This is a genomic window from Lederbergia wuyishanensis, from assembly GCF_022900255.1.
Lineage (GTDB): Bacteria > Bacillota > Bacilli > Bacillales > Bacillaceae_C > Lederbergia > Lederbergia wuyishanensis.
The window spans coordinates 922,744-980,414 of the sequence record NZ_JALIRM010000001.1; the positions used below are offsets into that span (position 1 = coordinate 922,744).

General features: G+C 36.8%; 61 protein-coding genes and 1 riboswitch (2 of these 62 only partly in view). Of the genes, 13 read left to right on the forward strand and 48 right to left on the reverse strand.

What is annotated here, in order from left to right; translation table 11 throughout:
• The 15 genes from lysA to MT489_RS04610 all read right to left on the reverse strand — a co-directional run.
• Positions 1-386, reverse strand: partial view of a diaminopimelate decarboxylase gene (gene lysA / locus MT489_RS04540; RefSeq protein WP_244680297.1) — the start only. 934 nt of this gene lie to the left of the window's left edge; 386 of the gene's 1,320 nt are visible here — the first part of the coding sequence; the start codon lies at positions 384-386; its stop codon lies beyond the left edge, outside the window.
• Positions 387-520: 134 nt separating this feature from the next.
• Positions 521-2,005, reverse strand: a complete 1,485-nt coding sequence (locus tag MT489_RS04545) for a spore germination protein (RefSeq protein ID WP_244680298.1) — start codon at positions 2,003-2,005, stop codon at positions 521-523.
• A gap of 29 nt (positions 2,006-2,034) precedes the next feature.
• Positions 2,035-2,460 (reverse strand): stage V sporulation protein AB, encoded by a 426-nt coding sequence (locus MT489_RS04550; RefSeq protein WP_244680299.1) that lies wholly within the window; start codon positions 2,458-2,460, stop codon positions 2,035-2,037.
• Positions 2,450-3,070: a stage V sporulation protein AA gene (locus MT489_RS04555; protein WP_244680300.1), complete on the reverse strand. Its 621-nt coding sequence runs from the start codon at positions 3,068-3,070 to the stop codon at positions 2,450-2,452. Before MT489_RS04555 ends, MT489_RS04550 begins: the two co-directional genes overlap by 11 nt.
• Positions 3,071-3,372: 302 nt before the next feature.
• Entirely contained in the window at positions 3,373-4,131 is a 759-nt protein-coding gene (gene sigF, locus MT489_RS04560; protein WP_244680301.1) for an RNA polymerase sporulation sigma factor SigF, read from the reverse strand.
• Positions 4,132-4,143: 12 nt separating this feature from the next.
• Positions 4,144-4,584 (reverse strand): anti-sigma F factor, encoded by a 441-nt coding sequence (gene spoIIAB / locus MT489_RS04565; protein ID WP_244680302.1) that lies wholly within the window; start codon positions 4,582-4,584, stop codon positions 4,144-4,146.
• Positions 4,585-4,587: 3 nt separating this feature from the next.
• Positions 4,588-4,938, reverse strand: coding sequence for an anti-sigma F factor antagonist (gene spoIIAA / locus MT489_RS04570; protein WP_244680303.1), 351 nt, complete (start codon positions 4,936-4,938; stop codon positions 4,588-4,590).
• A 183-nt stretch (positions 4,939-5,121) separates the two neighbouring features.
• On the reverse strand, positions 5,122-6,285 hold the full coding sequence (locus MT489_RS04575) for a D-alanyl-D-alanine carboxypeptidase family protein (RefSeq protein ID WP_244680304.1): 1,164 nt from the start codon (positions 6,283-6,285) through the stop codon (positions 5,122-5,124).
• A 394-nt stretch (positions 6,286-6,679) separates the two neighbouring features.
• Positions 6,680-7,861, reverse strand: a complete 1,182-nt coding sequence (deoB, locus tag MT489_RS04580; protein ID WP_244680638.1) for a phosphopentomutase — start codon at positions 7,859-7,861, stop codon at positions 6,680-6,682.
• Positions 7,862-8,153: 292 nt separating this feature from the next.
• Positions 8,154-9,047: a site-specific tyrosine recombinase XerD gene (xerD, locus tag MT489_RS04585; protein ID WP_244680305.1), complete on the reverse strand. Its 894-nt coding sequence runs from the start codon at positions 9,045-9,047 to the stop codon at positions 8,154-8,156.
• A gap of 6 nt (positions 9,048-9,053) precedes the next feature.
• Complete coding sequence (locus MT489_RS04590; protein WP_244680306.1) at positions 9,054-9,281, reverse strand: YqzK family protein; 228 nt, start codon at positions 9,279-9,281, stop codon at positions 9,054-9,056.
• A 114-nt stretch (positions 9,282-9,395) separates the two neighbouring features.
• Positions 9,396-9,875, reverse strand: coding sequence for a ferric iron uptake transcriptional regulator (fur, locus tag MT489_RS04595; RefSeq protein ID WP_244680307.1), 480 nt, complete (start codon positions 9,873-9,875; stop codon positions 9,396-9,398).
• A gap of 202 nt (positions 9,876-10,077) precedes the next feature.
• Positions 10,078-10,725, reverse strand: coding sequence for a stage II sporulation protein M (spoIIM, locus tag MT489_RS04600; RefSeq protein WP_244680308.1), 648 nt, complete (start codon positions 10,723-10,725; stop codon positions 10,078-10,080).
• Positions 10,726-10,805: 80 nt separating this feature from the next.
• Positions 10,806-11,969, reverse strand: coding sequence for an endonuclease Q family protein (locus tag MT489_RS04605; protein ID WP_244680309.1), 1,164 nt, complete (start codon positions 11,967-11,969; stop codon positions 10,806-10,808).
• On the reverse strand, positions 11,962-12,519 hold the full coding sequence (locus MT489_RS04610) for an NUDIX hydrolase (RefSeq protein WP_244680310.1): 558 nt from the start codon (positions 12,517-12,519) through the stop codon (positions 11,962-11,964). The genes MT489_RS04605 and MT489_RS04610 overlap by 8 nt, the downstream gene beginning before the upstream one ends.
• Before the next feature lie 122 nt (positions 12,520-12,641).
• On the opposite strand from MT489_RS04610, the gene MT489_RS04615 reads away from it, so the two are divergent.
• The 3 genes from MT489_RS04615 (at position 12,642) to MT489_RS04625 (ending at position 14,504) form a co-directional block, all read left to right on the forward strand.
• Positions 12,642-13,562, forward strand: coding sequence for an aldo/keto reductase (locus tag MT489_RS04615; RefSeq protein WP_244680311.1), 921 nt, complete (start codon positions 12,642-12,644; stop codon positions 13,560-13,562).
• A gap of 247 nt (positions 13,563-13,809) precedes the next feature.
• Positions 13,810-13,894: riboswitch (cyclic di-GMP riboswitch) on the forward strand.
• Positions 13,895-13,921: 27 nt separating this feature from the next.
• The gene (locus MT489_RS04620) at positions 13,922-14,059 is read left to right on the forward strand and encodes an anti-repressor SinI family protein (protein ID WP_244680312.1); all 138 of its coding nucleotides are present in this window, start codon (positions 13,922-13,924) and stop codon (positions 14,057-14,059) included.
• A 121-nt stretch (positions 14,060-14,180) separates the two neighbouring features.
• On the forward strand, positions 14,181-14,504 hold the full coding sequence (locus MT489_RS04625) for a helix-turn-helix domain-containing protein (RefSeq protein ID WP_244680313.1): 324 nt from the start codon (positions 14,181-14,183) through the stop codon (positions 14,502-14,504).
• Positions 14,505-14,553: 49 nt separating this feature from the next.
• Here MT489_RS04625 and MT489_RS04630 read toward each other — a convergent pair whose 3' ends face one another.
• The gene (locus MT489_RS04630) at positions 14,554-15,189 is read right to left on the reverse strand and encodes a 3-oxoacid CoA-transferase subunit B (protein WP_370876370.1); all 636 of its coding nucleotides are present in this window, start codon (positions 15,187-15,189) and stop codon (positions 14,554-14,556) included.
• Positions 15,190-15,229: 40 nt separating this feature from the next.
• A complete protein-coding gene (locus tag MT489_RS04635) occupies positions 15,230-15,919 on the reverse strand; it encodes a CoA transferase subunit A (protein ID WP_244680315.1) in 690 nt (229 codons plus the stop codon).
• A gap of 155 nt (positions 15,920-16,074) precedes the next feature.
• On the opposite strand from MT489_RS04635, the gene MT489_RS04640 reads away from it, so the two are divergent.
• Together MT489_RS04640 and MT489_RS04645 are read left to right on the forward strand one after the other, a co-directional pair.
• A complete protein-coding gene (locus MT489_RS04640; protein ID WP_244680316.1) occupies positions 16,075-16,725 on the forward strand; it encodes a 5-bromo-4-chloroindolyl phosphate hydrolysis family protein in 651 nt (216 codons plus the stop codon).
• Positions 16,725-17,906 (forward strand): toxic anion resistance protein, encoded by a 1,182-nt coding sequence (locus MT489_RS04645; protein ID WP_244680317.1) that lies wholly within the window; start codon positions 16,725-16,727, stop codon positions 17,904-17,906. The genes MT489_RS04640 and MT489_RS04645 overlap by 1 nt, the downstream gene beginning before the upstream one ends.
• A gap of 71 nt (positions 17,907-17,977) precedes the next feature.
• Here MT489_RS04645 and MT489_RS04650 read toward each other — a convergent pair whose 3' ends face one another.
• On the reverse strand, positions 17,978-18,274 hold the full coding sequence (locus MT489_RS04650; protein ID WP_244680318.1) for a hypothetical protein: 297 nt from the start codon (positions 18,272-18,274) through the stop codon (positions 17,978-17,980).
• 148 nt (positions 18,275-18,422) lie between these two features.
• On the opposite strand from MT489_RS04650, the gene MT489_RS04655 reads away from it, so the two are divergent.
• The gene (locus MT489_RS04655; RefSeq protein WP_244680319.1) at positions 18,423-19,328 is read left to right on the forward strand and encodes a hydroxymethylglutaryl-CoA lyase; all 906 of its coding nucleotides are present in this window, start codon (positions 18,423-18,425) and stop codon (positions 19,326-19,328) included.
• A gap of 209 nt (positions 19,329-19,537) precedes the next feature.
• Here MT489_RS04655 and MT489_RS04660 read toward each other — a convergent pair whose 3' ends face one another.
• The gene (locus tag MT489_RS04660; protein ID WP_244680320.1) at positions 19,538-19,870 is read right to left on the reverse strand and encodes an iron-sulfur cluster biosynthesis family protein; all 333 of its coding nucleotides are present in this window, start codon (positions 19,868-19,870) and stop codon (positions 19,538-19,540) included.
• Between the two features lie 115 nt (positions 19,871-19,985).
• Between MT489_RS04660 and MT489_RS04665 the strand changes: the two genes are divergently transcribed.
• Positions 19,986-20,198, forward strand: a complete 213-nt coding sequence (locus MT489_RS04665; protein WP_213123745.1) for a CDGSH iron-sulfur domain-containing protein — start codon at positions 19,986-19,988, stop codon at positions 20,196-20,198.
• 32 nt (positions 20,199-20,230) lie between these two features.
• Here the strand turns inward: MT489_RS04665 and MT489_RS04670 are convergent, their stop codons facing one another.
• From MT489_RS04670 to MT489_RS04685, 4 genes are all read right to left on the reverse strand, one after another.
• Positions 20,231-20,563 carry a YolD-like family protein gene (locus MT489_RS04670; RefSeq protein ID WP_244680321.1) on the reverse strand — a complete coding sequence of 111 codons (333 nt, stop codon included), beginning with the start codon at positions 20,561-20,563 and terminating at the stop codon, positions 20,231-20,233.
• A 40-nt stretch (positions 20,564-20,603) separates the two neighbouring features.
• Positions 20,604-21,866, reverse strand: coding sequence for a Y-family DNA polymerase (locus MT489_RS04675; protein ID WP_244680322.1), 1,263 nt, complete (start codon positions 21,864-21,866; stop codon positions 20,604-20,606).
• A 743-nt stretch (positions 21,867-22,609) separates the two neighbouring features.
• Positions 22,610-23,407 (reverse strand): SDR family NAD(P)-dependent oxidoreductase, encoded by a 798-nt coding sequence (locus MT489_RS04680; RefSeq protein ID WP_244680323.1) that lies wholly within the window; start codon positions 23,405-23,407, stop codon positions 22,610-22,612.
• Positions 23,404-24,378 (reverse strand): MBL fold metallo-hydrolase, encoded by a 975-nt coding sequence (locus tag MT489_RS04685; RefSeq protein WP_244680324.1) that lies wholly within the window; start codon positions 24,376-24,378, stop codon positions 23,404-23,406. Before MT489_RS04685 ends, MT489_RS04680 begins: the two co-directional genes overlap by 4 nt.
• Positions 24,379-24,839: 461 nt before the next feature.
• On the opposite strand from MT489_RS04685, the gene proC reads away from it, so the two are divergent.
• Positions 24,840-25,664: a pyrroline-5-carboxylate reductase gene (gene proC / locus MT489_RS04690; RefSeq protein WP_244680325.1), complete on the forward strand. Its 825-nt coding sequence runs from the start codon at positions 24,840-24,842 to the stop codon at positions 25,662-25,664.
• A gap of 74 nt (positions 25,665-25,738) precedes the next feature.
• On the forward strand, positions 25,739-26,761 hold the full coding sequence (namA, locus tag MT489_RS04695; RefSeq protein ID WP_244680326.1) for an NADPH dehydrogenase NamA: 1,023 nt from the start codon (positions 25,739-25,741) through the stop codon (positions 26,759-26,761).
• Here the strand turns inward: namA and rnz are convergent.
• Entirely contained in the window at positions 26,758-27,687 is a 930-nt protein-coding gene (gene rnz, locus MT489_RS04700; RefSeq protein ID WP_244680327.1) for a ribonuclease Z, read from the reverse strand. The two genes, namA and rnz, sit on opposite strands and share 4 nt — an antisense overlap.
• 157 nt (positions 27,688-27,844) lie before the next feature.
• Between rnz and zwf the strand changes: the two genes are divergently transcribed.
• Positions 27,845-29,344 carry a glucose-6-phosphate dehydrogenase gene (gene zwf, locus MT489_RS04705; RefSeq protein ID WP_244680328.1) on the forward strand — a complete coding sequence of 500 codons (1,500 nt, stop codon included), beginning with the start codon at positions 27,845-27,847 and terminating at the stop codon, positions 29,342-29,344.
• Between the two features lie 173 nt (positions 29,345-29,517).
• A complete protein-coding gene (locus MT489_RS04710; RefSeq protein WP_244680329.1) occupies positions 29,518-29,961 on the forward strand; it encodes a YueI family protein in 444 nt (147 codons plus the stop codon).
• Positions 29,962-29,979: 18 nt separating this feature from the next.
• On the opposite strand, the gene MT489_RS04715 is transcribed toward MT489_RS04710, so the two are convergent.
• The 5 genes from MT489_RS04715 to mce all read right to left on the reverse strand — a co-directional run bounded on the left by MT489_RS04715 (position 29,980) and on the right by mce (position 35,080).
• The gene (locus MT489_RS04715) at positions 29,980-31,176 is read right to left on the reverse strand and encodes a DNA polymerase IV (protein WP_244680330.1); all 1,197 of its coding nucleotides are present in this window, start codon (positions 31,174-31,176) and stop codon (positions 29,980-29,982) included.
• Between the two features lie 208 nt (positions 31,177-31,384).
• Positions 31,385-31,855: a chemotaxis protein CheW gene (locus MT489_RS04720; RefSeq protein WP_244680331.1), complete on the reverse strand. Its 471-nt coding sequence runs from the start codon at positions 31,853-31,855 to the stop codon at positions 31,385-31,387.
• Positions 31,856-31,880: 25 nt separating this feature from the next.
• Positions 31,881-32,999, reverse strand: a complete 1,119-nt coding sequence (locus MT489_RS04725; RefSeq protein ID WP_244680332.1) for a M20/M25/M40 family metallo-hydrolase — start codon at positions 32,997-32,999, stop codon at positions 31,881-31,883.
• A gap of 115 nt (positions 33,000-33,114) precedes the next feature.
• Positions 33,115-34,671, reverse strand: a complete 1,557-nt coding sequence (locus MT489_RS04730; protein ID WP_244680333.1) for an acyl-CoA carboxylase subunit beta — start codon at positions 34,669-34,671, stop codon at positions 33,115-33,117.
• Positions 34,658-35,080: a methylmalonyl-CoA epimerase gene (gene mce, locus MT489_RS04735; RefSeq protein WP_244680334.1), complete on the reverse strand. Its 423-nt coding sequence runs from the start codon at positions 35,078-35,080 to the stop codon at positions 34,658-34,660. The genes MT489_RS04730 and mce overlap by 14 nt, the downstream gene beginning before the upstream one ends.
• A gap of 160 nt (positions 35,081-35,240) precedes the next feature.
• Here mce and prli42 point away from each other — a divergent pair, with 160 nt between their 5' ends.
• A complete protein-coding gene (prli42, locus tag MT489_RS04740; protein WP_244680335.1) occupies positions 35,241-35,333 on the forward strand; it encodes a stressosome-associated protein Prli42 in 93 nt (30 codons plus the stop codon).
• Between the two features lie 42 nt (positions 35,334-35,375).
• Here the strand turns inward: prli42 and MT489_RS04745 are convergent, their stop codons facing one another.
• The 10 genes from MT489_RS04745 to bcd form a co-directional block, all read right to left on the reverse strand.
• Positions 35,376-35,882, reverse strand: a complete 507-nt coding sequence (locus tag MT489_RS04745) for a L,D-transpeptidase (RefSeq protein WP_244680336.1) — start codon at positions 35,880-35,882, stop codon at positions 35,376-35,378.
• Positions 35,883-35,978: 96 nt separating this feature from the next.
• Positions 35,979-36,416 (reverse strand): BrxA/BrxB family bacilliredoxin, encoded by a 438-nt coding sequence (locus MT489_RS04750; RefSeq protein ID WP_244680337.1) that lies wholly within the window; start codon positions 36,414-36,416, stop codon positions 35,979-35,981.
• A 171-nt stretch (positions 36,417-36,587) separates the two neighbouring features.
• Positions 36,588-37,613, reverse strand: a complete 1,026-nt coding sequence (gene meaB, locus MT489_RS04755) for a methylmalonyl Co-A mutase-associated GTPase MeaB (protein ID WP_244680338.1) — start codon at positions 37,611-37,613, stop codon at positions 36,588-36,590.
• Positions 37,606-39,774 carry a methylmalonyl-CoA mutase gene (scpA, locus tag MT489_RS04760; RefSeq protein ID WP_244680339.1) on the reverse strand — a complete coding sequence of 723 codons (2,169 nt, stop codon included), beginning with the start codon at positions 39,772-39,774 and terminating at the stop codon, positions 37,606-37,608. The genes meaB and scpA overlap by 8 nt, the downstream gene beginning before the upstream one ends.
• Positions 39,774-41,192 carry a methylmalonyl-CoA mutase family protein gene (locus tag MT489_RS04765; RefSeq protein WP_244680340.1) on the reverse strand — a complete coding sequence of 473 codons (1,419 nt, stop codon included), beginning with the start codon at positions 41,190-41,192 and terminating at the stop codon, positions 39,774-39,776. Before MT489_RS04765 ends, scpA begins: the two co-directional genes overlap by 1 nt.
• Before the next feature lie 233 nt (positions 41,193-41,425).
• Positions 41,426-42,673 (reverse strand): dihydrolipoamide acetyltransferase family protein, encoded by a 1,248-nt coding sequence (locus MT489_RS04770; protein WP_244680341.1) that lies wholly within the window; start codon positions 42,671-42,673, stop codon positions 41,426-41,428.
• 34 nt (positions 42,674-42,707) lie between these two features.
• Complete coding sequence (locus MT489_RS04775) at positions 42,708-43,691, reverse strand: alpha-ketoacid dehydrogenase subunit beta (protein ID WP_244680342.1); 984 nt, start codon at positions 43,689-43,691, stop codon at positions 42,708-42,710.
• Positions 43,692-43,706: 15 nt separating this feature from the next.
• A complete protein-coding gene (locus MT489_RS04780; protein WP_244680343.1) occupies positions 43,707-44,702 on the reverse strand; it encodes a thiamine pyrophosphate-dependent dehydrogenase E1 component subunit alpha in 996 nt (331 codons plus the stop codon).
• 40 nt (positions 44,703-44,742) lie between these two features.
• Positions 44,743-46,170, reverse strand: a complete 1,428-nt coding sequence (gene lpdA, locus MT489_RS04785) for a dihydrolipoyl dehydrogenase (protein ID WP_244680344.1) — start codon at positions 46,168-46,170, stop codon at positions 44,743-44,745.
• 143 nt (positions 46,171-46,313) lie between these two features.
• A complete protein-coding gene (gene bcd / locus MT489_RS04790) occupies positions 46,314-47,417 on the reverse strand; it encodes a Leu/Phe/Val dehydrogenase (protein WP_244680345.1) in 1,104 nt (367 codons plus the stop codon).
• A gap of 142 nt (positions 47,418-47,559) precedes the next feature.
• Here bcd and MT489_RS04795 point away from each other — a divergent pair, with 142 nt between their 5' ends.
• Positions 47,560-47,802, forward strand: a complete 243-nt coding sequence (locus tag MT489_RS04795) for a DUF2627 domain-containing protein (RefSeq protein WP_244680346.1) — start codon at positions 47,560-47,562, stop codon at positions 47,800-47,802.
• Positions 47,803-47,844: 42 nt separating this feature from the next.
• Here MT489_RS04795 and MT489_RS04800 read toward each other — a convergent pair whose 3' ends face one another.
• The 9 genes from MT489_RS04800 to MT489_RS04840 form a co-directional block, all read right to left on the reverse strand.
• Positions 47,845-48,570: a glycerophosphodiester phosphodiesterase gene (locus MT489_RS04800; RefSeq protein WP_244680347.1), complete on the reverse strand. Its 726-nt coding sequence runs from the start codon at positions 48,568-48,570 to the stop codon at positions 47,845-47,847.
• Between the two features lie 139 nt (positions 48,571-48,709).
• Positions 48,710-49,495, reverse strand: coding sequence for a sporulation transcription factor Spo0A (gene spo0A, locus MT489_RS04805; protein WP_244680348.1), 786 nt, complete (start codon positions 49,493-49,495; stop codon positions 48,710-48,712).
• Positions 49,496-49,741: 246 nt separating this feature from the next.
• A complete protein-coding gene (gene spoIVB / locus MT489_RS04810; protein WP_244680349.1) occupies positions 49,742-51,028 on the reverse strand; it encodes a SpoIVB peptidase in 1,287 nt (428 codons plus the stop codon).
• 109 nt (positions 51,029-51,137) lie between these two features.
• Positions 51,138-52,832, reverse strand: a complete 1,695-nt coding sequence (gene recN, locus MT489_RS04815; protein WP_244680350.1) for a DNA repair protein RecN — start codon at positions 52,830-52,832, stop codon at positions 51,138-51,140.
• A 19-nt stretch (positions 52,833-52,851) separates the two neighbouring features.
• Positions 52,852-53,301: a transcriptional regulator AhrC/ArgR gene (gene ahrC, locus MT489_RS04820; RefSeq protein WP_244680351.1), complete on the reverse strand. Its 450-nt coding sequence runs from the start codon at positions 53,299-53,301 to the stop codon at positions 52,852-52,854.
• Between the two features lie 107 nt (positions 53,302-53,408).
• The gene (locus tag MT489_RS04825; protein WP_244680352.1) at positions 53,409-54,230 is read right to left on the reverse strand and encodes a TlyA family RNA methyltransferase; all 822 of its coding nucleotides are present in this window, start codon (positions 54,228-54,230) and stop codon (positions 53,409-53,411) included.
• 3 nt (positions 54,231-54,233) lie between these two features.
• Entirely contained in the window at positions 54,234-56,126 is a 1,893-nt protein-coding gene (dxs, locus tag MT489_RS04830) for a 1-deoxy-D-xylulose-5-phosphate synthase (RefSeq protein WP_244680353.1), read from the reverse strand.
• A gap of 9 nt (positions 56,127-56,135) precedes the next feature.
• Positions 56,136-56,750, reverse strand: coding sequence for a hypothetical protein (locus MT489_RS04835; protein ID WP_244680354.1), 615 nt, complete (start codon positions 56,748-56,750; stop codon positions 56,136-56,138).
• Positions 56,751-57,434: 684 nt separating this feature from the next.
• Positions 57,435-57,671: the 3' portion of a polyprenyl synthetase family protein gene (locus tag MT489_RS04840; RefSeq protein WP_244680355.1), read on the reverse strand. The gene runs 648 nt beyond the window's last position; only the last 237 of its 885 coding nucleotides appear in the window; its start codon lies beyond the right edge, outside the window; the stop codon is at positions 57,435-57,437.

Genomic DNA, 57,671 nt, shown 5'->3' on the forward strand with positions numbered 1-57,671 from the left:
ACGATACAACCTATGTGATAATTCAACGCCATCTTAAGTTCATCGTCACTTTTATTATTTCCATGAAAGTGGATTTTTTCCACAGGAAAGTCTGCTTTGATTGCAGTATAAAGTTCTCCCCCTGACACTACATCAAGAGAAAGCCCTTCTTCTTTAATGAGCTGCAGCATTGCAATTGTGGAAAATGCTTTACTTGCATATGCTACTTGTGAAGCAATACCTAATTTTTCAAATGTATTTTTAAAAGCTCTTGCTCGCTTTCGAATAAGCTCAACATCGTATACGTATAGTGGAGTTCCATATTTTCCAGCTAGCTCCACCGTATTTTTTCCCCCTATTTCAAGGTGTCCATTTTGATCAATTTTAGCAGTACCATATAAATGCATGTTTCTCCCTCCACTAACTGACAAGCCACCAATACTCAACTTTTTCCTATGCTCGAACTGGAAGTATGTCTAAATTTCATCCTAATAAGTAGCATAAACTTTACCATACAATAAATAATTCTGCAATGGACACTTTACTCTTTAGGCGGCTGGCGAAAACGATCACGAGGATGTACAATACTCGGTCTTAGCAGCGCACCTGGAACAGTGCGTCTTATTAAAATATGGACAATAGCTGCTGGATTAAAAGGTAAAAGAGGCCATAAATAAGGAGCGTTTAAAGGCCTGAGTTGTGCTAAAAAAATGATATACACTGTCGCTCCAATAATAAATCCAGGTGCTTTAAATATCGCTACACTTATAAGAAGAAACATTCTAATTATTTTATTTGCAACACTTAACTCATAACTAGGTGTAGAAAATGTGCCTACTGCAGCAACTGCAACATACAAAATAACTTCTGATTGAAACAAGCCTACATCTACTGCTATTTGACCAATTAGTACAGCTGCAATTAATCCCATAGCTGTTGCTAAAGGGGTTGGTGTATGAATCGCTGCTATCCTTAAAAATTCAACACCCAAATCTGCAATTAGCAATTGGATGATTAAAGGAATATCTGATTGCTCATTCGGACCAATAAAGGCCAATTTATCGGGAAGCATAGAAGGCTCGATAGCAAATAAAAACCATAATGGAAGCAGAAAAATGGATGCCAAAATCCCTAAAAATCTTGTCCAGCGAACGAATGTCCCAACTGCAGGCGATTGCCGGTACTCCTCAGCATGTTGAATATGATGAAAAAGGGTCGCCGGTGTTATAATTACACTTGGTGATGTATCAATATAGATAAGCACGTGACCTTCAAGTAGATGAATGGCTCCAACATCTGCCCTTTCCGTATAGCGAACAAGTGGATATGGATTATAACCTTGTTTCACTAAAAATTCTTCTATTGTTTTATCCGCCATAGTGATACCATCTATATCAATGTTGGATAGTTCTTTTTTTATTGTCTCAATCAATTCAGGGTTAGCCACTCCCTTTATATAGCCAATCGCCACATCCGTTTTTGATCTCTCACCAATTTTTGTAATTTCAAATCTTAAGCGTTCATCTCTGATTCTTCTTCTTGTTAATGCTGTATTTACAATTATATTTTCCACAAAGCCATCTCTTGAACCTCGGATAACTTTCTCTGTATCGGGTTCCTCAGGTTGCCGGCCAGGATACGAGCGAACATCAATAATTAATGCCTCTTGCTCCCCTTCCACAACTAGAGCAATAAGGCCAGAAAGAATCTGATCGATCATTTCATCTTTTGTCTTTACTTTTTCAACCGACTCATGAACAATTCGATTCTCAATTAACTCATAAATTTTAGTTGTATGTTTTTCAGTATCATTAAGATTTACTAATTCCCTAATAATGTTTGTAATAAATAGTGTTTCTACTAAACCATTTACATAATAAATTTGCACTTGCTTCTTTAAAACAACAAACTTTCTATTTCCAAGGTCAAAACTTGTCCCTAATCCAATCCTCTGTTGAAAATACCTCTCTAGCTCATCAAGATTTTTGTCAATTGCATCTTTTGATGTTTGATACCTACTTGACATACTATCTACTCCTCTTTGTTGTTTCTGTGTCAAATAATATTAAAATATAGCCATTGGAACAATGAACCAAAAATCTTTCCAAGAACAATAGCCATCAATAACGTTATTAATTGTTTTTCAAGCCCAATCCGTTTTGATAAAATGGGAATTACATTTAGGACTTCGGTTAAGGCAGCTGCAAGCATGCCTATAAACAGACCGCAAAATAGACCGATTATGATCATTAATAAAGAAAAATTAATATGTAATGATTGATCTCTTAAATCTACCCATCCTGAACAGACAGCTCCCAGTATCACAGCCCACTCGTAAGACTGGATCATCTTATCTGTTTTGGATAATTGTGTAAGACGGGGAATTATTCCAAGAACAGTTAAAAAAGCGACAAAACCACTACCTACTGCCAGTCCACCGGCTAAGCCAATTAATATAACTACTATCGTCTCAATCAACATCTAAACGTTTTACACTTTCATTGTTTTCTTTTACTGATACATAATTATCAAGATCCTGTTGGTAATTGAACATTTCAATTTCAAGTGGACTCGGTTCTTCATTGAATCTTTTTTTGAAAATATGATTAAAAAACAAAATCATTCCCATTCCAATCCCAAATGAATATGGAATCTGTAATAGTAAAGGTTTTTCAACCTCTTTTCCTGTAATGATCCAATATAATTTTTGATGGACTGCTTGCATACTTACCTCTTCATGAAAATTTAAGATTGCTAAACCAGATCCCGTAAAAAGTAAAATCCATACAAAAATAAAAAATGGCCATATTTTTATTTTCTTTTCCTTTATTATTTCAATAATGGTTTGTGTTGGACCGATAGTTTGAACCTCACAGTCGGGAAAATGACGGGAAATAATATGAATGATACGCATTACGTCAAGAACAACAAGCTGATTGTCATCTTTTTTTAATTCATAAACAACAAGATTGTGTAGAAGCGGTAAATATCGATCTGGTGCTAAAATTTGTGACGTATGTGAAAGGAGGATTTTATTACACTCCTTTGTTTCTACACGACTACGCATTCGTATATAAATCGTACTTACCATCAGTTTCACTTCCTGAATTTCTTGTTTTTTCATAGTTTTTTTAGAAATAATAATCGATAATGCGTTTGACGAATATTCAATTACTTTTCCACTGATGACTCTTGAAGGTATTTATCCTCCCCGACAGAAACCCATTTCGTAGTAGACCACCTTTTCCTTATCTTTACCTAGAGGCCCACGATGGTTGCAAATAACCTTTTCAATCCTCGATGTAAATAAGGTAGTGAGCTTTATTAGTATGTGAAACACTGTATTATTTCATGCAGGAAAAGGGAAAACAGAAAGAACACATGAACGCCATTTTAGGCATCCATGTGTTCTTTCATTTGCTCTAATATTTTCTTCTCTAGACGTGATACTTGAACTTGTGAGATTCCGAGGCGATTTGCAACTTCCGATTGAGTCTGATCTTTATAATATCTTAGATAAACAATAAGTCGTTCCCGTTCATCCAATCCACGAATAGCTTCTTCCAAAGCAATTTTATCAAACCATTTGTGATCATTCTGGTCTGCAATTTGATCAATGAGAGTTATGGGATCACCATCATTTTCATAAACCGTTTCGTGAATTGAAGTCGGTGATCGTCCTGCATCTTGCGCCATAATAACATCTTCACGAGATACACCTAAATAATCGGCAATTTCACCTATGGTAGGGACTTTTTCATTTCTTTTTGCCAACTCATCTCTCGCTTTTCTTATACGGTTCGCCAATTCTTTTAACGATCGGCTAACTTTAACAGTCCCATCGTCACGTATAAAACGTTGGATCTCTCCTATAATCATAGGTACTGCATAGGTTGAAAATTTCACATCATATGAAAGATCAAATTTATCAACGGATTTCAACAAGCCAATACTGCCTATTTGAAAAAGATCATCAGGTTCATAACCTCTGTTTAAAAAACGCTGGACTACTGACCAAACGAGCCTTACATTTTTTTCTACAAGTATGTCCCTTGCCTCTTGGTCACCTTCTTGGCTTCTTCTAATATACTCTTTAACTTCAGCATCCTTCAAAAAGCCTTTATTTGCCTCTTTCTTTAGTTCCACATCCATAGGCGCGGCTCCTTAATTGCATAACGCTTTGTTTTTGGTTACATATTTGATTAAGCGGATGGTTGTGCCTGTACCCGGGTGTGATTCAACTTCTATTTTATCCATAAAGTTTTCCATAATGGTAAAACCCATTCCTGATCGTTCTAATTCGGGCTTAGTAGTAAAAAGCGGTTGTCTCGCTTCTTCTACGTCTTCAATACCGATGCCATTATCTCTTATGACCAAATCGATCATATCATCCTCAATTGCTACCGAAATATAAACAATTCCTGCAGGATTTTGTTCATATCCATGAATAATCGCATTTGTTACTGCTTCTGAAACAACAGTTTTAATTTCTGTTAACTCATCCATTGTTGGATCTAATTGAGCGATAAAAGCAGCAACTGTAACCCTAGCGAACGACTCGTTTTGGCTTAAAGCACTAAACTGAATTTGCATTTCATTTCTCATCTGTTAGGCTACCCCCAATCTTTCAAGTGCAAATTGTTCTGATGGTTCCAGTCTAATAATTTTAAACAAACCGGACATTTCAAACAATCTTTTTACTGGGGGTGTGATTGCACAAACAACCATTTCACCATTTTTTAATTTTATTTGTTTATACCTGCCTAACACGACTCCAAGTCCAGAGCTATCCATGAACGTTAATTTTTCTAGATTCATGACAATATGGAGGATATGGTGTTTTTCAATGGCATCAGTTACCTTAGTTTTCAGCTCCTCAGCCGTATGATGATCTAGTTCACCCGATAGTCTGATGCATAAAACGTCTTGTCTTATTTCTAAATCAATTGCTAGACTCACTTATCTTTTGCCTCCTCGCATAAGAGTATAGTGAGTCAATTCTACTTTTTATAGCCTGAATCCTTCTTCATGACAAAACTAGAAGAGATTCGCCACATTTTTCAATTAAAATACTATAGCAGGGTTTGAAAAACTCCTTACAACAAATAAAACTTGTGAAGAAATAGGTTTGGGTTATTTCACTTAATTAGATTTTGTAAACATTCCAAACGTTCGTTTATAAAGCTCCCACCAAGTAGCCTTTTTCACATTTTTCTCAGCTATTAGTTTTGTTTGGGCAAGGGTTTTCCCATCTTGAGTAATAATTAGCGCTCCTACTTCATCCCCCTTATTGATAGGAGCCTTTAAATGATTATTTATTTTGATATCTTTTGTAATTTTCGTTAATTGCTCCCCTTTTTTTGTCAATACAGATACAGGTTCACTTGTTACGGCTTTAATTTCTTTTACATTCCCTTTACTAATTTTTACTTTTCCAAGAGCTTCACCTTTTTTAAAGACTGAATGCGCTGCGTAATTTGCGAAAGCATAGTCAAGCATTTTAGTTATTTGAGCATTTCTACTTTTTGAAGTAGGAGCCCCGAATACTACTGCAATGACACGCATACCATCCTTTTTGGCTGTTGCCGTTAAGCAATACATAGCCTCTCTCGTAAAACCAGTTTTTAAGCCGTCTACACCCGGATAAAATTTTACTAGTTTATTTGTATTAACTAGCCAAAACTTTTTATCTGTGTCTTCCCTCAAATATGATTCATACATTTTTGTAAAATCAGTAATTTCTTCATATCTTAGTAACTCTTTCGCCATGATGGCCATATCATACGCGGTACTATAATGATCATTTACGGGTAATCCTGTTGTATTTTGAAACTTTGTATTTTTTAATCCTAATTCCTCAACTTTTTTATTCATCATACTTACAAAGTTTTCTTCACTGCCTGCTACTTTTTCTGCTAAAGCTACGGAAGCGTCATTTGCTGAACCGATAGCTACAGCTAGAAGCAGCTCATCTACCTTCATTTCTTCACCGGGCTCTAAAAAGATTTGTGAGCCCCCCATTGAAGCAGCATGCTCACTCGTCGCCACTTTATCTTTGAATGATAATTTACCATTATCGATTGCTTCCATAATAAGGAGCATCGTCATTATTTTAGTCATGGAGGCAGGTGAGTATTTTTCATGCATATTTTTTTCATATAAAACGGTTCCGGTATCTCGTTCTATTAAGATAGCGGATTTTGATTCACTTGAAAGCTCAACTTGCTTCTCTTCTGCCAATACAGATTGAGATAGTAAGGAAAAGAACATAAATATACCGATGCAAGAACTTATCCATTTCTTCATACTAGTCCCTCCAACTTTCATAGATATATAACGGAAATGATTTCCATATTTATTATTGTCGCCCATATAAAATTGATTTATACAAAATAAAAGGCTCTTTTCTTAAACATTGTTGCTATTTTATATTAAGTGAATTTTTCAGTGTGAATTTGAAACTCAACACTTAGTTACTCTGATGAGAAAAGAGCTGTATCCTTCATACAATCGCTAAACTCTTCTTTTAGGTGTAAAAGCCGACTCTTGGGCTTTTACATAATCACCAAACTTTAAGAACACAGTCAAATAAAAAGAAAAAAGCTTGTTGAGAATAACGAGTATTCCCAACAAGCCTTTATTTTCTGCGATAAACTTGTATGTTGATTTTTCTTCAACGAAGATTCACATTTAATGATAATCAAACTAATTTTTCTAAAAAACTTTTTCCTTCTCCTTGCCATTTAACATGAAAGTTATTGGCAACCGTTGCTCCTATATCGGCAAATGTTTTCCGAAGCGGAAGCTCACTGCCACCATTAAATTGCTTGGAATAAACAATAAGAGGTACAAATTCCCGTGTATGGTCAGTTCCGTGATGAATCGGGTCATTCCCATGATCGGCAGTAATAATTAACAAATCATCTTCTTTTAGTCGATCGATAATTTCTGGTATCCGAGCGTCAAATTCTTCTAGAGCTTTTCCGTAACCTATTGGATCTCTCCTATGCCCATATAAGGCGTCAAAATCGACTAAGTTGACAAAACTTAAGCCCTTGAATTCTTGCTCCATCACTTCAAGCAGCTTGTCAACCCCATCCATATTAGATACCGTTCGTACTGCCTTAGTCACTCCTTCACCATCGTAAATATCATTAATTTTTCCTATGGCAATAACATCAAGCCCAGCATCTTTTAATTCATTCATCACTGTTTTATCAAAAGGCTTAAGCGCGTAATCATGCCGATTAGCTGTTCGCTTAAAACTTCCCGGTTTACCTATAAATGGTCTTGCAATTACTCGTCCAACTTTATATTCATCAACTAATGTCAATTCACGTACCTTCTCGCATATTTCGTATAATTCATCAATTGGAACAATCTCCTCATGAGCTGCAATTTGCAAAACAGAATCTGCTGAAGTGTAGACGATTAGCGCACCTGTTTTCATATGCTCTTCCCCGAGACGTTCGATAATTTCAGTTCCACTTGCAGGTATATTTCCTATCACGCTTCTTCCTGAAGCATGTTCTAGTTGAGAAATAAGTAATTCTGGGAAACCATTAGGAAATACTTTAAAAGGATGGCTCGTTATGAGGCCCATTATTTCCCAATGGCCCGTCATTGTATCTTTGCCTTTCGATGCCTCTTGCATTTTTGTGAAGTAAGCAAGCGGTCGTTCCGTCTCGTTTATTCCTTTTATTTTTTTGATATTTGAAAGTCCAAACTTTTCCATATTGGGCATGTTTAAACCCTTCATTTTTTCGGCGATATGACCTAATGTATCCGATCCCTCGTCATTAAAAGCTGCTGCATCAGGAGCTTCCCCGATTCCGACCGAGTCAAGTACAATTAAATGTATCCTTTTAAAATTTTCTCCCATCATGTTGCCCCCTCCTATGTTGAAATTTGAATATACTTGTATATTACCCATATTTACATAAGAAAAAAACCGCGTTGTGCGGTTGGACTTAAATCTAGCTTTTCTAACTTTCAACTAGTAAACCGATCGTCCTCTTCTCTAGTGTGAAAATCATCGTTAATCCTACCGACTCATAGTGGTTCTTATTATAGTAAAAAGAATAAGGACATAAATAACTATCACAAAAGTCCTTAAAATTTATCGACTCGCACTAAGTTTTTGCGCTTTTGTCGATGGGCAGATACTCCGCTTTCTATGCACGTGGATGAAATTTCGTATATACGTCTTTTAATCTTGTTTTAGTTACATGGGTATAAATTTGTGTTGTTGAAATATCGGCATGGCCGAGCATTTCTTGAACAGCTCTTAAATCTGCCCCATTTTCTAGTAAATGGGTTGCAAATGAATGACGAAGCGTATGAGGAGTTAACTCTTTTTCAATTTTCGCTTCAGAGGCTAACCTTTTAATAATCTTCCAAAATCCTTGTCTCGTAAGGCGGTTCCCATGATGATTAAGGAAAAGTGCCTCCGTTCGATTTTTAGAGTTTTTTAGTTTAGTCCGCGACTCCAATATGTACTTCTCAATAACATCTTGGGCAATTTTTCCGATTGGAATTATTCTTTCTTTATTTCCTTTTCCAATACAGCGTACAAAGCCCATTGTCAAATGAACGTTTTCCATATCAAGATTTATTAACTCACTAACACGAATTCCAGTAGCATATAATAACTCAATCATCGCTTTATCCCTCAATCCAAAAGGAGAAGATGGATCAGGAGTTTCTAATAGTGATTCTACTTCCCTAAAACTTAACACCTTCGGAAGTGTTCTCTCTAATTGTGGTGTTTCAATATGGACAGAAGGATCTTGTTCAACCGCTTTTTCACGAAGCAAAAATTGATGAAACGCTCTTATAGATGCAATATGTCTTGCCAGCGTTTTTGCAGATTTTCCTTCACTTTTTAAAAATGACAAAAACTGAACGATATGGACTCTTGAAACATCGTTCAGTGAATTCAATTGTTCAACTTGCTGTATATATTTTATATAACGCTTAAGATCACGTTCATAAGAAATAATCGTATTTTGAGCCAATCCTTTTTCTACGATCATAAAATGAATAAAATCCTGTAGCTGATCTTGCATTGTACATTACTCTCCATTCTGATAAAAAAGCAGAAGACGTGTAAACCAGCCGTTCTGTTCATCTCCAAACGGCTGAAAAGCCTTTACTGCAGTACCTTCGGGCTCATCATATCGTCGATAATTTTCATATTCTTGATTTATCCACATAATACCATAATAAAAGAGGATGGTGCATCCCGCAAATAATAAAAGCAATCTTAATGTTCCGAAGAAGACTTTGAGCATATTTTTCATGATACCATTCCTTTGTTATCAATACTTTTTAAAAGCATATGCCCAGCTTGTCTAAAATTATTCACGTAAACTAAAAAATAATAAAAGCCTCACCCAGAAAGGGAAAGGCTCAATTTATTTTTCTTCTTCATTTTTACTAGTGTCTTCTTCATCCGCTTTTTTATGGCAACGCCAGCAAATTCCGTGGAACGTGAGCCTGTGATCCTTAATTTTAAAATTCCAATCACGCTCAACAATTTTTTCGACATCTCCTAAGAGATCCTCTTGGATTTCATCTACTGACCCACATTCAATGCAAACTAAATGGTGATGAAAATGGGCTGCCCCTTCTTTCCGCAAGTCATAGCGAGAAACACCATCACCGAAATTAATCTTATCCACTACTTTCAATTCTGTTAGAAGTTCTAATGTTCGATAGACTGTAGCAAGACCAATTTCTGGTGCCTTTTCTTTTACGAGAAGATATACATCTTCGGCACTTAAATGGTCTTCTTCATGTTCAAGCAACACCCGAACCGTGGCCTCACGCTGGGGAGTAAGCTTATAGCTTGCAGAATGCAATTGTTTCTTTATGCGATCAATGCGACTTTCCATACTATGTATCCTCCCTCGCCACTATCCACTATATTATAGCAGAAGGGAAGGTATAATCAAACTAAAATGATTATAGTTTAGAAAAATTAAGATGATTGAAAATGGCAGAAATTCGTTTTTAATTCATCTTTCACGTAAATTTAAAAACATTTAAATTTAAATCAAATATATAATTCCAAGCTTAATTTATTGAACAGGAAAATCAATTTGTAATTGAAAGTATTATCGATTTCATTAACATTGGTGAAACATATGCTTCTAAGCTTGCGGCAATTGTAATGAAGGCTATAGCACCAATATAAGATAAAAAGTATCGCGTAAAAACAGGGACTAGTTGAAAAGGGAGTGATTGGCGTATAAAAATTTTCTTTATTAATCTCATGGAAAGTGCAATGGAACAAACCGAAATAAAAATAAAGATAGGAATAATAAACAAGTTTTGTGGAAGTAAAGAAACAAACGCTAATAGTAGCCCATGCCACCCCATTTGGTTTACAAGAAACCCTACAGAAAACCCTATAACAATCCCTTTAATAAAAATTAATACAAAAATAAGCGGAAAACCAATAATCGAAATTCCTAAAATCCAAATAAGTCCAGCAAATTTTACATTATGCCAAAAACTTAATTTTAATAATTCTTCTGAAGAAACCATCGTTCCTTCACCAACCTGACCAAAAAACTGGTTTAAGTAATAAAAAAGATCTTCCTTCTGATGGGGTGATAAGCTATTGACAAAAATGGAACCAAAAATAACCCCCATTAAAAAAAGGACCATGATGAATGTGTAGATGGATGAATGTTCTTGAAAATGACGACTGATAATATTAGTGGAAAGTCTGTTGCGCATCCTTTGCTCCTCCTGTCCTACGAATGCTACATTATATGATGGACAAGCAATAAGTATGCCAACAATGACCGTTCAATTCACTAATCTATTTTTTGAATGCTTCCATATTTTCCTCCTCCGCCTGCATTAAACTGAAGGGTCCCCTCTCGTGCTTTTACGATTAATTCGGCAAGTTCCTTTTTCACAACTTTCTTTAGATCCGATTCATTAATTCGATGCAATATATTCATCTCTGTTCCAAAATGATTCAATAAATTTTCCATTGCTTTTGGCCCTAAGCCTGGAATGAAATCCAATGGGACTTGGTGGATATAAGGTGGTCTTTTCGGTTTATCTTTAGCATCTGCTAATTGTGAAATGCGTTCAAACACACCCATAGTAAATTTTTTCGAGCCACAATTTGGGCAAAGCTCTTTTTTCCAAGGTATAAAACAATTTGCACAAGTTGTTCGGTAATATTTTCCTAATAAAGGATTTAACCCGTAATTGGATACAATCCTGTTTTCATCGATATTCTTTAAAGATCGTTCAATTGCCCTAAAAGTCGGTTCCTCTAGTTTTAACATTTGATATTCCCTTGCCATTTTTCCGAGGGAGTGAGCGTCGGAATTTGTTAAAAAACTATATGGGTGAAGTTCTGAAAGCTGATCGGCCATATTCGTATCGGAACTCAAACCTAGTTCGACTGCATCAATCAGTGTTGGATTAAATACTTCCGTTAATGTTAATTCGACACCTTTTCCATAGAGGCTTTTAAAAGGCGTAAAGACATGAGCAGGAATGAATAATCCATTAAGCTCTTTAACTTTTTCTTGAATGACAATTGCATCTTCATAAATTCTCTGAGTGCTAAGCTGGATATTTGTCACTCTTTCCGAGAGCCAATTTGAAAATTCCTTGAGTGATAGTATTGTTGGAAAGTATGCAAGGACATGGATTGGCCCTTTACAATGGTGATCGTTTATTTCTAGTTCTGCCCCTGGAATAAGAACGACGCCATTTTCATACTGGAAGCCCCCGTCTTTCATTTCTACGAGTTTTCCAATATCTAATAAATGTTCTATTTCAAGAATTACTTCTGGTGAATGGCAATCAATGATACCTACAATATCCAATCCCTTGGGAAATTTCGCTGCTTTTAATATATTCGTTAAGGTAAGATTTCTGCTGGCTGTTATTTTTACAGGCTTACCAGTTAGTGTCCTGCCTATATGAATATGCAAATCAATAAAAAATTCATTCATTAGACTTCAGCGCCATCCTTAATTGTAAATATGAGACTGCGTATACTGTTTTTGCATCATAAATCCGCTTTTCTTCAACATAATGTATTGCTTCTTCCAGTGTAATTTCATGAAGTTCTACAAACTCGTCCTCATCGCCAATTTTCGGATTATCGATTTTTGTTAAATCAGTAGCTATGTAAAGATGAATTAATTCATCAGCAAAACCGGGTGAAGTGTAAAACGATATTAGATGTTCCATCTTCCCTGCTGCATAACCCGTTTCTTCTTCAAGTTCACGTTCTGCAGTCACTAGAGGTTCTTCTCCGTATTCAAGTTTCCCTGCAGGAATTTCAAGCAAAGATCGTTCCAAAGGTTTGCGATATTGCTCAACCATAATTACTTTATTTTCATCATTAATAGCTATTATAGCTACAGCCCCTGGATGTTTTACAATTTCTCGTTTTGCCATATTTCCGTCAGGTAGCAATACATCGTCAACAAGTAAACGAACTATCTTTCCGCTAAATATCTCTTTACTATTTATTGTTTTCTCTTCAAACTTCTTCATCCTTATTCGCTCCTTATTTTTGTTTTTCCAATCATATCATAAAGCAGTTAGAACATTAACTTTGTTATACTGGATGACTTTCCAGTAAAATAAAGAAAAGAATACGGAAGGTGATGAGGAAATTGGAAAAAAGACAGCTAGGAAATTCAAATTTACGAATTTCTAAAATTGGATTAGGCTGCATGTCGATTGGAACTGAAATTAATAATGCTCAAAAAATTATTGAAGCGGCGCTTGAGGCTGGAATTAACTACTTCGATACAGCAGACTTATATGATTACGGGGTAAACGAAGATATTGTAGGTAAAACTTTATCCAGTAGAAGAGAAGATGTCATCATCGCAACAAAAGTGGGAAATCGTTGGAATGAAAATAAGAATGGTTGGAGTTGGGATCCATCGAAAGACTACATAAAAGAAGCTGTAAAGAACAGCCTTCGTAGGCTTAAAACAGATTACATCGACTTATATCAACTTCATGGTGGAACGATTGATGATCCCATCGAAGAAACGATTCAAGCTTTTGAAGAATTAAAGGAAGAAGGTTTCATTCGTTATTATGGTATTTCTTCCATTCGCCCAAATGTAATACGAAAATACGTCGAAGATTCTTCTATTGTTAGTAATATGATGCAATATAGTTTATTGGACAGACGTCCTGAAGCAGTAATGCCACTTTTAACAGAGCATAATATTAGTATCGTCACAAGAGGTTCAGTCGCGAAAGGCATACTAAGTGATAAGACACTTGAAGCTATAGAAGCAGATGACTTTAATGCGAAATTTCTTGATTATTCATCTGAAGAAATAAAAGAATTAATCGAAAGCATTAAAGCGAAACTTTTATTTTCACGTTCTTTAAATGAGGTCGCTCTCCAGTTTAACCTTGCCCACGAGACAGTAGCATCTGTTGTGACCGGCGCTAGTTCTGTAGAGCAATTACTCGATAATGTAAGAGCTGTATGCTCACCACCACTTTCTCAGGAAGAGATTGGATATTTAGAAATGATTACAAAAAAGCACAATTATACTGAACATATATAACTTTTTAAAATTTTTGTTCAACATTTTTCTTTTTGTTTCAGCAATGTTATTTACTTTTCTGCGTTAAAGCAAGATAGATTATTTTCCTTTTCCAACTTTTTATAACTTGTAATTTTGTTTTGCGACAAAAAGCTACTTATTAATGACTATTATTCTCGCTGCTCCATTCATTTCGACATCGACAATTTTTTTATAAATGAGACTTTTGTAATATGTATAATGATTCATGAATACAAATGAAATATTATTTAGATAAAGGCAAGTCTGAACGAAAGGCAGATACGCAAAGCCACAGGCCTAAGGTTTTCAACTATGGCAGCTGGGTTACCTAAATACTCTATGTATTTTAGGAGGTCATTATGCAGAAAGCGATAATGGTAAAGCCCGAGCAACTCGATGAAGAATGGGTAAAGTTAATATTAGCTGCATTAAATGCAGGAATTAGTCCAGAAAGCATTAGGGAGTTTCTACATATTCATAGGTTTAAAAAGCACTAGTTGATCCTTGTTTAAGATTATTTCTTACAAAAGTACAAAATTTTTCATTCCAATACGTTCTAAATATGAAACAAACCTTCGTTATATGGTATACTTTACTGTAAGGAAGGTGAAGATCTACATGATTGGCGAACGTTTGCGTGAGTATCGAAAGCAGAAAAAATTGTCTTTATCAGAATTAGCCGAAAAAGCCGGGGTTGCAAAGTCATATTTAAGTTCAATTGAACGAAATATCCAATCGAACCCTTCAATCCACTTTTTAGAAAAAGTATCGGAAGTATTAGGTATTTCTGTTAATGCTTTGCTCCACGACGAACAAGACGGAGCAATCGGGTTGGATTCCGATTGGGAGGAACTTGTTCGTGAAGCAATGACATCGGGTGTATCTAAAGAAGAATTTCGTGAATTTCTAGAGTTTAATAAATGGAAATTGGAAAATAAGTGACGAAAATAAATAACAACCATGGCTTGAGATGTATCAAGCCATGGTTTATTCAATAGGCATTCATTATTATATTTTCTGCAAGGTTTAAATCCGGTTCTGTTGATGAAATAATTTCTTCCACCGAATAGCCAGTGGCCACTTCTTTTAACACGAGACCTGTTTCCGTTACGTCAATAACCGCTCTATCTGTTATTATCCTATCTACCACCTGTTTTCCTGTTAAAGGTAGACTGCAGAAATTCAAGATTTTTGGTTCCCCAATCTTATTTACGTGCTCCATCATGACAATAATTTTTCCAGCACCGTGAACGAGATCCATTGCTCCTCCCATCCCCTTGATCATTTTACCTGGGATCATCCAATTTGCCAGATCTCCATTCTTTGAAACTTCCATTCCGCCTAATATTGCGAGATCAATATGTCCTCCTCGAATCATAGCAAATGATTCTGCACTATCAAAATAGGCTGCACCTTGAATCGCTGTGACTGTTTCTTTGCCAGCATTGATTAAATCGGCGTCTAGTTCTGATTCCTCCGGATAAGGTCCAATACCTAACAACCCATTCTCAGATTGTAGGACAACTTGTTTTTTAGGTGATAAATAGTTGGCTACTAGGGTAGGCATACCGATTCCTAAGTTTACGTAATACCCGTCTTTAATTTCTTTCTCAACCCTCATCGCCATTTTTTTTCGAATATTTGATCGATCCACATTCAATCCCCCCTTATGTTTTTATTGTTTTTCTCTCAATCCTTTTTTCCTGATGCCCCTGAATAATTCTCTGAACGTAAACACTCGGTGTATGGATTGTATTTGAATCTATTTCACCTGTTTTATAAAGAATTTCCACTTCTGCAATCGTCACTTTTCCTGCTGTAGCAATAATAGGGTTAAAGTTCCGTGCCGTTTTACGATACACAAGGTTTCCCATTTCATCCCCCTTCCAAGCTCTCACAATACTAAAGTCGGCAATAAGTGCCTCCTCGAGTACATATGATTTTCCGTTGAATTTCCTTATTTCTTTTCGGTCCGCCACCAATGTACCAACTCCCGCAGGAGTATAAAAAGCAGGAATCCCTGCGCCCCCTGCGCGAATTTTCTCCGCCAAGGAACCTTGCGGAATCAATTCCACCTCAATTTCCCCTGAAAGCACTTGTCTCTCAAACTCTTTATTTTCACCAACATATGAACCAATCATCTTTTTGATTTGTTTGTTTTTAAGCAATAATCCAAGTCCCCAATCATCAACTCCGCAATTATTCGATATAATCGTTAAATCCTTAACATTCTTATTGCGAAGCGCCAATATTAAATTTTCTGGTATTCCACAGAGACCAAAACCGCCCACCATCAGAGTAGAACCATCTTGAATTCCACTTATGGCCTCCTCAAAGGATGTATATACTTTTTTCAATTTTTCATCCTCCTTCATTATCCAACCGTTTTATCACGTGTTGTATCTTTCAAAAGATTGGTTTATTCCTTATAATAGATATGAATGAAACCTTTTTTTAACCATCAACGTAATTAATTTATATAGAAAAGAAGCGATAAGGAGTAGATGCGGGCATGAAACCTGTTTTTACATTTTTTCTCGGCATGTTTGCCGTCTCGGAAACCATATTACTATGGGTCATTTTATTTAGTGGTTCCGTCCTAGGATTTTTACCTTCTACTGTCACCGCATTACTAGTAGGCGGTCTTACATTTTTTGGGATAAAACTATATTCTGATCGTAAATTTTTGAAAAAAAATAAATTGACAAGAAAAGAATATGTGTATATACAAAAAAACTTAGCGGAAGCAAAGAAAAAAATTAGCAGATTACAAAAAGCATTTTTCTCTGTTAGAACGATGGGGGCCTTTAAACAGTTATATGAATTAAGCAGATTATCAAAGAGGATGTACACAATCATCAATAAAGAACCAAGACGTTTTTACCAATCTGAGCGTTTCTTTTTCTACCATCTTGATTCTGTAGTGGAACTCTCCGAAAGATATGCTTTGCTCGCTTCCCAACCTGTTAAAAATGAAAAAATGTATATTTCCCTTAAGGAAGCACAGAGTACGTTGGAAGATTTAAGTGAGTCTATCAAAAAAGATATTTATCGTGTTCTTTCAGCTGATATTGATGATTTGAACTTTGAATTGGATGTTGCAAAACATTCCTTAAAAAAATTGGAGTATAACCCCCTCGAAGATGAAAGGAGAACTAAATAATGAGTTCACAAAATAAAGAAACTGAAACAGTATTAAAAACAGATTTTTCAAGCCTTGATGATCTTCTAGCAAATCCATTTGGTGAACAAGAGATTGTGCCAATAAAACAAGAACCATTACAACAAGATGTTAAACCTGTCAGACTTGTGGACAGCTTGCCTGAAGAGAACAAGAAGCGCGCTCTTGAACTTGCCAAACAAATTGATCCTGCCAATCATCAAGCTGTAATTGCTTATGGGACGCACGCGCAATCTCAATTATTAAATTTTTCAAGTTCAATGTTGGATCATGTTCAAAGTAAAGACATTGGTCCAATTGGTGATATTTTAAACGATTTAATGAGTAAGCTCCGAGATGTTAATCCAGATGAGCTTTCCCCCGAAAAAAAGAACTTTTTCGCAAAAATGTTTGGTAGAATTTCTAACTCAATTCAAGAAGTGATGTCTAAATACCAAAAAACCGGAGCACAAATTGACCGAATTACTGTGAAATTGAATCAATCTAAACAAACTTTAATAGATGATTTAAAGATGCTTGAACAATTATATGAGAAAAATAAGGAATACTTTCATGCTTTGAATATTTATATTGCAGCAGGAGAGTTAAAAATTGAAGAGCTGACCACTAAGACGATTCCTGAGCTTAAGAAAAAAGCTGAAGCTTCGGGCGATCAAATGACGTATCAGGAAGTTAATGACATGGTTCAATTTGCAGATCGACTTGAAAAGAGGCTGTATGACTTAAAATTAAGCAGACAAATTACAATCCAAAGTGCACCGCAAATCAGAATGATTCAAAATACGAACCAGGCACTCGCTGAGAAAATCCAAACTTCCATTATGACAGCCATTCCACTTTGGAAAAACCAAATTGCAATTGCATTAACTCTTATTCGTCAACGCCAGGCTGTTGAGGCACAAAAGCAAGTATCTAAAACAACAAATGATCTATTACTGAAAAATGCTGAAATGTTAAAAACAAATACAATTGAAACAGCTAGAGAAAACGAACGTGGACTAGTTGATATTGAAACATTGAAGAAAACACAATCTAACTTAATTACGACACTTGAAGAAACAATCAAAATTCAACAAGAAGGCCGTGCAAAACGCGCCCAAGCAGAGCAAGAACTTGTCTCAATGGAAAACGAGTTAAAACAAAAATTACTAAAACTTACGTAATGTTCAAGGACTTAATGAAAATGACAATGCCTATAAAAATAGACTTGTTCCATTATTTAAAGGGAACGAGTCTATTTTCTTTTTTCTGATGAAATATAACTAGTTATTTTCTTGTCGGCGTAAGGCATTCTCGTAATGAGAATTGGATCCTTTAAATTTGTGTTGGGAATTTGCTGTGGTACCAAGCCACTTGGCATATATTCAATATTCTTGGCTTCTGGAGGAAGTGGGATAGAAACAGAGTCCATGATGATGATTTTTTGTTTATCCTGTTTACTTCTTGTTTCCTGCGCTATCTCCGTGTTGCTACAAGCAATTAAAGTAATATTTAACATAGAATTGAATGTACATAAAATAAACTTTTTCATACCACCACCCATATAATAGACGAAATAATAATCGCTTAGTTTTTAAAGGTTAGTTTTCATCTTTATGCAATCGAACATAAGCTGCCCTACTTTTCATATTTTAATGTAATAGCATTTTTTTCAAAATCTTCTTTTAGGAGGAGTTAGGTTGGTTTTACCAGAAAAGGTGACAATCATTGAAGTAGGGCCACGAGATGGATTGCAAAATGAAGACAATTTTATCGATACTGAGACTAAGAAAGAATTCATTAAGACATTGGAACTAGCGGGAATTCTGGAAATGGAAATCACCTCTTTTGTATCACCAAAATGGGTTCCGCAAATGAAGGACGCCTTTTCGATTGTGAATTCTCGACCAACAGGAATTCGCGGTATTGCCTTAGTTCCAAATCGAAAAGGAATTGAAAAAGTACTGGAAACCGATTGTAAAAATATTGCAGTTTTCGTAGGCGTGAGTGATAGCTTTAACAAAAAAAATATAAATAAATCAACGCGGGATAGTATGGAGGAATTATTACCGATTATTGCTGAATTAAAAGCTAAAGGTTTTTTTGTTCGCGCTTGCATCTCAACCGCTTTTTATTGTCCATACGAAGGGAAAATTTCGACCAAAGAAACCGTAAAGCTTTGCCGGGAATTCACTGCAGTCGGTGTCGATGAACTAAGTGTTGCGGATACAATTGGAATGGCGACACCTGTAGAATCTTTTATACTTTTTTCCGAACTAAAGAAGGAGCTGCCTTCTATGATGATTGCTGCCCATTTCCATGATACGAGGAAAATGGCGCTCACTAATATTTATGCTGCCCTTCAAGCAGGGATCGACCGTTTCGATACATCTGCTGGAGGGATAGGCGGTTGCCCATTCGCACCAGGGGCAAGCGGCAATGTAGCCACTGAAGATGTTGTATATATGTTTGAACGAATGGGGATTGAAACTGGAATTGACCTTGATAAACTTGTCAATGCGATTGATGTAGTAGCCCCTCACCTATCTAGAGAAATCGAATCGGGGTATTATCGACTCTCTAAAAAAGATATGGGCGATATGTAGTAGGTGGCTAGTGGAATTAACACGTCATCAGAAAACGAGTGTTGATTCCACTTCAAATCGTGATTGTGATCGACTTTCTTTAATTTTGGGCAGGATTAAGATTAAACTATGATATTATATTTCATCGCGAATCCTTCATTAATTCTCGATGTAACTCATTGTATTTCTAATTTCTTCGTGAAGACGCATAAAAGTTAAATTGACCCTTTTCAGTCCGATACGACATTGCAATTCATTCGCCCATTTAATATTTGTCCTGGGCTTGATAAACGAAATGATTGGGTTTCTTGAGAGTAATCAATTTTCAATTCTTCATCAAAAAAAATAGCTTTCGATTTTTCTATATAAACGTTCATCTTACCAGTTCCAATTAACATATCCTCTTTATGCAAATCTTGCTCACGGATTAATTGCAAGGTAGGGACACCACTGACCGCACAACCGCACCCGTCAGTTTCATATTTCAACTTTAAGATTAGTTTTTTTCCGTCCATTTTCCTCTTGATTTGCTGGGCAGCTTCTTCTGAAATTGAAATTTTCATTATCCAATCTCCTTTCTTTTTTTCCATTCTAACACATACCTTAAGTAGTAAGGTTGCATTTCGTCTCCATTCCTTCTACTATTAATAGGAGTAGTTTTTTAAGGGGGATATTAATTTGGAAAAAGTACAAATCAAAGTTATGGACAACGGCTCTTATCGAGTATCGGGTGACGTTGAATTAATTGATGTTGATGGAAATGTATTTGAAACAAAACAAGTTTTTTCTTTATGTCGCTGCGGGCTTTCCAGTCGCAAACCGTTTTGTGACGGCACGCATAAAGGAAATTTTGAGTCGTGTGTTCGTGCAGAAAAAGTATTAAATGATTAACCGAGATGCCCGCAGCTTATTGCGGGTCCTTTTTATTCCATAATAACCATCTGATCAATCTTCTCAGCGGAAATCCTTACCATACGTCCATTCTTATCCACTACACGAAATTCCTTATTTATTGCATCAAAATAATGAATTTTCCCTAATACTTCTTTGTAATGCCGATCGATAAAATGTGTAATCATCACTTCTTTCCCGAATTCCATTGCTACACCCGCTATATCATTTAGCATTTCCAATTTTTGTTCATCGGACTGCTTTAATTGTTCATACGTGTCTTCTTCTGTCCATTTTCGAAGCATTGTGACATGCTCCGGAAGCATAAGTGAATTCCATTTTATACGGCCACGATCTCGAATCATTACGGACACCTTCCTTTTACAAATCTTCAATATCATTAATTTAAGCTTTATGTCCTCCCACAAGAGCCGCCCTCTTCCTTGCCGTTCCCGCATTCGTATAAGAAATCGCTCGTAATAAGGACACTCCTCCATGGCGTCTACGAATTCGATCTACGGTGTAACCAAGCTTTTTTTCACTTACTTTTCTAGGTTCAAATAAATTTAACTGAACATATTTATCATCCACCACATTTGCTAATGCAATAGAAATTTGCCGTACCGTCTTTCCTGTATAATGTGTTTCAAACAATTTCAAGCAAATACGATATAAATCCATCGTTATATTTGTTGGTTCCTCTACTGTGTATGATCGTAAAAATCCACCACCAAACTCTTTATCGCTATATCCAATGCCAAGGCTGATGGTTCTTCCCGCCTTTTTACGCTCTCTTGCCCTTCGCGCCACTTCTTCACACATTTCGAGAATGACACAAATAATCTCCTCTTTATCCTTATAATCACGAAGCAAAATTTGACTCTTTCCAAAACTGATTTGCCCTTCTATAATCGGAGCCCCTAATTCAGACAAATCTACTCCCCATGCATGGTGGTAAAGTTGGTTCCCCATCACTCCAAATTTTTTCTCGAGTAAGTGTAAATCCGAATGGGCAAGCTGCCCCACATTAAAAATTCCCATACTGTTTAACGTTCTCTCTACTCTTCTTCCGATTCCCCACATTTCTCTAAGTGGAGCAACCGGCCATAGTTTTTTCGGAACATCTTCGTAGGTCCATTCCGCTATTCCGCTTTTTTTTGCCTCAAGGTCAAGGCAAAGCTTTGAAAGAAGCATGTTGGGTCCGATGCCAATAGAACACGTTAGCTGGAACTCTCGGAATAGCTCATCCTTGATTTTCTCTGCAACTAAACGAGCATCTCCCCATAGATCACTTGTTCCATCGATTTTGATAAAGCTTTCGTCCACGCTATACACATGAATTGCTTCTTTCGGAACATAACGATGAAAAAGACGGGTAATTTCAGTAGCAACTCGCAAATAAGTACTCATTTTTGCCTCTTCAAGCCGGATTCTTTCATCATCTGGTATTTCAAAAAGCCTAGAGCCCGTTTTAATCCCAAAATCTTTTTTCAAACGTGGAGATGCCGCGAGCACGACACTTCCAGGCTGCTTCAAGTTTCCAACAACTGCAAGATGGCATTCCAGCGGATCGTATCCGAGCATCACGGCCGAACAGCTAGCATAAAAGCTCTTCATATCAATACATAATATTTTGTCATGTGGAAGCTTGCTATAATCAACAACCATACCTATGCCTCCTAATAGAAAAGCGTAAGCGCCTCGTTAGCCCTGACAAGCAAATGTTCTGAGGAAAAAAAGTCGGTTCTTTGACTTTTATTCCTCAGGTTATTTGACCTCGAGGGGCTAGGCGCTGGAGCTGGACAAAGAAAAGCGTAAGCGCCTCGAAAGTGAAGGAAGGCTAAAAACACAACGTCCTGTTGCAGGCTCAGGTAGCGACATCCTGTCGCTTCGCCTGCACTAGTACATCCGTGTACGTCGCAACGCCTTCCTGACCCGCATCCTGCGGGCCTCCGACAAGCAAATGTTTTGAGGAAAAAAAAAGTCGGTTCCTTGACTTTTATTCCTCAGGTTATTTGACCTCGAGGGGCTAGGCGCTGGAGCCGGACAAAGAAAAGCGTAAGCACCTCGAAGGAAGGTTAAAAACACAACGTCCTGTTTGCTGCTTGGTGCTAAATAACTAACCGAACGTTTGTTCTATATATTATATGCAATATATTAGCTGAAAGTACCTATTTTTTCAAATGGTACTTTTTTCTAAATTAGAAAGCCCGTAATGAAAGGCTAGCCTTAGGCGACAAGCAAATATTCTGAAACGTAAAAAGTTGTTCTTTGACTAGCTTCACGGAACGACGGTGATTGGAGATAAACAGTAGAAATTTATGCCTTCTTTACTTTGCACAAAAAAACTCATAATTATATCTCGTTAAAAGAGACATAATTATGAGTTTATAAAGATATAGATAATGTTTTTATTTTTTGAAAAATGCTTTTCTACCTAAAGATTCAATAGTCCTTGGTGCTAATGTATACAAAGTCGCGGTCCAATTCATCCAGCGAGGCATATTAATTTCACGGTGATTTTTAAGCATAACGCGGACAATGTTACTCGCAACTTTTTGAGGATCTAGGATAAATTGACCTAGGCTTTTAAGATATGATCCCCCTGGGTCAGCTTTTTGAAAAAATTCAGTATGAATGGGTCCGGGATTAACTGCAGTTACAAATACACCGTACTCGGATAACTCCATTCGCAAGCTATTCGAAAAACCAAGCACTGCATGTTTCGTAGCAGCATATACACTTGACTTGGGAGTTGCAAGTTTTCCTGCCTGAGAAGCGATATTAATAATATGGCCGGATTTCCTTTTACACATATATGGAATAACTTCTCTTGTACATGCAATTAAACCGATAACGTTGACAGCAAACATTCCTTCCAAATCAGGAAGATTGATATCAATGGCATTAGAAAAAATCCCATAACCGGCATTATTCACTAAAATATCAATCTCTCCAACTGTTTCATAAATATGATTGAAGACTTGAGATATTTGTTCTGGCTTGGATACATCGAGCTCAAAGCCTTTACATTTCACTCCATATTTGTTGCTAATCCGGATAGCTAATTGATTCAACTTTTCGATATTGCGGGCAAGTAAGATTAAGTTAGCCCCGTTTTGAGCACACAAGTAAGCAATCTGCTCTCCAAGCCCTCCAGAAGCTCCGGTTATAACAACTGTTTTCCCTTTAATCCGTTCATTTTTCATAGCGCACCCTCAATAGCTGAAAATAATGCAACCCCGTCATCATCCACCTGCTTTTTAATAAGACCTAAGGATAGTAAATAATCTAACTGAGCTGTTGATTCAGATAAGGTTAATCCAAGTTCCTTTTGATACACAGCAGGAAAAAGTTCTTTCGTAATTGAGAAAGTCGTCAATTGACGGTTTTTCAGTAATTCAAGTACTTGTAATGCCCGTTCATGCTGGCGCTGCAAGCGACGTTTAACAAGTTCATGTACTCTCTGAATATCTACTCCATGACCTGTGTAAGCAATGCTAATATCCAACTCCAAAAGCTTTTCTAGAGATTCGTTATATTGCAACTGTGGTTTTGGACGTTCAGATGACGGATTTAAAGCCGGTTCAAGAAAAGGATTAGACGATATCTTCGCAAGTAAATGATCCCCTGATAACATAACACCATCATTTTCACGAAAAAAAGATAAATGGCTTTGAGCATGTCCAGGCGTTTCAATAATGGACCATTTTTCAAACCCTGGGATTATATCCCCTTCTGAAATTTCTTTCGAAAGCGGGGCTGCACTCGAATATTGAAGAGGAGTTTTCAAGTTATGCAACATTTGTTCCATATCCCCTCTTAAACCAAATTCTTTAAATAACCGTCTATAAAAATCATCATGGGCAGCCATAAAAGCAGGATTCTCTTCAATCCACGGGCGAACATATTTATGCCCGTAAATTGGTACCTCTGGAAGCCATTCTAAAAATCCAACATGATCTGGATGATGGTGGGTGAGAACAATTTGTTCAATATCTTCAGGTGTTAACCCGTGCTGAGCTAGATGAAAAGTAAATGCTTTCCAAGCGGTCTCTGTCTTTACTCCAGCGTCGATTAAAGTAAGAGCATCTCCTTTAACAACATAAACATTTACATCGCCGACCGCAAATGGAGTTGGCAATTCGATTTTTATAATTTTTTCATTAAAGCTAACCATTATAATCCCTCAACTTCAAAATAGATAAGTAATTACAGTGTATCGAGTATTAACAAAAAAGTCATTATATTCAAATTGTACTCAGAGTATTGAGAAAACTTTTTCTTGACAATTATCCATTCGATAATCATAATCATATATAATATTTTAACTAAACAATGATTAAACCGCGATGAACTGGGATTAGTAAAACGGAAATGATGCAAGAGATTGGAGTCCATAGGCTGGAAGGCTCCGACATCCCCTTTTTGTTTGAACCTGCCTAGCGAGCTGTCAGCAAAACTGACCGTAATCCCGCGTTAAGGGCCAGAGATGGTTGTTGCAACTAAGCAATCAATGAAGGTGGTACCACGGAAGCTATTCCCTTTCGTCCTTTTTTACAGGATGAGAGGTTTTTTTTATTTAAGTGGAAATAAACCATACAAAATTAACAAAAAATATTAAGAACAGGAGGGAAATCGATGAAAATATCATTTGTTGGAGCAGGATCTATCGCAGAAGCAATGATTGCCGGATTAATTGAAAAAAATATAGTTAATCCGAAGAACATCTGTATAACCAATCGAAATAATAAACAAAAGATGACAGAACTTGAACAAAAGTACGGAATTTATACAACTTATGATACAAATGAACTTGTTCATGATGCCGATATGATTATTTTTGCTGTAAAGCCAAAAGACGCTGGTGAAGCACTGGATAAGATCAGCCCCTACATTCGTGAAAATTCTTTCTTTGTTTCCGTTATGGCCGGAATATCCATTGAGTTTATAACCGATAAACTAAAAACCAATTGTGCAATTGCAAGAACAATGCCAAATACTTCTGCAAGTGTCGGAAAATCGGCAACAGCTATTACATTTAATCCTTTTGTTTCTAACGAGCAAAAGGAACTAGCACTCTCCATTTTTTCATCCATTGGAATTACTGAGGAAGTGGCCGAACATCAGATGGATGCCATTACCGCACTTTCAGGAAGTGGTCCTGCGTACTTCTATTATGTAGTGGAAGCGATGGAACGTGCAGCTGCACAATTCGGCTTAGAAAAAGACACAGCCAATCAACTTATTATCCAAACATTATTAGGTGCCGCTGAAATGTTATCAGTATCGGGGAAAAAAGCTTCAGAACTAAGGCATGAAGTGACAAGCCCTGGAGGTACAACGGAAGCAGGGATTTCCGTCCTTCATCAAGCTGAAATGCAGGAAGCGTTCATCGCTTGTATTAACGCAGCATATGAACAATCAAAGCAGTTAGGGATCATGTACGAATCCAAAATAACGTGACATAAGTCCTCAAAAATGCAAAAAATGTCTTCACCTTGCTATAATAGAACGAAAGCAATTTAGGAGGCAAAAAAATGTCTGTAAAACTTTTTACACCTTTTAAAGTAAAAAATATTACGATTAAAAATCGAATTGTCATGTCGCCTATGTGCATGTATTCCTGCTCCAATGAGGATGGAATGGTTGGAGATTGGCATTATACTCATTATACAAGTCGTGCTGTTGGCCAAGTAGGATTAATTATTGTTGAGGCAACAGCCGTAACACCGCAAGGAAGAATTAGTCCTCGCGATTTAGGAATATGGAGTGATGACCATATTGATGGGCTTTCAAAGCTTACTCAAATGATTGAAGAGCATGGTGCTGTAAGTGGGATACAGATCGCTCATGCTGGTCGAAAAGCAGTGCTTGATGGAGAAATCATTGCCCCAAGTGCAATTCCTTTTAACGAAAGCATGAAGACACCAAAGGAAATGAGCATTGACGAAATTAAAGAAACGGTTAGAGCATTTGGAAAAGCTGCGGAAAGAGCAAAAAAAGCAGGATTTAAAATAATCGAAATTCATGGTGCTCACGGATATCTTATCAATGAATTTCTTTCTCCTCTTACAAATAAGCGCAGTGACGAGTATGGAGGTACTCTCGAAAAACGCTACCGCTTCATGAAAGAAATTATAGAAGAAGTTAAATTGGTTTGGGATGGCCCTCTATTCGTGCGTGTTTCAGCTAATGATTACAGTGATGGAGGGCTTAACCCAGCAGATTATGTAACAATGGCACATTGGATGAAAGAACAAGGAGTCGATTTAATAGACGTTAGTTCAGGTGCAGTCGTTCCTGCAAATATTCCTACTTTCCCAGGCTACCAAGTTCCATTTGCAAATCAAATTAGGAATGAAGCAAATATCCCAACTGGTGCAGTAGGTTTGATTACAAATGGAACTCAAGCAGAAGAAATTTTACAAAACGGTCGAGCCGATTTAGTTTTTATCGCCCGTGCCCTATTGCGAGATCCGTATTGGCCGCGCACTGCTGCTAGAGAACTAAAATATGATTTAGAAGCTCCTGAGCAATACCGACGAGGTTGGATGATCTAATTTTTATGTGTATCAATTGTCGTTTCTAGGAAATCATATGCCATTTTCGTGTTAGGAAATATAGCTTTAGCTTCTTCCGTAAGCTGATTCCAATTTTCTTTAAGATAACGAGAACTAATATGATTTAAATAAAGGGTGTCTGCCTGCGCATTCAAGGCCAGTCTCGCTGCCTGGGCTGTTGTTGAATGGAAATAATTTCTTGCCATCTCATCACTGTCTGCGGAAAAAGTAGCTTCATGGATTACAACATCTGCACAAGACGCAAGAGTAACTGCATTTTCGCAAGGTCGTGTATCACCTAGAACACAAATGACCCTACCTTTTATTTCCGGACCTAAATAATTGATTCCATTTATCACTCTTCCATCTTCCAAAGTAACGGTTTCACCCATTTTTAGGAGCTTATAAATCGGCCCTGGTGGAATACCTTCGGAAAGGAGTCGGTCAGCATCGAGAGTTCCTTTTTTATCTTTTTCCATAATTCGATATCCGTAGCTGGCGATTCCGTGATCAAGTAATAAAGTTTCAATTGTAAATTGTTCGTCTTCGAAAATAACCCCATTTTCAATTTCAATGATTGATAAAGGGTATTTTAAATGGGTTTGACTAATTCTAAGAGAAACTTCAACATATTCTCGAATGCCTTTCGGACCGTAAATGGTAAGCTCTGTTTCCCCTCCTTGGAAGGAACGGCTACCTAATAATCCTGGAAGGCCAAATATATGATCTCCATGAAGATGGGTTATAAAAATTTTTTCGATTTTCCTAGGTTTTAATGAAGTATGTAATATTTGGTGTTGGGTCGCTTCACCACAATCAAAAAGCCATATAGAATTTCTCTCTTCCAATAGCATCAACGCTAAAGAAGAAACATTCCTGGGCTTTGCAGGTACTCCCGCACCAGTTCCGAGAAAGAGTAATTTCATATTAACCCTCCATATAAATAATACTTATTTTATCATAATTAATAAAAAATATTGAAAAATAGATACTTGACTAATCGTCTTTTTTCAGAATAATTGGTAAGATAGGGTATAATCAACATGCTGGAAAAGTTTAAGAAGGAAAAGAGAGGTTTTCATTATGATTCAAGCAGAAACACCCGCATCACTTATAATGATTTTCGGAGCAACTGGAGATCTAGCTAAAAGAAAGCTATATCCTTCTCTTTATCATCTTTTTAGAAAAGGGAAATTATCAGAGCATTTTGCAGTTATTGGGGTTGCAAGACGCCCTTGGACTGATGAAGTTTTGAGAGAACATGTTAGGGACTCTGTTTTAACATCTATTAAAGATGCGGAGAATATAGAGGAATTTGTTTCTCACTTTTATTATAAACCTCATGATGTCAGCGATTCACAATCATACATACAATTAAAAAATCTAGCAAATGAGCTCGATCAAACATATGGTCTAGAAGGAAACCGAATCTTTTATTTAGCCATGGCTCCAGAATTTTTCGGTACAATTGCTGAGCATTTAAAAATTGACGGATTAACAGATACAAATGGTTTCCATAGACTTGTCATCGAAAAACCGTTTGGACATGATTTAGAATCGGCTAAAGAATTAAATAAAAGAATTAGAAACGTATTTTCCGAAAACGATATTTACCGTATCGATCATTACCTAGGAAAAGAAATGGTCCAAAATATCGAAGTAATCCGCTTTGCAAATGCTATTTTTGAACCTTTATGGAACAATCGATTCATCTCAAATATTCAAATTACTTCAAGTGAAATGTTAGGTGTAGAAGAACGTGGAGGTTATTACGAAACGAGTGGTGCTCTACGCGATATGGTTCAAAACCATATGCTCCAAATGGTCGCCCTTCTCGCAATGGAACCACCTATTCGTCTCACACCGAAGGAAATTCGTAGTGAAAAGGTGAAGGTGTTAGGTGCCCTGCGCTCCATCGAGCACGATGACATCCCGAATTTCTTCGTAAGAGGACAATATGGTCCTGGTGAGATTAACGGGGAAAAAGTGATTGGATATCGTGAAGAGCAAAATGTAAACGAGGAATCAAATACTGATACGTACGTTGCAGGTAAACTAATGATCGATAATTTCCGATGGGCCGGTGTACCATTTTATATTCGAACTGGCAAAAGAATGACAGCTAAATCTACGAAGATTGTGATTCAATTCAAAGATATCCCTATGAACCTATATTATAAATCAGAAAAGGATTTAGATCCGAATCTTCTAGTCATTCATATTCAACCAGAGGAAGGAATCACTCTTCATTTAAACGCAAAAGACACAGGACAAATGATGGAAACGACTCCAGTGAAGCTTAACTTTTCCAATAATCACGCTCCTGGTCTTAATACACCAGAAGCTTACGAAAAGCTTTTGTTTGATTGCCTAAGAGGTGATGCAACAAACTTTACGCATTGGGATGAGGTTGCTCTATCTTGGAGCTTTGTTGATAAGATTAGTCACTATTGGGAAAGTCAAAAAGCGAAGTTTCCAAATTATAGCGCTGGAACAATGGGTCCTAAGGAAGCAGATGAACTGCTTGAAAAAGAAGGATTTAAGTGGTGGCCAGTAACTGATCTTGATGTGAAAGATTGCTAAAAAAATGCTTTAAAAAGGCTGTTTACATACAGGAAAGAACCTGTGCAAACAGCCTTTTTCTTTTGCAATTTAAACATACAGATATCTAATAATAACTGCTATACTAAAAATAGGATAATAAATTTTTAACAAAAAAACTACATACGGAATATATTACCGCGGAGGTGTTTGCCGTGAAAAGCCCCAATGTGGATGATTACTTACAAAAGGGAATGTACGGGGTAAAAGAAATAAAGCCCGAAGAACGAAGAAAATTTCTTGGGACTATTAGAGAGAGAATTGTAGTAGCATTGACTAAAAGCCAAGTAATGGAAAAAGGTGTTTATCCAGAGGTAATACAATTGATGAAAGAACATCCGCAAGCAACATTACTACTAAATGGAGATCTTGACTACACCTATTTATCAGATTACATTCATAAAGCAAGATTAAACCATATGCAATTTTCTATCGTAGCAAATAAAAATTATGATACGAATATCGGACTCGTTCTAACATACGATCATGCAATTGATAAAGAGGAAATCTATATACAAAAAAGTAAAGAAAAAATAGTAACCATTTCTAAGAAAAAAAGAAAGCTTTTAGCTAGACTTTTAAGTTTTCTAAAAAAATAATTCAATGTTTCTTTTAAGTTATTTCTTTTGAAGATCGCTTCCTTTTTGAAGGATCGATTTTCCATATTTACTTTTTATTTTATCAATGGCTTTATAAAGCGGCTCCTTTTGAGCTGCTTTTTCGTAAGAAAATAAATCGAGCTGTTCATATGCATGATCTTCATTGATCAAATCTTGACCTGTTATTCCTAGCAGTCTAACTGGATCTCCTTTCCAGTTATTTAAAAATAAAGATTTTGCCGCTTGATAAATATCTTTAGATTCTACAATGGGATTGATTATTTTTTTTCCTCTTGAAATGGTCTTTCGATTATAATAGCGGATCGTAATCGAAATATTTTTTGTTACATAACCCTTTTTCTTTAACCTGGTTGAGACACTTTCGGAAAGGGATTCAAGAATTTCTAATAACTTTGATTGATTTGAAATATCTTTTGGTAATGTTACCGAATTTCCAACACTTTTATTTTCCTCTGCTGCATCAGGGTCAACATGTCGAGTATCGATTCCATTTGCTCGTTCTTTTAATTGCAGTCCACGAATTCCTAAATGAGCTTTTAGAACAAAATCACTCGCCTTTGCTAAATCACCAATTGAATGAATGTGAAGTGTCGCAAGCTTTTCACCTGTTTTATTGCCAATTCCGTGCATTTCAACTGTTGGCAAAGGCCAAATAACTTCGGCAATATCTCTTTTTCTCAAGACAGTAATGCCGAGGGGCTTCTTCATATCTGATGCCATTTTAGCTAAAAATTTATTAGGAGCAATTCCAATACTGCATGGCAAATCAAGTTGATTAAGTAAGCTTTGCTGAATGTCATTAGCAATTTCGATTGGACTACCTAGTTCGTAGCATTCGGTAATATCTATATAACCTTCATCAATTGAAACTGGCTCTACCAATTCAGAATAACGCCGTAAAATCTCAAACAAGGCCATGGAAGCATTCCGGTAACGCTCAAAATTAGGTCTTTTTATTATTAAATGGGGACATAATTTTTTTGCTTCCCATAAAGGCATAGTTGTTTTCACACCATACTTACGCGCTTCATAGCTGCATGTGACAACAATTCCTTTACGTGCTTCTTCATCCCCCGCTATAGCAAGCGGCTTATCTTTTAATGAAGGATCATAAGCCATTTCAACCGATGCAAAAAAACTATTCATATCTACGTGTAAAATGACTCGACCTTTTTTTGGATATAATTCCTTCACTTTGATCACCTGTATTTAAGAAAAGTGCAAGGCGCCTGCTGCCTTCAACAAGTAAATGTTATGAGCAAAGATAGGCGTTATCATCCTTTCTTTATCTCTGGTTTCAGACTGCAAGCCGATAGCGCCTAGAGCTAGTAAAGCTAAAATTAAACACAATTTAAATTTCTTATCTTTTGAAAAAGAGCCTAATAACTAGGCCCTTCTGAATTTACGCTTTCTGTTTTTGCTCATTTAAATAATCTTTTATTTCTTTAACTCCCTCAAGGACTTCTAGCATGCTTACTGGGTCAATCATTGTTATAATTCTTTGATCAAGATTAGCAATGGAAGAAAAGTATTTTGTTTTATGGTAAGCAATTAAGCCCATTTGTTGCAGTGCATTTTCAGGGATTTCAAGAATTTCTTTTGCTTCGTTTACGAGTAAAGCGAATGAAAGTTCCTCCGTTTGAATGACAATCATTCTAACTTCGGTATCATATTGAATATGGCGATTGTATAAGATAAATCCAAGGTCTAGTACAGGAATTAATTCCCCTCTAGATTTTACAACTCCGCTTATATAATCCGGTAGATGTGGTACTGGATTCACACTTTCATATTTCTCTATAGAAATTACGAATTGTACAGGAATTGCATACTCCTCTTGTCCTGCATTAAAAACGATTGCGGTAACCGCCATCTCTCTCACCCTTTGTAAAAAACTATTATCTTTTTTGTGCTTCTTCTACAATTGCTACAACCATTTCTGCTAGTTTCCCAAGCTCTTCAATTGGCATCCGTTCGTTAGTCGTATGAATTTCTTCATATCCGACAGAAAGATTAACAGTAGGGATATTGAAACCAGCAATGACATTTGCATCACTGCCTCCCCCACTCTTTAACAATTCTGGTTTACGACCGATTTTTAATGCAGCCTTTTTCGCCACTTCGACTACTTCATCACCATCAGAATATTTAAATCCTGGATACATGACTTCAATTTCTACATCGGCAGAACCGCCCATTTCTTTAGCAGCTTCTTCAAATGCTTCTTTCATTTTGGCAACTTGAGCTTGCATCTTCTCATTTACAAGAGATCTAGCTTCTGCCAAGACGATTGCTTGGTCAGCTACAATATTTGTAGCTTGTCCACCTTCAAAACGGCCAATATTAGCAGTCGTTTCTTCATCTATACGGCCAAGCGGCATTCTAGCGATTGCTTTTGCAGCAATAGTAATAGCGGAAATTCCTTTTTCAGGCGCTACGCCCGCATGAGCGGTTTTACCATGAATGACTGCCTTAATTTTCGCTTGTGTAGGAGCAGCAACGATAATATTGCCTACTTTTTCATCACTATCAAGAGCAAATCCATATTTTGCTTTGACGAGAGAAGAGTCAAGGGCTTTTGCCCCGACAAGTCCAGATTCTTCTCCTACTGTAATAATAATTTGAATATCACCGTGGTCAATGTTTTGCTCCTTCAATACTTTAATGGATTCCAATAGGGCTGCAATTCCTGCTTTATCGTCAGCTCCTAGAATGGTGGAACCATCTGTTACGACATAACCATCCTTAATGGAGGGCTTAATTCCTTTTCCAGGAACTACGGTATCCATGTGACATGTAAAATAAATAGGAGTCGCATCTATATTTCCTTTCAAGTTACAAATTAAGTTCCCTGCACCATGCCCAGTCTTTTCCATTGTGTCGTCTTCAATGACTTCCACATCTAGTTGTTGAAATTTTTCCTTTAATACCTTTGCAATTTCTGATTCATTCTTTGTCTCTGAATCAATTTGAACTAATTCAAGAAATTCATCTAATAGTCTTTGTTCGTTAATCATTTGCATTTCCTCCAATTTTTCAATGATGTCATATATAAGGGATTAAGTTTGCAAAAACGGCACATTAAGTTGGCATGTTTCTTTGCTGCTCTTAACTGAACTGTTTAAAATTTGATTATAAAGGAATATTACCGTGTTTTTTATGAGGTCTATCTTCAGTTTTATTACGAAGCATTTCAAGAGCTTGGATTAATTTAATTCTGGTTTCGCGTGGATCGATGACATCATCCACCATCCCTCTTGCCGCCGCAACGTATGGATTTGCAACAGTTTCACGATACTCTTCCATTTTTTCCATTCTAGTTTTTTCAGGATCTTCACTTTTCGAAATTTCACGAGCGAAAATTATATTTGCCGCTCCATGAGGTCCCATTACGGCGATTTCCGCATTTGGCCAAGCGAAAACGAGATCTGCCCCTATTGCCTTACTGTTAAGGGCTACATATGCCCCCCCATACGCTTTCCGTAATATGACCGTAATTTTTGGAACAGTTGCTTCTGAATAAGCGTATAGAATTTTTGCTCCATGCCTTATGATACCGCCATGCTCTTGTTTAATACCAGGGAAAAAACCAGTAACATCTTCAAACGTAATTATCGGTATATTAAAAGAATCACAAAAACGAATAAATCTGGAAGCCTTATCCGATGAATCAATATCAAGACTGCCCGCCATAAACTTCGGCTGATTACAAACTAGGCCAACTGATTCGCCACGAATTCTGGCAAATCCAACGACAATATTTTTTGCAAACTCTTTATGTACTTCAAAAAAAGAATGATCATCTACAATTTGATTTATCACGATTCTTACATCATACGGTCTTACAGGATCAAAAGGAATAAGCTCTAGTATTTCGGGTCGCAAGTCTTCCCGGCCATCCCAGTCTGTGATAGCTGGTTTTTCATTATGATTTTGCGGTAAATAGTCCAAAAGAGTACGAACCATTGTCAACACCTCTTTTTCACTACTTCCCCTAAAATGAGCATTCCCGCTTATAGAATTATGTACTTTTGATCCACCTAAATTTTCGGATGAAATTTTTTCGCCGGTTACTGTTTCAATCACTTTTGGACCAGTAATAAACATTTGGCTCGTACTGTCTACCATAAATACAAAATCGGTAATAGCTGGTGAATAAACGGCTCCGCCAGCGCAAGGTCCCATAATAACTGAAATTTGCGGAATGACTCCGGAATAAATGGCATTGCGATAAAAAACATGTCCATATCCATCAAGAGAAACAACGCCTTCTTGTATTCTTGCACCCCCAGAATCGTTTAAACCGATAAACGGAGCGCCACTTTTTACGGCAAGGTCCATTGCTTTAGCTATTTTTTCAGCATGCATTTCACCCAATGCCCCACCAAATACGGTAAAATCTTGTGAAAATAAAAATATAAGCCTACCATTTATTTTACCATAACCAGTTACTACACCATCACCAGGATGCTTCACATTTTCCAATCCAAAATCTGTTGAACGATGCTCAATAAATGGATTAAGTTCTACGAAGCTGCCGGGGTCTAGTAGGAGATCTATTCTTTCCCTTGCAGTAAGCTTTCCTTTGTCATGCTGCTTACGAATCCTTTCATCCCCGCCGCCGAGTTCAGCTCTTCTTCTTCTGTCGTATAAATCATTAATTTTCTCGTAAATATCAGTCACTGTCATTCTCCTTCAGTGGCTTTTTTTCACATATTTCGTACAATACTCCATGGGCCGATTTTGGATGTAGGAAGGCGATCAATGCTCCACCTGCTCCTTCTTTCGGTACTTCATTCAACATTTGGATGCCATTGTTTTTGAGATCTGAAATTCGATTTTCTATAGAATCTACCTTTAATGCAATGTGATGAATACCCTCACCGCGTTTTTCGATAAATTTTGCTATAGCACCATTTGAATTTGTAGGCTCCAATAATTCTATCCTAACATTTATTGCATCCAAAAAAGCAACTTTCACATGTTCTGAATCGACGTTTTCAATTGCTGAACATGTAAACCCAAGAACATTTTCATAAAAAGGAAGGGATTCTTCCAATGACCGTACCGCAATTCCAATGTGATCAACGTTTTTCATAAAAACCTCCAAAGAAATAAAAGTTTTGAAAGTCTTATATAATCTTCGACATTTCCCTCCACCAATCCTGCTAATCCTTTTTTAGTAAATCAAAGATTGTCTCAATTGCAATTTCAAGATAATATATTAGTAAATACGTTTAATGTAGGGGTGCATTATATTGTCCAATAAAAAATTTCAACGAATTATCGTCTATCTAATGCTTTTCTCTATGATTGCTACTACCATCATAGCTGGACTATCTTTTTTATAATTTAAAAGGTGAGGCTCTCCTAATCGGAGGATCTCACCTTTTTCATATAATAATTCCTATTTCGTATGCCAAGCTTTCAAAGGAATTATCCGAATTAACGATAAGTACTTTTGACCCGATAAGTATTTGAGTATATAAAATTTCGAGTTGATTTCTCGGAAGTCTTATACAACCTTCAGATATATACTTGCCAATTGAGGAAGGGTCATTAGTTCCATGCATTCCGTAAATTCTTCCATCAGTCCCTAATGCATCAATTCCTATCCATCTTGATCCAAGTGGATTTTGTGGATCACCGCCTGGAATATTCGCTTTACGATAGTAAGGATTTTCCGCCTTCACTTTTACTGTAAATAAACCTTCAGGAGTCAATTCATTCGTCTTTCCCGTTGCCACTTGTACAACAAATTGAACCTTTCCCTCATTGACCCAGGCAAGTTTGTTTGTATGTTTGTTGACGATGACAAGTGAATCTCCAGGCAACACTTCTCTATCAAATGGCCAAAATGGAGAACTAATTAAAAGGAAAAGAGCAAAAAATAGATGCATGTTTATCATCCTTTTTCTTTATTTTATGAAAAAGGATTATTTTCATACTAAAAAACCCTGTATAAAGTCTATTTGACTTATACAGGGTAAAATTTATTATACTTCTTCGCAATATTGTTCGAAGTATTGCTGTAACTTATTTACAACAGACATCGGGTCATGCCCTTCAATTTCATGACGCTCAACCATCGCACATATTTTTCCATCTTTTAGTAAAGCAAATGATGGAGAAGAAGGTGGATAATCAGTGAAATAGCTTCGAGCCTTAGCTGTAGCTTCTTTATCTTGACCAGCAAAAACTGTAACAAGATGGTCAGGACGTTTGTCATAATGTACGGAATGTGCAGCAGCTGGACGTGCAATTCCACCTGCACAACCACAAACAGAATTAACCATAACGAGTGTAGTGCCTTTTTCTTCTAAAGCTGCTTCTACTTCCTCTGGTGTAGTTAATTGTGTATATCCTGATCTCTCCATGTCTTCACGAGCTTGTATAACAATATCATTCATATATAAATTAAAATCGATATTCATTTTTTCCACTCCTTTTTAATAACTATCGTTATCATAGCAATATTTCATACTGCATTTCAAATAATTTATTTTTTTGAAATAAATAGGTTTATTTTCGATGGAACTGGGTAAAATGAAACTACATCTAGATCCATACCCCTAAACTCCCTAGATGTTTTTGGACAGCACGATTTAGCTGTCCTTTTTTTTATATTCTCGAAAGAGGGCATCAACTGCCTCAGAAACTGTAGCTTGATCATTTATTATTTGATCTTCAATTTCGGGCAGCAACTTCCGTACATTTTTGTTGGAGAAAAAGTTTGTTTCTAAACGCTCTTTTATTAAAGAAAAGAGCCATTCCTTTACTTGCGATTGCCTCCGATCTTTAAATACCGTAGAAGACTGAATTACTTGAAAAAACTCCTGAATCCTCTTCCATATTTCATCAATACCTTCTCCCGTCAATGAAGAACACATGGTAGCTTTTGTTTCCCATCCGGCAGTTGAGGGCTGAATAAAGTGAAGGATTTGATTGTATTCACGCGTCGTTTTCTTAGCATTATTAACATTCTCTCCATCCGCTTTATTCACTACAATCAAATCTACCAATTCTAATATTCCTTTTTTCATTCCTTGCAACTCATCACCTGCACCCGTTAACACAAGCATTAGATAAAAGTCGACCATGCTTCTAACAATTGATTCACTTTGTCCAACACCTACAGTTTCCACGATTATGACGTTAAATCCAGCTGCTTCGCAAGCTAAGATGGATTCCCTCGTTTTTAAATGAACTCCTCCAAGCACGCCTCCTGAAGGAGAAGGACGGATAAATGCATTAGGATGTGTAGATAGTTTTTCCATCCTTGTTTTATCCCCTAAAATACTACCACCATTAATTGTAGAACTTGGATCAACTGCTAGGACCGCTACACGGTATCCTTGCTCACACAATAAATAACCAAATGTTTCAATGAAAGTACTTTTTCCCGCTCCTGGTACGCCTGTCACACCGATTCTAATCGTATTACCGGTATGAGGTAGAAGTTTTTGTAAAATGATTTGGGCTTGTTCTTGATGGCGTATCGCACTACTTTCAATCAATGTTATTACTTTAGCTAATACAGCTCTGTCTTTATTCAATACGCCTTCTATCATTTTTTCCGGGGTTTCTTCATTCCTTACACGTTTCACAAATTTGAGCTTTTTTTCATTCATCGGTTATGACCTCTTCCTCATATCCGAGTCTGGAATAAATTTCTTCAATCACTTTTTTAGCAGCTAACGGTATGACTGTACCTGGTCCGAAGATGGCAGAAACGCCTCTTTCCTTAAGAAATTCATAATCTTGTACAGGAATAACTCCACCGACAACGACAATAATATCATCACGATTGCTTGCTTTTAGAGCGTTCAATAATTTTGGTACAAGCGTTTTATGACCTGCTGCCAGTGAACTGACGCCAATGACATGGACATCATTTTCTGCTGCTTGTTTGGCTGTTTCTTCAGGTGTTTGAAAAAGTGGCCCAATATCTACATCAAATCCCAAATCAGCAAAGGCAGTGGCAATTACTTTTGCACCTCGATCGTGACCATCTTGTCCCATTTTGGCAATAAGGATTCGCGGTCGTCTTCCTTCATTTTCCAAAAATTCATCTGTCATTTCTTTTACAATCAAGATTTCTTTATCATCCGCAAAATTAGCGCTATATACACTATTTACGGAGCGTGTAAATGCACGATGCCTACCACAAACTTTTTCGATTGCTTCAGAAATCTCTCCAAGAGTCGCTCTGCACCTTGCAGCATCAATTGCAAGTTCTAATAAGTTCCCGTCACCTTTGGCTCCTGATGTTAATGCTTCAAGTGAAGTACGGACTTTCTCCTCGTTTCGGTTCTTTTTAAGCATGTGCAATCGTTCTATTTGTTTCTGGCGAACCGCCTCATTGTCAATGTCTAATATCTCAATGTGTGCGTCATCTTTAATCCGATAACGATTCACTCCAATAATGGTTTCTTTATTTGAATCAATATGTGCTTGTTTCCTAGCGGCTGCTTCCTCAATCCGCAGCTTCGGCAGTCCTGTTTCAATAGCTTTTGCCATACCGCCCAGCTCTTCTATTTCCTCAATATGTTTCCATGCACGTTCTATTAATTCATTAGTCAACGACTCTACATAATAGGAACCGCCCCAAGGGTCGATAACATCCGTTATTCCAGTTTCTTCTTGAAGGTATAATTGGGTATTTCTTGCAATTCGAGCGGAAAAATCAGTAGGTAAAGCAATGGCTTCATCTAGGGCATTCGTATGCAAGGATTGTGTATGACCCATTGCTGCTGCATGTGCTTCTATTAAGGTTCGGACGACATTATTGTATGGGTCTTGTTCCGTTAAACTCCAGCCCGATGTCTGACTATGAGTTCGTAGCGCAAGTGATTTAGGATTTTGTGGCTGAAACTGACTTAAAAGACTGGCCCACATTTTTCTAGCAGCGCGGAGCTTTGCTACTTCCATAAAATAATTCATTCCTATTCCCCAGAAAAAAGAGAGACGCGGTGCAAAATTATCTATTTTTATTCCTGCCTCTAACCCTGTTCTAACGTATTCCAAACCATTTGCGAGAGTATACGCTAGCTCCAAATCAGCAGGTGCACCAGCCTCCTGCATATGGTAGCCAGATATTGAAATACTATTAAATTTCGGCATATGTTTTGATGTATACTGAAATATATCTTTTATAATTCGCATCGACATTTCAGGAGGATAAATATACGTGTTACGCACCATATATTCTTTTAATATATCATTTTGAATTGTTCCTGAAAGTTGAGCTGTTTTAACACCTTGCTCCTCTGCTGCTACAATAAAAAATGCCATAATCGGTATAACCGCACCATTCATTGTCATCGAAACGGACATCTCGTCAAGCGGAATTCCTTCAAATAGTATTTTCATATCTAATACTGAATCAATTGCAACACCAGCTTTTCCTACATCTCCACCAACCCTTGGATGATCGGAATCATACCCTCTATGTGTAGCTAGATCAAATGCGACAGATAATCCTTTTTGTCCATTTGCTAGATTGCGTCTATAAAAAGCATTACTTTCTTCTGCTGTAGAATATCCAGCATATTGGCGGATTGTCCAGGGTCTGTTTACGTACATTGTTGCATATGGGCCACGGGTAAATGGAGGTAGGCCAGGCATATCATTAAGATGATCTAGGTTCTCCGCATCTTTTTTTGTATAGAAGGATTTAACCTGTATTTTTTCATTTGTTTCAAATGATGATATGTGTTCGGGCTTATCTTTTCTTAAGTTTTCATTGAAATTAAATGGATGAATCTTTTGAAAATCGGGCTTTTGTTTCATTAAAATTCCCCGCTTTCACTTTTTTCAGCAAGTCTAACTAATTCTAATGGTTCAATTTTTATTACATCGTCTTTCATTCGGTAATGATGTTTAGGTTTTTGTAATGATTTTATATTTGAATCTAGTCTAAAGGCATTAACTCCAATCATTAATTGTTCTTTTGTTTGTAGATCTTCGATTCTTTTCTTCAGTGTCTCTTTCACTTTGTCCTGTAACCAGCCACTCTCTAAAACTGAATAGATACCACCTTTACTATCAATCATTTGAAATAGCTCCCAAGCCTTTTCAACTAGATTAAAGGTTAATGTTTCAATATAAAAAGAGCCTCCAGCAGGATCGATTACTTTATCTAGATAGCTTTCTTCTCGGAACAGTAATTGGGTATTACGAGCAATTCTCATCGCAAACTGATCTGAAGGATTGGAAACGCTGTTAAATGGCGTTACATGTAAATAGTCAACTCCACCGATTACTGCGGCAAAAGCTTCATTTCCTGAACGTAAAATATTCGTGTATGGATCTAATAATGATTTTGTGAAAGCAGATGTTTCTGCACTTATCACTGGAACACTTTGTTCAGGAGGAACCTGATATGCGCAAGCGATTGTTTTCCATAGTGATCGAAATGCTCTTAATTTAGCAATTTCCATAAAGAAGTTGTTTCCAATCGAAAAATGAAATATCATTTTTGAGATTGCTTCATACGGTTCCCAGCCACTTTTTCTCAATTCTTCGATATAAAATACTGCTTCCGATAAAGTAATTGCAAGTTCTTGAACTGCATTTGCCCCACTATGATGATATGAGGAACTATCAATCAAAATGGTTCGCAAACTAGGATATTTTTCGTCTAACTTCGAAAGATTTTCTTTCCATTCTATCCACGTTTGCCCTTCTTGTTTATATAAGTGCCCTTGCTCAAGCTGAGATGAAATCATATCAACAGCTACGGAACCAAATACGTGATTAGTATTCATTAGTAATAGTCTACGTGCAATGATTTGAAAATTACATTTAGAAAATAGTAATAATGGGGTGCAACTTAAATCAAAAATCTTGTTTATTTCAGTAAAGTCTAATTGTTGTAAATCGTGAAAATTATCTACATCAAAAGAAACAGTTTCTTGTCCTAGTTCTTTCGCTTCCACCAAATGTTGCTTAAGTTCATTCCAATTCGAACTGCATAGTTTTTGTGAAATCTTCCAATTGTTGTTTGGTGGAGACCCGCAAATAAACGCATCTTCTAATCTATTTTTTACATCTTTAATAGTATAAATAGGAGATAATTTAATTCCTTCATACGTTTCATTATAAAGCGTTTCCAAAGAATCGCTTTTTAACGTTTTTAAAACGATTTTTTCCCATTCTTCATAGCTAGCTTTTGAAAAAAAGGCATTTTTATTTTCACGGATGGACATTGAACAACCCCCCATCAATTTCAGCACTATCTTTATTTTAGTACATTAGTTAAACTTGAGCAAAAAAATAAAAAGAAGCTGTCACTATGTAGTAACAAGCTTCATAATAGCTATTTGTATGTTTAGAAATAAAGGTTCTTGAATCCTGCAAGTCAATACTAAACTGGATATTCACCCAAAGTTAGGAATCCAAGTCCCAAGATGAAAATACATATGTGGTTCAAAATGGTTCTTTAATAAACTGATGTATTTTCTTTTGGAATATTTTCCAATATCTCTTTAACACGTTGCAAGAAGCGACCGCAAATGAGTCCATCAAGAACTCTATGATCAAGTGAAAGGCAGAGATTCACCATATCGCGTATGGCGATCCCGTCATTAACTACAACTGGGCGCTTAATAATAGATTCAACCTGAAGAATCGCTGCTTGTGGATGATTAATGATCCCAATTGACTGAACAGATCCGAATGATCCAGTGTTATTGATTGTGAAAGTTCCTCCTTGCATTTCTTCACTTTTCAATGTTCCATTTCGGACCTTTTTAGCAAGATCTGTAATATCCCTTGCAATTCCTTTTATTGATTTTTCATCTGCGTATTTTATTACAGGGACAAATAGTTCTTCTTCTTTTGCTACTGCAATTGAAATATTTATATCTTTCTTTTGGATGATTTTATCTCCTGCCCACATTGAGTTGATCATTGGAAACTCTTTTAATGCTTGGGCGACAGCTTTTACGAAGAATGCAAAATAAGTCAAACTAAACCCTTCACGCTCTTTAAATTCCGTTTTCAATTCATCACGATATTTGACTAAGTTTGTTACATCCACTTCCATCATCATCCAAGCATGAGGAATTTCTGCTTTGCTACGTAACATCTTCGTCGCAATTGCCTTTCTTACACCGGAAACCGGAATTTCAATATCCCCTGACTTAGCTATAACAGGTTCCGCTTTCTTGACTTGGCTAATTTGTTCCACTCTCTCCTCAGCCCTTGGAACTTTATTAGTATCTATAAGCCTTTGCAAATCCTTTCTCGTAATTCGCCCTTCTTTTCCAGTTCCTTTTACGAGTGTTAAATCAATGCCATGTTCTTGAGACATTTTTAAAACGGCTGGTGAATACCTTGTTTTTCCTGTAGATTGCTGCTGATCTGATATCAAAGTTGTCGCAGAATAATCTACGTTTGATTCGCTTTTTTCAACAGTTGTTTCATTCGAATCCTCACCATCTGCTTCATCCGTTTTAATAGTACAAATAGTTTCCCCGACAGCAAGAGTAGTCCCTTCTTCTACTAACAACTCTTCAATCGTTCCCGTAAAAGAAGAAGGTATTTCCGCATTGACCTTGTCAGTCATTACTTCCGCTAAGGGATCATATTTATTGACATGATCACCAGATTGTACGAGCCATCTGCTGATAGTTCCTTCCGTAACACTCTCACCGAGCTGGGGCATAGTTATATTTTTTTTTGACAAAATGATTTCCTCCTTTTAGCCACCATTGTACAGCTCAATATTCAGCTAACTCCTTCATTGCTTTCTCAACTTTTTCAGGATTAACCATGAAAAACTTTTCCAATGTTGGAGCATACGGCATGGCAGGAATATCCGGACCAGCTAATCTCATGATTGGCGCATCAAGATCGAACAAACAATGTTCTGCAATAATGGCCGAAACTTCACTTATAATACTTCCTTCTTTATTATCCTCTGTTAAGAGCAATACTTTTCCTGTTTTTGACGCTGCTTCTATAATCGCTTCTTGATCTAGTGGATAGACAGTCCTTAAATCCAAAATATGTGTTTCGATTCCATCCTGAGCAAGGCGTTCGGCAGCCTGTAAAGCAAAGTGTACACACAGCCCATATGTAATGACCGTGATATCATCTCCTTCACGCTTAACATCTGCTTTACCAATTGGGAGGACATAATCTCCATCAGGGACTTCACCTTTTATTAATCTATAGGCTTTTTTATGCTCCAAGAAAAGCACTGGATCATCATCGCGAATGGCAGCTTTCAATAGTCCTTTCACATCATACGGTGTGGATGGCATTACTATTTTCAGACCCGGTTGATTAGCAAAAATTGCTTCCACTGATTGTGAGTGATATAGCGCCCCGTGTATCCCACCACCATAAGGAGCTCTTATGACTAATGGGCAGGTCCAGTCGTTATTTGAACGATATCTAATTTTTGCTGCCTCTGAAATAATTTGGTTGATTGCCGGCATGATAAAATCAGCAAATTGCATTTCTGCAATGGGGCGATAACCGTACATAGCAGCTCCAATTCCCACACCTGCTATTGCTGATTCTGCTAGAGGAGTGTCAATAACCCTTTGTTCTCCAAACTGTTCGTACAGTCCTTGTGTCGCTTTAAACACTCCACCCTTTTTGCCTACATCTTCACCAAGCACAAAAACTTTCTCATCTCGTTCCATTTCTTCGCGTATAGCCGTAGTGACAGCTTCTATATATGATATAACAGCCATTTTTTATTCCCCCTATTACTCCGCAGCGTATACGAATTTTAAAGCATCCTCAGGATTTGGATATGGAGCTTTCTCCGCATAGTCCGTCGCTTCGTTCACTTGTTTCATGATACGGTCATTCATGTCTTTTTTGGCCTGGTCATCTAATAATCCATTATCACGAAGGTACGCTTCAAAAAGTAATACCGGATCCTCTGATTTAGCTTTTGCCAATTCATCTTCAGTTCGATAGCTACGTTCGTCATCATCTGAGGAGTGAGAAGTTAATCGGTGGCTTACCGTTTCGATAAGACTCGGACCTTCACCACGTCTTGCTCTATCTACGGCTTCTTTCATTACCTTATAAACTTCAAGCGGGTCATTACCATCAACTGTTACTCCAGGCATGCCATAACCGATTGCACGGTCAGATACTTTTTCACATGCTAACTGCTTATTAATCGGTACAGAAATAGCATAATGGTTATTTTCACATAAAAAGATTACAGGTAGTTTATGAACTCCAGCGAAATTTAATCCTTCATGGAAGTCCCCTTGGTTAGAGGAACCTTCGCCGAAAGATACAAATGTCACGATGTTATTTTTTTCCATTTGTGCTGCTAATGCTATACCAACTGCGTGTGGAACTTGAGTAGTTACTGGCGATGATCCAGTTACAATTCTATTTTTTCTTTGGCCAAAATGCCCAGGCATTTGACGTCCTCCAGAGTTTGGGTCTTCTGCTTTCGCAAAACCCGAAAGCATAATCTCAGCTGGAGTCATCCCAAATGTTAGGACAACACCTAAATCCCGGTAATATGGGAGTATATAATCTTTTTCCTTATCCAGGGCGAATGCTGCACCTATTTGAGCTGCTTCTTGACCTTGGCAAGAAATAACAAAAGGAATTTTTCCAGAACGGTTTAAAAGCCACATTCTTTCGTCAATCCGACGGGCAAGTAACATCATTTCATACATATCTAAAACTTGTTGATCGCTAAGACCTATTTCAGTGTGTCGATTTAATGTCAACATAATCCCTCCTTGTACACTTTGTTAGCGAATATAGTACCTATATATGAATGGATAATCCATCTACTGCTAATGCAGCTTCTCCAATAGCTTCACTTAATGTTGGATGCGGGTGTATCGTATTGCCTACTTCCCACGGAGTTGCGTCCAATACACGAGCAAGTCCTGCTTCAGAAATCAAGTCAGTCACATGTGGTCCAATCATTTGAATCCCTAAAATATCATTTGTCTTTTCATCAGCCACAATTTTCACGAAACCTTCTGCATCTCCCACGACTAGTGCTTTACCGACAGCTTTAAAAGGAAATTTTCCAATTTTCACTTTAAATCCTTTTTCCATCGCTTCTTTTTCAGTAAAACCGACACTTGCGACTTCTGGTGAGCTATATATACATTTCGGGACATTCTCATACACCATTGAAACAGGATTAAAGCCTGCAATATGTTCAACAGCTTTAATACCTTCATGAGAAGCCACATGCGCCAATTGTAAACCACCAATCACATCACCAATGGCATAAATATGGGATTCTTTCGTTTGGAATGTAGAATTAACTTTAATGGCACCATTAGTATTCATTTCAATTTCAGTATTTTGAAGCCCAATATTATCACTATTCGGTTTCCTGCCAACTGAAACTAGAATTTTTTCAGCTAAAAATGTCTGAATTTGTCCTTTTATTTCAGCATTGATTTGTACTTGTTTTTCTTTTATTTCAATGGATTCCGATAATACTTTCGCATTTGTCACTATATTTATACCCTTTTTTCGTAAAAGACGGGTAAGTTCCTTAATTATATCCTCATCTTCATTAGGGATAATTTGATCAGCATATTCTATAACAGTAACATTGACGCCAAAATCGGCAAGCATTGACGCCCACTCTATTCCTATAACTCCTCCACCTATAATAGTGATAGATTGAGGTAACTTCTCCATTTCGATTGCATCATCTGAAGTCATGACGTAGTTCCCGTCAATTTCTATTCCCGGTAATGAACTTGGTCTAGAACCAGTCGCAATAATAATGTTTTTAGGAATTAACATTTCATTTTCCGAACCATTGGCCATTTCCACAGAAATCGTTCCAGGCATCGGTGAAAAAATAGATGGGCCTAATATTCTTCCAAATCCATGATATATATCTATTTTTCCTTGTTTCATCAAGTATTGAACACCTTTATACAGTTGTTCGATAATACCAGTTTTTCTTTCTTGCACCTTTTTGAAATTTAATTCAATACCAGTGGTAAAGACTCCAAACTCTTCACTTTTTTTTGTTAATGAAAAAACTTCAGCACTTCTGAGTAATGCTTTACTCGGGATGCACCCTTTATGTAAACATGTTCCACCTATTTTTTCATTTTCGACAATGGCAGTTTTTAATCCGAGCTGTGCTGAACGTATAGCTGCAACATATCCGCCAGTTCCGCCGCCAAGGATTACTAAATCATACTCATAGGCCAATATTATCCCTCCCATTAAACTAGACTAGCTATCGATAGATATACTTGAAAAATGATTTTACACATAAAAGGAGCCGTCCTTTGGCATTTTGCAGTTCTCCACTTTTTTCAACGGGGAATTTCGGACAGCTCGTTTTTCAATCATCAACCATTCATTCGATTAGCCAATATATGTTTATTATTTAGAAGGAATTGACTTCTAGAACTTCGAATTTTTTCAATTCTTTCTTCTGCCATACGATCTGCAGCAACATATGTGGGGATATTATCTCTCTTCGATATTTCGATTACTTTAGCAACGTTATTATAAATTGTTTCAACCCTTTTTAATGCACGCTCTTTGTTATATCCGTATAATTCGTCAGCAACATTAATTACTCCACCTGCATTGATAACGTAGTCAGGAGCATATACAATCCCCATTTCATGTATTTTATCTCCATGTTTTGTATCTTTTAGCTGGTTATTTGCAGACCCTGCAATTACCTTAGCTTTAAATTGAGGAATGGTTTGATCATTAATAATAGCTCCTAATGCACATGGTGAAAAAATATCCGCATCGACACTATATATGTCATTAGGGTCTACCGCCTTTGCTTGGAAGGCTTCTACAGCACGATTAACAGCATCTTTATTAATATCAGTAACGAAAAGCTGTGCCCCTTCTTCGTGTAAATAACGACAAAGTTCAAATGCAACATTTCCTACACCTTGCACTGCCACCTTTTTTCCCTCTAATGAATCAGAACCGAAAGCCTCTTTTGCAGCTGCCTTCATTCCAACATAACAGCCGTATGCTGTAACTGGAGAAGGATTTCCCGATGAACCGAATGCAGGAGAAATCCCCGTAACAAAATTAGTTTCTTCATGGATAATATCCATATCTTGAACGGTTGTTCCAACATCTTCTGCTGTAATATATCGACCATTTAGACCTTGGATAAAACGGCCGAAAGCACGAAACATTTCTTCATTCTTATCCTTCTTTGGATCACCAATTATTACTGTTTTTCCGCCTCCTAGATTCAATCCGGCGGCAGCATTTTTATATGTCATCCCTCTTGCCAATCTAAGGGCATCTTCAATTGCAGCTTCTTCATTTTCATATGTCCACATCCGCGTGCCACCTAGTGCAGGGCCTAATGTTGTATCATGAATAGCGATAATAGCCTTTAAACCAGACTTTGCATCCTGGCAAAATAATAATTGCTCATAATCATATTTCACCATATATTCAAAGATTTTCATTTTTTACCTCCACATTATTTCTTATGACCTTATCATGGTACCTAATCCTAATTACATTGTAACGAAAAGGCAGTTCCTTGACAAATCTTACTGATGTTATATGATTTTTTTAGCATGAGTTTTAAGGAGTCGATACATCCGAATGGGAAGAGTCATTGCATTACTGTTACTTTTAATCCCCGGTATAATTTCGGGATATGGAATAAAATTAATGAGGGATATGCTTTTTGGTAAATTACAAGCCCCATTTCCATATTTATGGATGCAGTTTCTTTCGGGACTTATCTTTTTTGTACTAGGTTTAGGTTTTATTGCAGGTTTTATTTTGCACCGAGACCGCAAAAGAAATCAAGTTCAAGAAAGATTCAAACTGAAAAAGCGTTAATTTTCACAGAGGAGCTTCGTCTAAGACTTAGCTCCTCTTAATTTATTTTCTCCTTAGTTTTACTGCCTTTTCAGGAAAGTCTGTAATAATAGCTGAACAATTTATTTGCAATAGTCGTTTTATATCACGCTCTTTATTAACAGTATATGGCCGAACAGCAATCCCCTCATCCATTGTCGCTTTAATAATCGAATCAGAGATATATTTAAATTTCGGGTGAATTCCTTTAGATCCTAAGCATCTTGCATATTCCCATGGTTTATATAAAAGGTCACTGTATAGCGGGGCAGTCTCTATCTCAGGCCAATTATTAACAATATAAACGAGTGAATAATGATTAAAAGAAGAAATAATAATGCGTTCTTCATAATTAAACTCTTTTATTAATGCAATAACTTTTTCTTCCAATCCTTCATATGGAATATCATTATTTTTCAGCTCAATATTACAAATTAATTTATTTCCTTCCATCCATTCAAATACTTCCCTTAACGATGGAATTCTTGCAGTTTTTTTAAAAAAATGTTTGTAGTGATAATTTGCCTTGAATTTTTTTAATTCTTGCATTGTAAAATCAACCACTCTACCGGTCCCATCTGTCGTTCGATCGACAGTTGTATCATGAATCACCGCAATTTCCCCGTCTAGAGTTAAATGAACATCAAGTTCAATACCATCAGCTCCAAAGGCTTCAGCTGCCAAGAATGATTCCATTGTGTTTTCTGGATGTGTACCTGCTGATCCTCGGTGTGCGAAAATAGTTGTCATCTTTTTCACCGCCTAAATGTGTATATTACCATCATACCCCGCATTCATATAAGTTGATAATATTTTTCTACATAAAATTAAAAAACCTGTCCTATTAGCTAAGGACAGGTTCATTAATTAAAGGCTTGTTATTAAACTCTTATGATGCTTTATGCTCTAGTCGAAGCTTATCAGCTACCATGGCAATGAATTCAGAGTTCGTAGGTTTCGCTTTAGACATACTAACCGTATACCCAAATAAAGAAGAAATGGAATCTACATTACCTCTACTCCATGCTACTTCTATTGCGTGCCTTATCGCCCTTTCAACCCTACTTGCAGTTGTATTGAATTTCTTAGCAATATCTGGATAAAGGACTTTAGTGATTGAGCCAAGCAATTCAATATCATTATAAACCATTGATATTGCTTCTCTTAAATATAAATACCCTTTAATATGTGCAGGTACACCTATTTCGTGAATAACAGAAGTAATACTTGCTTCTAAATTTCTTGGTTTTGCTTCTGGTTGGTTTTTCGAAGTAGTCGATACTTTTCTCTTAATTTGAGTTGCTTTTCCACTAACTTGACGAATATGATTTGCTAAATGTTCCATATCAAAAGGTTTAAGAATAAAATATGAAGCGCCAAGTTCTACGGCCTTTGTTGTTACATCTTCTTGGCCAAATGCAATAAGCATAATAACATTAGGAAATACTGCGCTGGACTCACGAAGTTGCTCTAATACTCCAAGTCCATCAAGATGCGGCATAATTATATCCAAAATTAACACATCAGGATTCGTATCTTCAACTAATTGCAAGCAATCTTGACCGTTGTGTGCAGTACCAACAACTTCCATATCTTCTTGTGAAGAAATATAATCATCTAACAATCCAACTAATTCGCGATTATCATCCACAATACAAACTTTGATTTTTTTCACTTTCCATTTCCTCCTCAAATCCAAAAATAATTCAAAATAATGTCATTAATATTTAAATACGCCAAAGATGATGAAATTCCTTTAAAATTTTTCAAAATAAAAACAAAGTACAAGAATATCTTTAATTTTCTTTCGTTTACTCTGTTTTTCGACACACTTTGATAACAGGTAGTTAGTTTTGTCGAATAATCTTTATATACCTTATTATTCCTTATATTAAGCATAAAAAAAAGAGGGTAAATACCCTCAACTAGCTTTTTCTGTATCCTTCTCGTAAATATTTATTCCTGCTTCATGAAGCATCCATTCAATATGAACACCATAACCAGATGTTGGATCATTAACGAAAACATGAGTAACTGCACCAATTATTTTGCCATTTTGAATGATTGGGCTGCCGCTCATTCCTTGGACAATCCCTCCAGTTTTATTTAACAACTTCTGATCAACAACTTTGATAACCATTCCTTTAGTAGCCGGAAATTTTTGTGGTATCGTGCTTACTACCTCAATATCATATTGCTCAACTTTATTTCCTTCCACTACAGTTAATATTTTTGCAGGTCCTTCTTGCACTTGATTAGATAAAGCTATTGGAAGTGGCTTATCCATGACGCCATTCTTTATATTTTGTTTTAATACACCAAAAATCCCAAACGGACTATTTGTCTTAATATTTCCAATTACATTCTTATCTGAAGAAAAACGAGCTAGCTTTTCACCCGGTGTTCCATTTTTTCCTTTTTCAATTGATGTAACAGTGGAATTGACAATTTGTCCATCGTCGACTACGATTGGTTTTTTTGTGTCCATGTCGGAAATTACATGCCCTAAAGCCCCATATTTTTTGGTTTTCGGTTCATAAAATGTCATCGTTCCTATTCCAGCAGCTGAATCACGTATATACAAACCTAATTTATATGTCTTTTCCTTTTCATCCAGCATGGGATTTAGGGTTGTATCAATCGTTTCTTTTCCTCTTTGTATCGTTATTTCGAGCTTTTTCCCTTGTTTCCCAGCCTCATTAACAAATGATGCAATTTCGGCCATATGATTAATTTTTGTGCCGTTAATTTTCGTTATAATGTCTCCGACTTTTATACCGGCTTCTTCTCCCGGAGATTGTTTTTCGTTTTCTACAGATACTAAATGGTGACCGACCACAAGCACACCTAAAGTATTAAGTTTCACCCCAATAGATTGACCGCCTGGATACACCTTGAAATCCTTTAGGACACTTACATCAACTTGCTTAACAGGAAAACCGGCCATTTCTAAAAATATTTTTTCTTTACCAGCTTGTTTCCCTTGTACTGCTATCGCATGCTTACTCTCTTCAAACTCAATATGTTCACTTGTTGAAGATGCCGAAACATTTACCGGGGTTGCCTTAGAAAAATTATAATGTTGGCCTTCAAACAAAGTAATATGACTCGGAATTTGCAGATATTGCTGAAATGGCTTATAAACAATAAGCATTAAAAGTGAAACAAGGAGAATTCCACCTGTTATTTTTCTAATTATTTCAAACATCCTTCTGATCACTCTCCTCGCTTTCTAGCCCACAATTATAATTTAGCCTGCTTTAGGTTCATTTATAAGTGAAAGCAAGGAAAAAAGCTGTCCAATGAAGGATAGCTTTTCAAGTTAACTTTATGGTATAGGCAATATCTAGTAATTCTTTTGCATGTTTTTTGGTTATATCCGTTATTTCTACTCCAGAAATCATTCGTGCAATCTCTGAAATTTTTTCATTTTTACCTAATTTAGTCAGTGTTGTTCTTGTTCTTCCAGAAATAGCTTCTTTTGAAATTAATAAATGAGTGTCTGCCATCGCTGCAACTTGAGGAAGATGAGATATACAAAGTACTTGAGAATGTTTTGATACTTGATGAATCTTTTCGGCAATTGCCTGTGCAACTCGTCCACTTACTCCTGTATCAACTTCATCAAAAATGATCGAAGTGATACCTTGATGTTTAGAAAAAATAGTTTTTAACGCTAGCATCATTCGTGATAATTCCCCACCGGAAGCTACCTTTGATAAAGGCTTTAAAGGTTCACCAGGGTTTGTGGATATATAGAATACGACATCATCCAATCCATCTTTTCCAAACTCTGAATTTGATTCTGAATCTTTAATAAAAACCGGCTCAAAGACAGTTTTATCCATATACAGCTCTTTTAATTCTTGATGAATTGCAACTGTTAATTTTTCTGCCCACTTTTTTCTAATATCGGTTAACTGTTTTCCTTCGAGAGACAAATCTTCTCCAAGTGAGGATAGTTTTGATTCTAGATCTCCAACTCGAGCATCACGATTTTCGAGCATTTCAATTTCTTCTTCTATTTTTGAACAGTATTCGAGAATTTCTGAAACAGATGATCCGTATTTTCTTTTCAACTGATTAATTTCATTTATTCTTCCTTCAATCGCATTTAAACGTTCAGGATCGAATTCTAGGCGGTCTAATTCACCTCTTAGTTTATCTGCAGCATCCTCTAATAAGTAATAACTATTTGCGACTGATTCCAACACATTTTCGTATTGCTTGTCCAAGTCAGCTGCAGTTTCTAAATGACTCATTGTATGACTGATATAGTCGAGACCATGCTGCTCACCTTGCAAACCTTCGTATCCTGCTTTTATTGCAGCAAATATTTTCTCAAAATTAGCTAATTGCCTTCTTTCTTCTAATAAAACTTCATCTTCATTGATTTTCAAATCCGCCTGACGAATTTCTTGAAGTTGAAATTGCAGTAAATCTAGTCGGTGTGCCATCTCTTGTTCATTTAGTTTTAATTCTTTTATCTTTTTTAAAGTTGAATCATATTGCCTATAAATTTCCCTATAACTTTCCAATGCAGGTCTTATCTTCTCAAACCCGTATTGATCCAATAGCGAAAGGTGGGTAGATTCATCCATTAATTCCTGATGCTCGTGCTGTCCATGAATATCAATTAAAGTGCTACCTATTTCTCGTAACGTTGAGATAGTAACAAGTTTTCCATTTACTCTGCACACACTTTTTCCGCTACTTGAGATTTCACGTCTAAGAATAATCATGCCTTCTTCGATATCAATTCCAAACTCAGCAGCTTTTTTAAAACAAGGATGGTTGTTTTCAAGAAAGAATAATCCTTCAATATCAGCTTTATTTTCACCGTGACGGACAAACTCGACTGAACCACGTCCACCAACTAGTAAATGCAATGCATCAATAATGATTGATTTTCCCGCTCCAGTTTCACCTGTAAGAACAGTTAATCCTTTTTCAAAGGAGACGGAGATTTGGTCAATTATAGCAAAATTTTTGATAGACAGCTCTTGTAACAATAGAGTTTCCCCTCACTTCCTAAAGCATCTCTATAAATTTCTGGTTTATCAAAACCGCATCCTCGTTTGTTCGGCATATGATTAAACATGTATCATCGCCACATATAGTTCCCATAATCTCATTCCAATCAAGATGATCAATTAATGCGCCGACTGCTTGTGCATTTCCAGGGAGTGTTTTCATTACGAGTAGGTTTTGTGCGTGATCAATTCCAACAAAAGAATCTGTAAGAGCGCGCTTTAATTTTTGAAGAGGATTAAAGCGTTGATCTGCAGGTAAACTATATTTGTATCTTCCATCTGGTAATGGAACCTTAACGAGGTGAAGTTCTTTTATATCTCTAGAAACGGTAGCTTGAGTAACGTTGTATCCATCGTTTTTTAAATAATCGACAAGCTCGTCCTGTGTTTCAATTTCTTTAGTCCCGATTAATTCTCGAATCTTAATATGCCGTTGTCCTTTTGTCATAACGCTCCCCATCCTTAAAGAAAATCACGTGCATTTTTATACTATCTTATACATCATTATAATTATACATATTGAAAAGGGCAATCCTAATGGAATGCCCTTAATCTTTAGGTTTTCAAATGTGCGTGTGCTTCTGTAACAATATGGTTAATAGTTACAGGCAGGAGGTCTGTATTGGGTCTTTCAGAAGACCATTTCAAATGTATTAGAAACTCAATATTCCCTTCGCCACCGGTTATAGGTGAATATGAAAGATTAATGACATCATAACCTTCATGTAAAGAGAAATCCCTAATTCGTGTAATTACTTCCTCATGTACTTTTGGATCCCTAACAATTCCCTTTTTTCCAACTTGTTCTTTCCCTGCTTCGAACTGTGGTTTAATTAACGCAATAATATCACTATCATTACAAAGCAATTGTTTTAGAACCGGAAGTATTAGTTTTAAAGATATAAATGATACATCAATGGTCGCTAAGTTCGGCATTTCATTTATAAAATCGGACGGTTTTACATATCTAAAATTAGTTCTTTCCATAACGACAACACGGGGATCGTTTCTTAGCTTCCATGCAAGCTGATTATAACCAACATCAAGTGCATAAGATAATTTTGCTCCATTTTGCAATGCGCAGTCAGTAAACCCACCTGTAGAAGCTCCGATATCGAGTAAAATCTTATCTTGAACAAAAACATTAAATACTTTTAATGCCTTTTCAAGCTTAAGTCCACCTCTGCTTACATAAGGTAAAACATTCCCTTTTATCTGTAAGGGAATATCTTCATTTACCTTTTCACCGGGCTTATCAAGTCTTGTTTCATTCGAAAACACAATTCCAGCCATTATAGCCCTTTTTGCCTTTTCACGAGTCTCGCTTAAACCTCTTTCGACTAATAAAATATCAAGTCTTTGCTTTTTTATTTTCATACTTTACGCCCTTTTTTTCTTCTCTGGCAACATGGAATGAAGCTTCAAAGCAATATTATCAGCAGTCATTCCAATTTCATTCAATAGTTCATTAACGTTGCCGTGCTCGATGAATTTGTCCGGTATACCAACACGGTCAATCATAGCGTGATTGAACCCTTGATCGTGGGCATATTCCAATATTGCACTTCCAAATCCACCTTGCAAAATTGCCTCTTCAATCGTTAATACAGGCATTCCCGTTTTAAAAATGTCATAAAGCATTGCTTCATCAAGCGGCTTAATGAACCTAGCATTAACAACTTGAACAGATACACCTTGCTTTTCCAACATTAATGCTGCTTCCATAGCCATTGGAATCGTTGTTCCAAAGGTAAGGATGGTGGCATCCTTTCCTTTTCTTAAAATTTCCCATGTACCAATAGGAATTTCTTTTAATTGGCTATCCATTGGGACCCCATAGCCATTTCCACGAGGAAACCTCATAGCAATAGGACCATCATTGTATTTCAAAGCCGTATTCACCATATGCTGACCTTCATTTTCATCCTTGGGCATCATGACAACCATATTAGGTAAATGCCTTAAAAACGAAACGTCAAATACACCCTGATGTGTTTCTCCATCTGCACCAACAAGACCTGCTCGATCAACACCGATAAATACATTTAAATTTTGTCTGCATATATCGTGTAAAACTTGATCATATGCTCTTTGTAGGAAGGTAGAATAAATAGCAAGAAATGGTTTCATTTTTTGAGTGGCTAGTCCTGCTGCCATTGTTGCTGCATGTTGTTCAGCTATGCCAACATCAAAAAAGCGATCCGGAAATTCTTCGGCGAATTTCTCAAGTTTTGATCCAACAGGCATTGCCGGTGTAATTGCAACAATTCTCTTATCTTTACGTGCTAACTTTCGAACCGTTTCGCTTACAAGTGAACTCCAAGAAGGCGCTGAATTTACAGATTTAATGACATCGCCTGTCTCAATTTTATATTGTCCAATGCCATGCCATGTGCCAATACGATCGTCTTCTGCTGGACTATACCCTTTTCCTTTTTTTGTTATGACATGTAAAAGGACAGGACCTTCCGTTTTCTTGGCATACTGAAAGTTTTCAAATAAATCATTGAAATCATGCCCATCGATTGGTCCAAAATAAGTAAAACCCATTTCCTCGAAAAAAACACCTGAAACAAGTAAGTATTTTAAGCTATCTTTTACTTTTTCAGCAGTTGCAGCGAGCTTACCTCCAACCGCAGGTATTTTTTTCAATAAATATTCTAGTTCATCTTTCGCCCATTTATATTTTCCAGCTGTTCGTAGCTTGGATAATACATTGTGAAGTGCACCCACATTAGGTGCAATGGACATTTCATTATCATTCAAAATGACTGTAATATTTTTTTGACTATCCCCAATATGATTTAAAGCTTCTAGCGCCATACCGCCTGTAAGTGCACCATCTCCAATTACTGGTATTACGAAATTGGATTCTCCTTTAATATCGCGCGAAATCGCCATTCCCATTGCAGCTGATAGCGAGGTTGAGCTATGACCTGTTTCCCACACATCGTGAATGCTCTCTGACATCTTGGGAAAGCCACAAAGACCTTTATATTGTCTTAGACTGTCAAATTGTCCAGCTCTACCCGTCAATATTTTGTGGACATATGATTGGTGACCTACATCCCATAAAAATTTATCTTCCGGGCTGTTAAAGCATTTATGAAGAGCAAGTGTCAGTTCAACTACACCTAAATTCGGTCCAATATGACCACCAGTTTTAGATAAATTTTCAATGAGGAATTTCCTAATTTCTGAACTTAATTCCTCGAGTTCTGTTATATTCATTTTTTTGAGAAATGAAGGGTCTTTAATTGATAAAAGATCCAAAAGGACCACTCACTTTCGTTTTTTGGAATTTTTCTTTGTTTTTTTACTTTTATTGTCCTTAATAATGGTGATATGAAATTTCTCCTCAAGAAATTGTAATAATTTCCCTACTTGAAATATAATATCCCGTGAATATTTTATCGCAAATGATTTGCCAAATGCTTTTCCACCTACTGTAACAGCTGCGATTAAGCTCGTCAAACCAACATTAATTCCATATTCTAACGGGGAATTTTTTGATACCTCCATACTACTCGTAAGTTGAATAATTACAAGAGCTGAAGCCGTTCCACTAATGATTCCTGAAATATCCCCAATGACATCATTACAAAAGTTGGAGAATTTGTCCGCATTTCTTACAATCCTTATGGAATGTTTCGCCCCATATACTTTCCTTGCAGCCATGGAGTGAAAAGGTGTTTCATCAGCGGCCGTGGAAGCTATCCCTATCATATCAAAAATAATTCCAATAAGGACAATGAAAAGAACAACAAGAAGTCCCAATGTCCATGATACACCATGTAAGGCTCCAGTCGAAACGATTGAAAAAATAGCCGCTAGCACAAATGTGATAACGGCTATACTGATACTCCACTTAATTGATTTATTTACTATTTCTTTCATAAAAGAATTTTTCACCATTTTCGAAAAATGTAAGTTGGATGGTCATAAAAAGAGTAAAAATTACGGCTTAGGTCCAGTAGGTTTTCCCAGACAAGTACCAGATGTCGCCATCATGGGGGTTTCCCTTTAAACTCATCTTGACAGTGTCGCCAGCTGCCAGACTGGATTGCCACTTAGTCCGCACTATAATCCTCTTATTATGTCCGAAAAGAACAGTCTAGGAGATTTCCTCAACAACCTTTAACCTGATTCCTAGCCTCTTTTGCAAAACCGATTTCATATGGACGAAAGAAATCGGAACGATGGCCAACCATTCCGCGCTTCTATAACCATAATCCCCTCAAGCTTCACTCAAGGCAGGCTACGCTGCTAGTGATGCCCACATCACGTCGCAGGTCTATACTTCGCATTTCTCGCATGCATTTAAGCCAGCTGAAATTAACGAAGCCTCCGCGGTAAAGGGTCTACGCCCACATGCCTTTGTGGATCGCCCTTAAACCTTTACTCCCAGCTCCGACCCAAGTCTGGGCGACTCAAGCCGAAACAAGGAACTTCATCGATGTGCCCTTTAGTGAATTTTTAGCCTCACCTTCAGAACCGGTAGATTGACTAGAATACTGCACCATCCAAATATCTGTCAAAAGTATAACATATTTTCTTTTTATCTTCAATTTGTGGTATTCGTTAGCGATCTCTTCCAGCTACAACATCTGTAAGATAGTGTAGTAAATCTGTTTTAAGATTTGTTTTAGAAAGTGCCTCTTTTGCCTCATGTATATGACGGGCTAAATGTTCTTTTGCTCCTTCAAGAGAAAGTAAAGATGGGTACGTACTTTTCTTTTTTGCTCGATCACTACCTATCGGCTTCCCAATGATTTCCTCGTCTCCAATTACATCAAGAATGTCATCACTAATTTGAAA

Coding starts and splice junctions, on each gene's coding strand:
- MT489_RS04545 (WP_244680298.1), bottom strand. CDS start 2,005: ATGTCAAGTAGGTATCAAACATCAAAAGATGCAATTGACAAAAATCTT.
- MT489_RS04550 (WP_244680299.1), bottom strand. CDS start 2,460: ATGTTGATTGAGACGATAGTAGTTATATTAATTGGCTTAGCCGGTGGA.
- MT489_RS04555 (WP_244680300.1), bottom strand. CDS start 3,070: ATGGTAAGTACGATTTATATACGAATGCGTAGTCGTGTAGAAACAAAG.
- sigF (WP_244680301.1), bottom strand. CDS start 4,131: ATGGATGTGGAACTAAAGAAAGAGGCAAATAAAGGCTTTTTGAAGGAT.
- spoIIAB (WP_244680302.1), bottom strand. CDS start 4,584: ATGAGAAATGAAATGCAAATTCAGTTTAGTGCTTTAAGCCAAAACGAG.
- MT489_RS04575 (WP_244680304.1), bottom strand. CDS start 6,285: ATGAAGAAATGGATAAGTTCTTGCATCGGTATATTTATGTTCTTTTCC.
- deoB (WP_244680638.1), bottom strand. CDS start 7,861: ATGGGAGAAAATTTTAAAAGGATACATTTAATTGTACTTGACTCGGTC.
- xerD (WP_244680305.1), bottom strand. CDS start 9,047: ATGCAAGATCAGCTACAGGATTTTATTCATTTTATGATCGTAGAAAAA.
- MT489_RS04590 (WP_244680306.1), bottom strand. CDS start 9,281: ATGAAAAATATGCTCAAAGTCTTCTTCGGAACATTAAGATTGCTTTTA.
- fur (WP_244680307.1), bottom strand. CDS start 9,875: ATGGAAAGTCGCATTGATCGCATAAAGAAACAATTGCATTCTGCAAGC.
- spoIIM (WP_244680308.1), bottom strand. CDS start 10,725: ATGCGCAACAGACTTTCCACTAATATTATCAGTCGTCATTTTCAAGAA.
- MT489_RS04605 (WP_244680309.1), bottom strand. CDS start 11,969: ATGAATGAATTTTTTATTGATTTGCATATTCATATAGGCAGGACACTA.
- MT489_RS04610 (WP_244680310.1), bottom strand. CDS start 12,519: ATGAAGAAGTTTGAAGAGAAAACAATAAATAGTAAAGAGATATTTAGC.
- MT489_RS04620 (WP_244680312.1), top strand. CDS start 13,922: ATGCAGAAAGCGATAATGGTAAAGCCCGAGCAACTCGATGAAGAATGG.
- MT489_RS04625 (WP_244680313.1), top strand. CDS start 14,181: ATGATTGGCGAACGTTTGCGTGAGTATCGAAAGCAGAAAAAATTGTCT.
- MT489_RS04630 (WP_370876370.1), bottom strand. CDS start 15,189: ATGGCGATGAGGGTTGAGAAAGAAATTAAAGACGGGTATTACGTAAAC.
- MT489_RS04640 (WP_244680316.1), top strand. CDS start 16,075: ATGAAACCTGTTTTTACATTTTTTCTCGGCATGTTTGCCGTCTCGGAA.
- MT489_RS04645 (WP_244680317.1), top strand. CDS start 16,725: ATGAGTTCACAAAATAAAGAAACTGAAACAGTATTAAAAACAGATTTT.
- MT489_RS04650 (WP_244680318.1), bottom strand. CDS start 18,274: ATGAAAAAGTTTATTTTATGTACATTCAATTCTATGTTAAATATTACT.
- MT489_RS04660 (WP_244680320.1), bottom strand. CDS start 19,870: ATGAAAATTTCAATTTCAGAAGAAGCTGCCCAGCAAATCAAGAGGAAA.
- MT489_RS04670 (WP_244680321.1), bottom strand. CDS start 20,563: ATGATTCGAGATCGTGGCCGTATAAAATGGAATTCACTTATGCTTCCG.
- MT489_RS04675 (WP_244680322.1), bottom strand. CDS start 21,866: ATGGTTGTTGATTATAGCAAGCTTCCACATGACAAAATATTATGTATT.
- MT489_RS04680 (WP_244680323.1), bottom strand. CDS start 23,407: ATGAAAAATGAACGGATTAAAGGGAAAACAGTTGTTATAACCGGAGCT.
- MT489_RS04685 (WP_244680324.1), bottom strand. CDS start 24,378: ATGGTTAGCTTTAATGAAAAAATTATAAAAATCGAATTGCCAACTCCA.
- proC (WP_244680325.1), top strand. CDS start 24,840: ATGAAAATATCATTTGTTGGAGCAGGATCTATCGCAGAAGCAATGATT.
- namA (WP_244680326.1), top strand. CDS start 25,739: ATGTCTGTAAAACTTTTTACACCTTTTAAAGTAAAAAATATTACGATT.
- rnz (WP_244680327.1), bottom strand. CDS start 27,687: ATGAAATTACTCTTTCTCGGAACTGGTGCGGGAGTACCTGCAAAGCCC.
- zwf (WP_244680328.1), top strand. CDS start 27,845: ATGATTCAAGCAGAAACACCCGCATCACTTATAATGATTTTCGGAGCA.
- MT489_RS04720 (WP_244680331.1), bottom strand. CDS start 31,855: ATGGCGGTTACCGCAATCGTTTTTAATGCAGGACAAGAGGAGTATGCA.
- MT489_RS04725 (WP_244680332.1), bottom strand. CDS start 32,999: ATGATTAACGAACAAAGACTATTAGATGAATTTCTTGAATTAGTTCAA.
- MT489_RS04730 (WP_244680333.1), bottom strand. CDS start 34,671: ATGACAGTGACTGATATTTACGAGAAAATTAATGATTTATACGACAGA.
- mce (WP_244680334.1), bottom strand. CDS start 35,080: ATGAAAAACGTTGATCACATTGGAATTGCGGTACGGTCATTGGAAGAA.
- MT489_RS04745 (WP_244680336.1), bottom strand. CDS start 35,882: ATGCATCTATTTTTTGCTCTTTTCCTTTTAATTAGTTCTCCATTTTGG.
- MT489_RS04750 (WP_244680337.1), bottom strand. CDS start 36,416: ATGAATATCGATTTTAATTTATATATGAATGATATTGTTATACAAGCT.
- meaB (WP_244680338.1), bottom strand. CDS start 37,613: ATGAATGAAAAAAAGCTCAAATTTGTGAAACGTGTAAGGAATGAAGAA.
- scpA (WP_244680339.1), bottom strand. CDS start 39,774: ATGAAACAAAAGCCCGATTTTCAAAAGATTCATCCATTTAATTTCAAT.
- MT489_RS04765 (WP_244680340.1), bottom strand. CDS start 41,192: ATGTCCATCCGTGAAAATAAAAATGCCTTTTTTTCAAAAGCTAGCTAT.
- MT489_RS04775 (WP_244680342.1), bottom strand. CDS start 43,691: ATGGCTGTTATATCATATATAGAAGCTGTCACTACGGCTATACGCGAA.
- bcd (WP_244680345.1), bottom strand. CDS start 47,417: ATGAAAATCTTTGAATATATGGTGAAATATGATTATGAGCAATTATTA.
- MT489_RS04795 (WP_244680346.1), top strand. CDS start 47,560: ATGGGAAGAGTCATTGCATTACTGTTACTTTTAATCCCCGGTATAATT.
- MT489_RS04800 (WP_244680347.1), bottom strand. CDS start 48,570: ATGACAACTATTTTCGCACACCGAGGATCAGCAGGTACACATCCAGAA.
- spoIVB (WP_244680349.1), bottom strand. CDS start 51,028: ATGTTTGAAATAATTAGAAAAATAACAGGTGGAATTCTCCTTGTTTCA.
- ahrC (WP_244680351.1), bottom strand. CDS start 53,301: ATGACAAAAGGACAACGGCATATTAAGATTCGAGAATTAATCGGGACT.
- MT489_RS04825 (WP_244680352.1), bottom strand. CDS start 54,230: ATGAAAATAAAAAAGCAAAGACTTGATATTTTATTAGTCGAAAGAGGT.
- MT489_RS04835 (WP_244680354.1), bottom strand. CDS start 56,750: ATGAAAGAAATAGTAAATAAATCAATTAAGTGGAGTATCAGTATAGCC.